The sequence below is a fragment of the Enorma burkinafasonensis genome (assembly GCF_902150035.1).
GTDB lineage: Bacteria > Actinomycetota > Coriobacteriia > Coriobacteriales > Coriobacteriaceae > Enorma > Enorma burkinafasonensis.
In genome coordinates, this window is sequence record NZ_LR597511.1 from 1 (window position 1) to 56,641 (window position 56,641).

The 56,641-nt window shown below is 67.9% G+C and carries 52 protein-coding genes; 29 read left to right on the forward strand and 23 right to left on the reverse strand.

Features of this window, described 5'->3' with window-relative positions; genetic code table 11:
- Positions 1-114: 114 nt before the first annotated feature.
- The 8 genes from FS885_RS07070 (at position 115) to FS885_RS07105 (ending at position 9,942) form a co-directional block, all read left to right on the forward strand.
- Entirely contained in the window at positions 115-873 is a 759-nt protein-coding gene (locus tag FS885_RS07070; protein ID WP_246060846.1) for a response regulator transcription factor, read from the forward strand.
- A 13-nt stretch (positions 874-886) separates the two neighbouring features.
- Positions 887-2,533 (forward strand): sensor histidine kinase, encoded by a 1,647-nt coding sequence (locus tag FS885_RS07075; protein ID WP_144744364.1) that lies wholly within the window; start codon positions 887-889, stop codon positions 2,531-2,533.
- A gap of 113 nt (positions 2,534-2,646) precedes the next feature.
- Positions 2,647-4,296, forward strand: a complete 1,650-nt coding sequence (locus tag FS885_RS07080; protein ID WP_144744365.1) for an amino acid adenylation domain-containing protein — start codon at positions 2,647-2,649, stop codon at positions 4,294-4,296.
- A gap of 102 nt (positions 4,297-4,398) precedes the next feature.
- On the forward strand, positions 4,399-5,691 hold the full coding sequence (locus FS885_RS07085) for a diaminopimelate decarboxylase family protein (protein ID WP_144744366.1): 1,293 nt from the start codon (positions 4,399-4,401) through the stop codon (positions 5,689-5,691).
- A 72-nt stretch (positions 5,692-5,763) separates the two neighbouring features.
- On the forward strand, positions 5,764-5,997 hold the full coding sequence (locus FS885_RS07090) for a phosphopantetheine-binding protein (RefSeq protein ID WP_144744367.1): 234 nt from the start codon (positions 5,764-5,766) through the stop codon (positions 5,995-5,997).
- Between the two features lie 9 nt (positions 5,998-6,006).
- Entirely contained in the window at positions 6,007-7,701 is a 1,695-nt protein-coding gene (locus tag FS885_RS07095) for an MBOAT family O-acyltransferase (RefSeq protein WP_186365812.1), read from the forward strand.
- 11 nt (positions 7,702-7,712) lie between these two features.
- A complete protein-coding gene (locus FS885_RS07100; protein WP_144744368.1) occupies positions 7,713-8,714 on the forward strand; it encodes an SGNH/GDSL hydrolase family protein in 1,002 nt (333 codons plus the stop codon).
- Between the two features lie 199 nt (positions 8,715-8,913).
- The gene (locus FS885_RS07105) at positions 8,914-9,942 is read left to right on the forward strand and encodes a 3-deoxy-7-phosphoheptulonate synthase (RefSeq protein ID WP_144744369.1); all 1,029 of its coding nucleotides are present in this window, start codon (positions 8,914-8,916) and stop codon (positions 9,940-9,942) included.
- Between the two features lie 704 nt (positions 9,943-10,646).
- On the opposite strand, the gene FS885_RS07110 is transcribed toward FS885_RS07105, so the two are convergent.
- Both FS885_RS07110 and FS885_RS07115 read right to left on the reverse strand, forming a co-directional pair.
- Positions 10,647-11,303, reverse strand: coding sequence for an HAD family hydrolase (locus FS885_RS07110; protein ID WP_144744370.1), 657 nt, complete (start codon positions 11,301-11,303; stop codon positions 10,647-10,649).
- A gap of 54 nt (positions 11,304-11,357) precedes the next feature.
- Positions 11,358-13,106, reverse strand: a complete 1,749-nt coding sequence (locus FS885_RS07115) for an ABC-ATPase domain-containing protein (protein WP_144744371.1) — start codon at positions 13,104-13,106, stop codon at positions 11,358-11,360.
- Positions 13,107-13,236: 130 nt separating this feature from the next.
- Between FS885_RS07115 and FS885_RS07120 the strand changes: the two genes are divergently transcribed.
- A complete protein-coding gene (locus FS885_RS07120) occupies positions 13,237-13,872 on the forward strand; it encodes a tRNA (cytidine(34)-2'-O)-methyltransferase (protein WP_144744372.1) in 636 nt (211 codons plus the stop codon).
- A gap of 45 nt (positions 13,873-13,917) precedes the next feature.
- Here FS885_RS07120 and FS885_RS07125 read toward each other — a convergent pair whose 3' ends face one another.
- The 8 genes from FS885_RS07125 to groES all read right to left on the reverse strand — a co-directional run bounded on the left by FS885_RS07125 (position 13,918) and on the right by groES (position 24,342).
- Entirely contained in the window at positions 13,918-14,844 is a 927-nt protein-coding gene (locus tag FS885_RS07125; protein WP_186365813.1) for a patatin-like phospholipase family protein, read from the reverse strand.
- Between the two features lie 170 nt (positions 14,845-15,014).
- On the reverse strand, positions 15,015-16,244 hold the full coding sequence (locus tag FS885_RS07130; protein WP_246060847.1) for an MFS transporter: 1,230 nt from the start codon (positions 16,242-16,244) through the stop codon (positions 15,015-15,017).
- Between the two features lie 116 nt (positions 16,245-16,360).
- A complete protein-coding gene (locus tag FS885_RS07135) occupies positions 16,361-16,840 on the reverse strand; it encodes a universal stress protein (RefSeq protein WP_144744373.1) in 480 nt (159 codons plus the stop codon).
- 526 nt (positions 16,841-17,366) lie between these two features.
- Positions 17,367-18,125 (reverse strand): 2-C-methyl-D-erythritol 4-phosphate cytidylyltransferase, encoded by a 759-nt coding sequence (gene ispD, locus FS885_RS07140; protein WP_144744374.1) that lies wholly within the window; start codon positions 18,123-18,125, stop codon positions 17,367-17,369.
- A 1-nt stretch (position 18,126) separates the two neighbouring features.
- A complete protein-coding gene (gene disA / locus FS885_RS07145; protein WP_144744375.1) occupies positions 18,127-19,188 on the reverse strand; it encodes a DNA integrity scanning diadenylate cyclase DisA in 1,062 nt (353 codons plus the stop codon).
- Between the two features lie 177 nt (positions 19,189-19,365).
- A complete protein-coding gene (locus FS885_RS07150) occupies positions 19,366-22,119 on the reverse strand; it encodes an ATP-dependent Clp protease ATP-binding subunit (protein ID WP_144744376.1) in 2,754 nt (917 codons plus the stop codon).
- A gap of 246 nt (positions 22,120-22,365) precedes the next feature.
- Entirely contained in the window at positions 22,366-24,003 is a 1,638-nt protein-coding gene (gene groL, locus FS885_RS07155; RefSeq protein WP_144744377.1) for a chaperonin GroEL, read from the reverse strand.
- 51 nt (positions 24,004-24,054) lie between these two features.
- The gene (gene groES, locus FS885_RS07160) at positions 24,055-24,342 is read right to left on the reverse strand and encodes a co-chaperone GroES (protein WP_144744378.1); all 288 of its coding nucleotides are present in this window, start codon (positions 24,340-24,342) and stop codon (positions 24,055-24,057) included.
- Between the two features lie 350 nt (positions 24,343-24,692).
- Between groES and FS885_RS07165 the strand changes: the two genes are divergently transcribed.
- The 12 genes from FS885_RS07165 (at position 24,693) to FS885_RS07220 (ending at position 36,151) form a co-directional block, all read left to right on the forward strand.
- Positions 24,693-25,673 (forward strand): phosphoglycerate dehydrogenase, encoded by a 981-nt coding sequence (locus FS885_RS07165; RefSeq protein WP_144744379.1) that lies wholly within the window; start codon positions 24,693-24,695, stop codon positions 25,671-25,673.
- 453 nt (positions 25,674-26,126) lie between these two features.
- Positions 26,127-26,753, forward strand: a complete 627-nt coding sequence (locus FS885_RS07170) for a bifunctional 4-hydroxy-2-oxoglutarate aldolase/2-dehydro-3-deoxy-phosphogluconate aldolase (protein ID WP_144744380.1) — start codon at positions 26,127-26,129, stop codon at positions 26,751-26,753.
- 2 nt (positions 26,754-26,755) lie between these two features.
- Entirely contained in the window at positions 26,756-27,214 is a 459-nt protein-coding gene (locus FS885_RS07175; RefSeq protein WP_144744381.1) for a PTS sugar transporter subunit IIA, read from the forward strand.
- Between the two features lie 86 nt (positions 27,215-27,300).
- Positions 27,301-27,582, forward strand: coding sequence for a PTS sugar transporter subunit IIB (locus FS885_RS07180; RefSeq protein WP_144744382.1), 282 nt, complete (start codon positions 27,301-27,303; stop codon positions 27,580-27,582).
- Between the two features lie 53 nt (positions 27,583-27,635).
- Positions 27,636-29,051, forward strand: a complete 1,416-nt coding sequence (locus tag FS885_RS07185) for a PTS galactitol transporter subunit IIC (RefSeq protein WP_144744383.1) — start codon at positions 27,636-27,638, stop codon at positions 29,049-29,051.
- 124 nt (positions 29,052-29,175) lie between these two features.
- Complete coding sequence (locus tag FS885_RS07190; RefSeq protein ID WP_144744384.1) at positions 29,176-30,171, forward strand: NAD(P)-dependent oxidoreductase; 996 nt, start codon at positions 29,176-29,178, stop codon at positions 30,169-30,171.
- A gap of 59 nt (positions 30,172-30,230) precedes the next feature.
- Positions 30,231-31,325, forward strand: coding sequence for an iron-containing alcohol dehydrogenase family protein (locus tag FS885_RS07195; RefSeq protein ID WP_144744385.1), 1,095 nt, complete (start codon positions 30,231-30,233; stop codon positions 31,323-31,325).
- Between the two features lie 142 nt (positions 31,326-31,467).
- The gene (gene ilvD / locus FS885_RS07200; protein WP_144744386.1) at positions 31,468-33,108 is read left to right on the forward strand and encodes a dihydroxy-acid dehydratase; all 1,641 of its coding nucleotides are present in this window, start codon (positions 31,468-31,470) and stop codon (positions 33,106-33,108) included.
- 9 nt (positions 33,109-33,117) lie between these two features.
- Positions 33,118-33,948: an HAD-IIB family hydrolase gene (locus tag FS885_RS07205; RefSeq protein ID WP_144744387.1), complete on the forward strand. Its 831-nt coding sequence runs from the start codon at positions 33,118-33,120 to the stop codon at positions 33,946-33,948.
- A gap of 2 nt (positions 33,949-33,950) precedes the next feature.
- Positions 33,951-34,247 carry a UxaA family hydrolase gene (locus FS885_RS07210; RefSeq protein WP_219722247.1) on the forward strand — a complete coding sequence of 99 codons (297 nt, stop codon included), beginning with the start codon at positions 33,951-33,953 and terminating at the stop codon, positions 34,245-34,247.
- A complete protein-coding gene (locus FS885_RS07215) occupies positions 34,240-35,418 on the forward strand; it encodes a UxaA family hydrolase (RefSeq protein ID WP_144744388.1) in 1,179 nt (392 codons plus the stop codon). The genes FS885_RS07210 and FS885_RS07215 overlap by 8 nt, the downstream gene beginning before the upstream one ends.
- Before the next feature lie 70 nt (positions 35,419-35,488).
- On the forward strand, positions 35,489-36,151 hold the full coding sequence (locus FS885_RS07220) for a ribulose-phosphate 3-epimerase (RefSeq protein ID WP_186365814.1): 663 nt from the start codon (positions 35,489-35,491) through the stop codon (positions 36,149-36,151).
- Between the two features lie 21 nt (positions 36,152-36,172).
- Here FS885_RS07220 and FS885_RS07225 read toward each other — a convergent pair whose 3' ends face one another.
- On the reverse strand, positions 36,173-37,021 hold the full coding sequence (locus FS885_RS07225) for a hypothetical protein (RefSeq protein WP_144744390.1): 849 nt from the start codon (positions 37,019-37,021) through the stop codon (positions 36,173-36,175).
- Positions 37,022-37,167: 146 nt separating this feature from the next.
- Here FS885_RS07225 and FS885_RS07230 point away from each other — a divergent pair, with 146 nt between their 5' ends.
- The 5 genes from FS885_RS07230 (at position 37,168) to FS885_RS07250 (ending at position 40,326) form a co-directional block, all read left to right on the forward strand.
- A complete protein-coding gene (locus FS885_RS07230) occupies positions 37,168-38,388 on the forward strand; it encodes an amidohydrolase (protein WP_144744391.1) in 1,221 nt (406 codons plus the stop codon).
- Positions 38,389-38,487: 99 nt separating this feature from the next.
- A complete protein-coding gene (locus FS885_RS10200) occupies positions 38,488-38,835 on the forward strand; it encodes a zinc-ribbon domain-containing protein (protein WP_144744392.1) in 348 nt (115 codons plus the stop codon).
- Complete coding sequence (locus FS885_RS07240) at positions 38,783-39,142, forward strand: hypothetical protein (RefSeq protein ID WP_144744393.1); 360 nt, start codon at positions 38,783-38,785, stop codon at positions 39,140-39,142. Before FS885_RS10200 ends, FS885_RS07240 begins: the two co-directional genes overlap by 53 nt.
- Positions 39,143-39,151: 9 nt before the next feature.
- Positions 39,152-39,451, forward strand: a complete 300-nt coding sequence (locus tag FS885_RS07245) for a hypothetical protein (protein WP_144744394.1) — start codon at positions 39,152-39,154, stop codon at positions 39,449-39,451.
- Positions 39,452-39,519: 68 nt separating this feature from the next.
- Positions 39,520-40,326: an AIM24 family protein gene (locus tag FS885_RS07250; RefSeq protein WP_144744395.1), complete on the forward strand. Its 807-nt coding sequence runs from the start codon at positions 39,520-39,522 to the stop codon at positions 40,324-40,326.
- A 15-nt stretch (positions 40,327-40,341) separates the two neighbouring features.
- Here FS885_RS07250 and FS885_RS07255 read toward each other — a convergent pair whose 3' ends face one another.
- From FS885_RS07255 to FS885_RS07280, 6 genes are all read right to left on the reverse strand, one after another.
- Complete coding sequence (locus tag FS885_RS07255) at positions 40,342-41,709, reverse strand: lipase family protein (protein WP_186365815.1); 1,368 nt, start codon at positions 41,707-41,709, stop codon at positions 40,342-40,344.
- A gap of 400 nt (positions 41,710-42,109) precedes the next feature.
- Complete coding sequence (locus tag FS885_RS07260; protein WP_222419896.1) at positions 42,110-42,805, reverse strand: vWA domain-containing protein; 696 nt, start codon at positions 42,803-42,805, stop codon at positions 42,110-42,112.
- Between the two features lie 180 nt (positions 42,806-42,985).
- Positions 42,986-44,110, reverse strand: coding sequence for a macro domain-containing protein (locus tag FS885_RS07265; RefSeq protein ID WP_144744397.1), 1,125 nt, complete (start codon positions 44,108-44,110; stop codon positions 42,986-42,988).
- Between the two features lie 344 nt (positions 44,111-44,454).
- Positions 44,455-44,967 (reverse strand): hypothetical protein, encoded by a 513-nt coding sequence (locus FS885_RS07270; RefSeq protein WP_144744398.1) that lies wholly within the window; start codon positions 44,965-44,967, stop codon positions 44,455-44,457.
- 196 nt (positions 44,968-45,163) lie between these two features.
- The gene (locus tag FS885_RS07275) at positions 45,164-47,320 is read right to left on the reverse strand and encodes a Tex family protein (protein WP_144744399.1); all 2,157 of its coding nucleotides are present in this window, start codon (positions 47,318-47,320) and stop codon (positions 45,164-45,166) included.
- A gap of 186 nt (positions 47,321-47,506) precedes the next feature.
- On the reverse strand, positions 47,507-48,130 hold the full coding sequence (locus FS885_RS07280; protein ID WP_144744400.1) for a DNA-3-methyladenine glycosylase I: 624 nt from the start codon (positions 48,128-48,130) through the stop codon (positions 47,507-47,509).
- 113 nt (positions 48,131-48,243) lie between these two features.
- On the opposite strand from FS885_RS07280, the gene FS885_RS07285 reads away from it, so the two are divergent.
- The 3 genes from FS885_RS07285 to gluQRS all read left to right on the forward strand — a co-directional run bounded on the left by FS885_RS07285 (position 48,244) and on the right by gluQRS (position 51,247).
- Positions 48,244-49,113 carry a tetratricopeptide repeat protein gene (locus FS885_RS07285; RefSeq protein WP_144744401.1) on the forward strand — a complete coding sequence of 290 codons (870 nt, stop codon included), beginning with the start codon at positions 48,244-48,246 and terminating at the stop codon, positions 49,111-49,113.
- A gap of 43 nt (positions 49,114-49,156) precedes the next feature.
- On the forward strand, positions 49,157-49,855 hold the full coding sequence (locus FS885_RS07290; RefSeq protein WP_186365816.1) for a CpXC domain-containing protein: 699 nt from the start codon (positions 49,157-49,159) through the stop codon (positions 49,853-49,855).
- A gap of 405 nt (positions 49,856-50,260) precedes the next feature.
- The gene (gene gluQRS, locus FS885_RS07295) at positions 50,261-51,247 is read left to right on the forward strand and encodes a tRNA glutamyl-Q(34) synthetase GluQRS (RefSeq protein WP_144744403.1); all 987 of its coding nucleotides are present in this window, start codon (positions 50,261-50,263) and stop codon (positions 51,245-51,247) included.
- Between the two features lie 364 nt (positions 51,248-51,611).
- On the opposite strand, the gene FS885_RS07300 is transcribed toward gluQRS, so the two are convergent.
- The 6 genes from FS885_RS07300 to FS885_RS07325 form a co-directional block, all read right to left on the reverse strand.
- A complete protein-coding gene (locus tag FS885_RS07300; RefSeq protein ID WP_144744404.1) occupies positions 51,612-52,499 on the reverse strand; it encodes a PTS system mannose/fructose/sorbose family transporter subunit IID in 888 nt (295 codons plus the stop codon).
- Positions 52,496-53,323 (reverse strand): PTS mannose/fructose/sorbose/N-acetylgalactosamine transporter subunit IIC, encoded by an 828-nt coding sequence (locus FS885_RS07305; protein WP_144744405.1) that lies wholly within the window; start codon positions 53,321-53,323, stop codon positions 52,496-52,498. Before FS885_RS07305 ends, FS885_RS07300 begins: the two co-directional genes overlap by 4 nt.
- Before the next feature lie 65 nt (positions 53,324-53,388).
- Positions 53,389-53,886, reverse strand: a complete 498-nt coding sequence (locus FS885_RS07310) for a PTS sugar transporter subunit IIB (RefSeq protein WP_144744406.1) — start codon at positions 53,884-53,886, stop codon at positions 53,389-53,391.
- A 69-nt stretch (positions 53,887-53,955) separates the two neighbouring features.
- Positions 53,956-54,381 (reverse strand): PTS sugar transporter subunit IIA, encoded by a 426-nt coding sequence (locus FS885_RS07315; RefSeq protein WP_144744407.1) that lies wholly within the window; start codon positions 54,379-54,381, stop codon positions 53,956-53,958.
- A gap of 11 nt (positions 54,382-54,392) precedes the next feature.
- Positions 54,393-55,280 carry a class II fructose-bisphosphate aldolase gene (locus tag FS885_RS07320; RefSeq protein ID WP_144744408.1) on the reverse strand — a complete coding sequence of 296 codons (888 nt, stop codon included), beginning with the start codon at positions 55,278-55,280 and terminating at the stop codon, positions 54,393-54,395.
- A 197-nt stretch (positions 55,281-55,477) separates the two neighbouring features.
- Positions 55,478-56,536, reverse strand: a complete 1,059-nt coding sequence (locus FS885_RS07325; protein WP_144744409.1) for a Gfo/Idh/MocA family protein — start codon at positions 56,534-56,536, stop codon at positions 55,478-55,480.
- Between the last annotated feature and the right edge of the window lie 105 nt (positions 56,537-56,641).

Sequence of the window (56,641 nt, forward strand, 5' to 3'; positions counted from 1 at the left end):
TCCGGACATGCCGTCCTCCGATCTCCCGGGGCCGGCCGATCCGGCCCTCAGGGTATCGGGTTCCCACATTCATCCGCACATGTGCGGATGAATGTGGGAGGTGTTCGGATAAAGTTGATAATCAAGGTAGCCGAAGACGACCGTGACATCGTGGAGCTCCTCACGCTCTACCTCTCGGGCAGCGGCTACAATGTCGCCGCCGCCTACGACGGCGAGCAGGCGCTCGCGGTCGCGCGGGAGCGCACGGTCGACATCGCGCTCGTCGACATCATGATGCCGCGCATGAACGGCTACGACTTCATCAAGGCGTTCCGGCAGCTGAGCGCAGCACCGGTCATCATCGTCTCCGCGCGCACGCAGCCGGCCGACAAGATCGTGGGGCTCGACGCGGGCGCCGACGGCTTCATCGCCAAGCCGTTCGACCCGCTCGAGGTCACGGCCTACATCCGCGCCCTGCTGCGCCGGGTCGAGCGCGACGCCGCATCCCCGGCGGGCCCCGAGGGCGCTACTGGGGCGCCCGCTGGCGCGCCCCCCGCGAACCCCGAGCCGCGCGGCCAGAAGACGCCCGCGCCGAACGTCCTCACCGCGGGCGACCTCGCCTTCGACACCGAGCGCCTCGCCCTCACCCGCTCCGGCCGGCCCGTCGCCCTCACCGCCGCCGAGCTCAAGATCATGGCGACCCTCATCGCGGCCCCGGGCAGGGTCTTCAGCAAGGCGCAACTGTATTCCTGCATCAACGGGGAGCCGTACGCGGGGAGCGAGAACAGCGTGATGGTGCACATCTCCAACATCCGCGGTAAGCTCGAGGACGACCCGCTCCACCCCCGCTACATCAAGACCGTCCGAGGACTGGGCTACCGCCTCGACGGGTAGAAAGGCGGATTTCATGGACGCATCCGCTCGGCCCGCGGCCGATCCCGTGCCCGAGACCCCGACCAGCCGGCTCCGCCGGCGCATCCATAGCGCGCGGACGAGCATCGCCTTCCGCTGCCTTGTCTGCATCGTCGCGTACGCGGCGGCGCTCGCCGGGCTCTTCTGGGCGGTGAACGTCGCCGGCGACCGGCTGCTCACCAACGCGTTCCCCTCCATCGAGACGGTGCTCGCCCACGGCGACGACCTTGCGGGCGACCGCTTCGACGCGCTGCAGACGAGCGACCTCGAGAACAGCCGGATCGTGATCTTCGACGGCGACGGCAAGCGCCTGTACGCCTCGACCACCGAGGCGGGCCAGCGCATCCGCGCGACGGATCTGCCCCTCATCAACGAGTACGGCGACCGCAACTACTACGAGGTCTTCGAGGAGCCCACCGAGGACGGCATGCACTACCGCATCCTCTGGTGCTCCTACAGCACCGACGACGGCTTCAGCAAGCAGGTCGAGGCGTGGTGCGTGCTCGACGATGAGCTGCGCATCGTCCAGGGCAACCTCTTCGCCTCGCGCGACGCCCTCACCCAGCGCGAGTTCGACTTCATCAAGGGCGTCTACAGCTCGCGCATGTCGGTCGAGCGCTACGACTACACCACCGCGGAGGGCGAGCCGCGCACGCTCGTGTTCGTCGCGCCGCTCGTGAACCTGGCCCGCTACGACGAGCTCGTCGACGAGGCGGGCGACCTCTCGCTCTACGCCGTGCCCGTGGCGGGCGCCATCACCGCGGTGGCGGCGTGGTACCTGGTGCACCAGGTCAAGCGCGCGATCCGGCCGCTCGACGAGGCCATCGCCGCGTGCCGTCGCGACGAGGGCGCGCACGTGCGCCCCGCCGAGGTCCCCACCGAGCTCGCGAAGGTCTACGACGACTTCAGCGGCCTCATGGCCGAGCTCCGCCAGGCGCGCAACGACCAGCGCCGCATCATCGCCGACATCTCGCACGACCTCAAGACGCCGCTCACCGTGATCTACGGCTACGCCACCGCCTTCAGCGACGGGTGCGTGCCGCCCGAGCGCGAGCAGGCCTACCACCAGGTCATCGCCGAGAAGGCGCTCACGGCGAGCGAGCTCATCGACATACTGTTCTCCTACGCCAAGATGGAGCACCCCGAGTACCGCCCCAACCTGGAGCGCGTCGACGTCGCCGACGCGGTCGCGGCGGTCGCCGAGGAGGCGCGCGCCCAGGTCGAGCAGGCGGGTTGCATGCTCGAGGTCGAGCTCGACGGCGCAAAGGAGGGCGTCCCGGCGCCCGCGGCCATGCTCGACCGCCAGCTCTTCCGCCGGATGCTGCTCAACCTCATCGGCAACGCCTGCTCGCACAACCCCGCGGGCACGCGCATCCGCGTGGGCGTGCGCCTGGGCGCGCGCGGGCGGCGCGTGCACGCCTACGTGGCGGACACGGGCGCCGGCATCCCGCCCGAGATCGCCGAGCGCATCTTCGACCCGTTCGTGACGAGCAACACCGCGCGCGTCGCCCACCAGGGCACGGGTCTGGGGCTCACCATCGCGCGGCGCTGCGCCCTGCTCATGAACGGCGAGCTGCGCTACGACGACCACCCTAACGGCCCCTGGGCGACCGTGTTCTCGCTCGTCGTGCCGGTCGCGTAGGCGCGGCGCGGCGGGAGCCGCCCAACCTTAAGGAACCTTGAGGTTCGCTTCAGCGACCGTAAAGCATGCCCTCCCATACTGTGACCATCACAGGCCACCGACGGGAGGAAGCCATGTTCGACACCACCGACCGCACCGATAGCGCCCCGCTCGGCGCCCCGGTGCCGCCCTCCGCCTATCGCGGGCGCGCCACCCCGCTCGCGTTCCTCGAGCGCACGGTGAGGCGCGCGCCCGGCAAGACCGCCATCGTGGACGAGTCCGGCAGCTGCACCTATGCCGAGCTCGACCGGCGCAGCCGCCGCATCGCGAGCGCGCTCATCGAGCTCGCTGCGCGGGACGCTGCCACCCGGGCGCGCGATACCGGGGGCAACCCGGGCGCCGCGGGCGGTCCCGCCGCGGACGCGCCCCGCCCGGTCGCGCTCTTCATGGAGAAGAGCTCCTGGATGGCCGCCGCGTTTCTGGGCACGCTCATGGCGGGCGGCTTCTACGTCCCCATCGACCCGTCGGTGCCCGCCGAGCGCGCGCGGCGCATCCTCGACACGCTCGGTGAGGGCACGCTCGTCGTCACCTGCGCGGAGAGCGCCGAGGCCGCCCGGCGCGCCCTGCCCGGCGTGGAGCTTCTGGACGTTCGCGAGCTCGGTGAGCACGCCATCGACGAGCGCGCCCTCGCCCGGGCGGCCCGGGCGCTCGTGGACACCGACCCCGCCTACGTGCTCTTCACCTCCGGCTCGACCGGCACGCCCAAGGGCGTCGCCGTGAGCCATCGGGCCATCTGCGGCTTCATCGGCACCTTCGTCGACACCTTCGGCATCCGCGCCGACGACGTCCTGGGCAACCAGGCGCCCTTCGACTTCGACGTCTCGGTCAAGGACCTCTACGGCGCGCTCGCCGCGGGCGCGACCCTCGTGCTCATCCCCCGCCGGCTCTTCAGCGCGCCGGCCCTGCTCGTCGAGGAGCTCCGCCGCCGCGACGTCACGGTCATGGTCTGGGCGGTCGCCGCGCTCTGCCTGGTGAGCAGCCTGCATGCGCTCGACGGCGCCGAGCTGCCGAGCGTGCGGCTCGTGATGTTCTCGGGCGAGGTCATGCCGGCGAAGCACCTCGCGCGCTGGCTGGAGCGCCTGCCCGAGACCCTGTTCGTGAACCTCTACGGCCCCACCGAGATCACCTGCAACTGCCTCTACCACGTCGTCGACCGCGCGCGCTCCTACGAGGACGGGCTGCCGCTCGGCGAGGCGTTCCGCAACCGCCGCGTGCGCGCCATCGACCCCGCGACGGGCGCGCCGGCGGAGGCGGGCGGGACCGGCGAGCTCTACGTGGGCGGGCCGGACATCGCGCTCGGCTACTACGCCGACCCCGTGCGCACGCAGGCGGCCTTCGTGCCCGACCCGCTCGGCGGGAGCCTGCCGCAGACCTTCTACCGCACCGGCGATATGGTGCGCGTGGGCGCGGCGGGCGAGCTCTTCTTCGCCGGGCGCGTCGACAACCAGATCAAGCACCAGGGCCACCGCATCGAGCTCGAGGAGATCGATGCCGCCTTCGAGCGCCAGGGCGGGGTCGAGCGCTGCCGCTGCGCCTACGACGCGCGGCGGGGGCGCATCGTCGCCTGCTACGAGGGCACGGCCGACGCGGCCGAGCTCAGGCGGGCCGTCGCCCGGATCCTGCCCGGCCCCATGGTGCCCCAGGCCATCCTGCGCGTCGAGCGGATGCCGCTCACCAAGAACGGCAAGGTCGACCGCGCGGCGCTGCTCGCCCTGCGCCCGTAAGACGCCACCACCCGCCCCGGCGCGCCCGCTGAGGCTGCCGTGCGGCATGCCCACCCGGACGCGCCCGCACCGTCCCCGACCATCCTCCCGAAAGGAGCCGTCATGCAAACCGACCTCCGTCAGCTCGCCGTCGCCTTCGGCACGCCGCTCTACGCCTTCGACGCCCGCGCCCTCGCCGAGCGCGTGCGCGTCCTGCGCGCGGCGCTCCCCCAAGGCACCGGCATCTGCTTCGCCATCAAGGCGAACCCCTTCGTCCTGCCTGAGCTCGAGCCCCTGATCGACCGGCTCGAGGTCTGCTCGCCCGGCGAGTACCGCATCTGCGAGGCGCTCGGCCTCGCGCACGGCAAGCTCGTGGTCTCGGGCGTGCACAAGGACGCCGAGACCGTCGAGTCCGCCATCGCCGCGGACGCCCTCCCCGCCGCCATCACCGTGGAGTCGCTCGAGCAGCTCGACCTGGTCGTGCGCACGGCATCGTGGCGCGGGGTGCGCGTGCCGGTGCTTCTGCGCCTCACGAGCGGCAACCAGTTCGGCATGGCGCCTAACGACCTTATCGCCGCGGTCCGCCAGCTCAAGCGCGCCGCCTACATCGACCTCAGGGGCATCCAGTTCTTCTCGGGCACGCAGAAGACCTCGCTCAAGCGCATCGCGCGCGAGCTCGCGCGCCTCGACGCCTTCATGCGGGAGCTCGACGAGACGTGCGGCTGGATGCCGCCCGAGCTCGAGTACGGCCCCGGCCTGCCTGTCGCCTACTTCGAGGGCGACGCGTTCGACGAGGCGGCCTACCTGACCGAGTTCTCCGAGCTGCTCGAGGGCATGGAGTTTTCCGGCCGCATCACGCTCGAGCTCGGGCGGAGCCTCGTCGCCGCATCGGGCACCTACCTCACGCGCGTGGTGGACACCAAGGTGAACGGCGGGCAACGCTATGCCATCGTCGACGGCGGGATCCACCAGCTCGTCTACTACGGGCAGTCGATGGCGATGCACCAGCCGCCCGTCCGCCTGCTCGATGCCGGCCGAAGCGCGCTCGCGGCACACGGCGAGGACGCGGCTCGCAGCGCCGCCGATGCGGCCCGGACCGCCGCCGATACCGCGGCTCGCGGCGCCATCGCCCACGCGGACGCCTCCCCCGCCGGTGCCTGGACCGTCTGCGGGTCGCTCTGCACCGTGAACGACATCCTCGCGAAGCAGCTCCCGCTGGCCGGCCTCGAGGTGGGCGACATCCTCGCCTTCGAGCGCACCGGCGCCTACAGCATGACCGAGGGCATCTCGCTCTTCCTGAGCCGCGACCTGCCCGCCGTCGTCGTCATCGGCGAGGACGGCGCGCCCGCGCTCGTCCGCGACGCGCTGCGCACCGACATCATCAACACGCCGCTCGCCCAGCTCGGCTCACGCTAGCGGCGAGGTCGCCCGACCGCTCTCTTTTGCAACGTCTCTCCGACAGCGTCTCCCCAACAGAAAGGACCTACCATGGACGCCATCCTCGATATCCTGAACGAACTCAAGCCCGGCGTGGACTACGCCGAGCGCCGCGACCTCGTCGACGCGCGCGAGCTCGACTCGCTCACCATCCTGAGCCTCGTGTCCGAGCTCGAGGACACCTTCGACATCACCATCCCCGCCGTGGAAATCGTCCCCGCCAACTTCAACTCGCTCGCCGGTATCTGGGCGATGGTGGAGCGCCTGCGCGAGGCCGGGTTCTAGGGGGCCGCCATGCACGCGTACCTCTCGCTCACGGTCCTGGGCGTCTTCCTGCCCGCGACCATGCTCTGCTACCAGGTCGCGCCCCGTCGCGCGCGGCCGGGCGTGCTGCTCGCGGCGAGCTACCTCTTCTTCTGGCTCATGAGCGGCGAGCTCACGGTGTACCTCGCGCTCTCCACCGTGAGCATCTGGGCGCTCGGGCTCGCGCTCGACGGCCAGATCAGACGGCGCGCCCGGGCGCTTAAGGAGCCCGGGGCCGACCGCCGCGCCGTGAAGCGCGCCTTCGCGCGGCGGATGCGCGCCGTGCTCGCGGCGGGCGTCGCCCTGAACTTCGGCGTGCTCTTCGCGTTCAAGTACCTCGGGTTCGCCGAGGAGGTGACCCGGGCGCTCCTCGCGGCGCTCCCCGGCGGGCTCGCGGACGCGCTCCCTATGGTCGAGCCCGCCGTCGCCGCGCCCATCGGCATCTCGTTCTACACGCTGCAGGCCATCTCGTACCTGGTCGACGTCTATCGGCAGAGCATCACGGCCGACCGCAACCTCGCGCGCGTGGCGCTCTTCCTCTCGTTCTTCCCCGCGATCATGGAGGGGCCCATCTGCCGCTACGGCGAGACCGCGCAGGCGCTGTGGGCCGGCCACCCGATCACCTGGCCGGCGGTCGCCTGCGGCGCCGAGCGGATCGCCTGGGGCCTCGCCAAGAAGCTCATCGTGGCCGATAGGGTGAACCTGCTCGTGAAGAACGTCTTCGCGAGCCCTAGCGCCTATGACGGCGGTGTGATCGCGCTCGCCGCGGTGCTCTACACGGTGCAGCTGTACTGCGATTTCTCGGGAACGATGGATTTCGTGGTCGGCGCCGGGCGGATCTTCGGCGTGCGCATGCCCGAGAACTTCCGTCAGCCGTTCTTCTCGCGCACCGGGTCCGAGTTCTGGCAGCGCTGGCACATCACCCTCGGCACGTGGTTCCGCGATTACGTGTTCTACCCCGTCTCACTCAGCAAGCCGGTCAAGCACCTCACCACCCACGTGCGCCGCGTGGCCGGCAACCGCCTGGGGCCGCTCGTCACGAGCGGGATCGCGCTTCTGTGCGTGTGGCTCGGCAACGGGCTCTGGCACGGCGCCGGCGGGCAGTACGTGCTCTTCGGCCTGTTCTGGTTCGCGGTCATCTGGGTCGGCGGCCTCATGGAGCCCGTGGCGCAGGCGGTCTGTGAGCGGATGGGCATCGACCGCGCAGGTGCGCCCTACCGGGCAATGCAGCATGCGCGCACGCTCGCCGTCGTCTTCTGCGGGGAGCTCATCTTCCGCGCGGAGGGCACTGCGGCGGCGCTCGCCATGCTCGACCGGCTCTTCACGGGCTTCACGCTCGCGTCCTTCCGCGACGGGACGGTGCTCGCGCTCGGCATGGACGCCGGCGACTTCGCCTGCGTCGCCGTGGCCTGCGCGGTGCTGCTCGCCGTGGGCCTCGTGCGCGAGCGCGGGCTGGGCGGTGCGGGCGCTTCCGCCCCGGACGCGGGTACAGCCCCGGGCGCGGGCGCCCCTGCCGCGAGCGCTCCCGGAACCGCCGCCGCGACGCCCAGCGGGCGCCTCGCCCGCGCGGTCGACTCGCCCAGCCTGCGCTGGGCCGCCGCCTGCGCCATCGTCCTCATCGTCGTCGTCTTCGGCGCCTACGGGGCGGGCTATGTGCCGGTCGACCCCATGTACGCCTCGTTCTAGGGAGCTCTCCCATGTCTTCCAAGCATCCGCGCCGACGCGCCGTCCTGACGGTCGCCGCGAGCGCGCTCATCCTCTGCGCCCTGCTGGCGCTCGCCTCGCGCATCGTCGCGCCCAAGAACAACCAGGCCGAGTTCGGCCAGATCGACGCCGAGGCCCACGGGGTGCTCGGCGAGCCCGAGGACTCCATCGACGTCCTCGTACTCGGCGATTCCGAGGCGTACTGCGCCTTTTCGCCGCTCCAGCTATGGGGCGAGCAGGGCATCACCTCGTATGTGTGCGCCACGAGCGGCCAGCCCCTGCCGTACACGCGCTCGCTGCTCACACAGGCGCTCGGGCGGCAGCACCCGCGCGTCGTCGTGCTCGAGACGAACTGCCTCTTCCGCAGCTTCACCCCCGGCTACGCGCTGCTCCGCGGCGCGCAGGACCTCTTCCCCGTGCTCGAGTACCACAACCGCTGGAAGTCGCTGCGCGCGGAGGATGTCACGTCGACGCCGCGCGCCACCTGGTCCGATGAGTACAAGGGCCACAAGGTGAAGACCGACGTCGCGGCCGCCGACGATGCGGGCTACATGGCGCCGACCGAGAACGTCGCCGTGATCCCCATCCTCAACTACTGGTACGTGCAGGACATCGCGCGCATCTGCCGCGACAACGGCGCCGAGCTCCTGTTGGTGAGCACGCCGAGCACCAAGAACTGGAACACGGCGCGTCACGAGCGCACCGCCGAGCTCGCGCACGAGCTCGGGGTCGCATACCTCGACCTGAACTGGCAGGATACCCGGGTCGCGATCGACTGGCGGCTCGACACCTGCGACGCGGGCGACCACCTCAACGAGCGCGGCGCGCAGAAGACCACCCATGCCCTCGGCGAGGCGCTGCGCGCGGGCTTCGATGTGCCCGACCACCGCGGCGATGCCGATTTCGCCACATGGAACGATGCGTGCGCGCGCTACCGCCGGCAGGTGGACGCCATCGTGTGGCCGGACGCCGCCGCGCCGGATGCGAGCGCGTAGCCAGGAGGCACGGCCCGCATGGGGCCGCGCGGCCGGCGCCCCGTCGCGCCCCGCATAGGGCCGTGCGGCCGGCGCCCCGTCGCGCCCCACTTCATTACAACTCGGATACCGCGCGCGATCGTCGTCGCGCGCGGTGGGCGCAGCAGGCATAATAGACCGCACGAAACATACCGTCGCCCGGCTACGAAGGGTCACCACCATGTCCATGAAGTTCAAGCGCCTGCTCCCCATCCCCAAGGAGATCCGCGAGGAGATGCCGCTCGCCGCCGAGACCGCGGCCAAGAAGCACGCCTTCGACGCGCAGGTCGCCGCCATCCTCACCGGCGAGGACGACCGCCGCCTGCTCATCGTGGGCCCCTGCTCCGCCGACCGCGAGGACTCCGTCCTCGAGTACGCCACGCGCCTCGCCGGGCTCGCCGAGCGCGTGCGCGACCGCCTGCTCATCGTCCCGCGCGTCTACACCAACAAGCCGCGCACCAAGGGCACCGGCTACAAGGGCCTGCTGCACAACCCCGATCCCGAGGGCCCCAGCGACCTGCTCGGCGGCATCAAGGCCATCCGCCGCATGCACCTGCGCGTGGCGGAGGAGACCGGCATGTTCACCGCCGACGAGATGCTCTACCCCACCAACTACCAGTACCTCATCGACGTGCTGGGCTACATCGCCGTGGGCGCACGCTCGGTCGAGAACCAGGAGCACCGCCTCGTCGCGTCGGGCGTGACCATGCCCGTGGGCATGAAGAACCCCACCGGCGGCTCGACAAGCGTGATGCTCAACTCGATCTTCGCCGCCCAGCAGCCGCAGACCTTCATCTTCCGCAACTGGGAGGTCGAGACCTCGGGCAACCCGCTCGCGCACGCGGTGCTGCGCGGCTACATCGGCGAGGACGGGCTCAACTACCCCAACTACCACTACGAGTACCTCGAGCGCCTCGCCGAGAAGTACACGGAGGCCGATTTTGCCAACCCCGCCGTGATCGTCGACTGCAACCACGACAACTCCGGCAAGCGGCCGCTTGAGCAGATCCGTATCAGCCACGAGGTCGCCGACTCCATGCGCCGGTCCGAGACCATCCGCCACATGGTGCGCGGCTTCATGGTCGAAAGCTACCTCGAGGACGGCAACCAGCCGCTCGACGGCGGCGTGTACGGCAAGTCCATCACCGATGCCTGCCTGGGCTGGGAGAAGACCGAGCGCCTGGTGCTCGACCTCGCCGAGCGCATCTAACACCCACCCGATAGCTCACGCGCGGCGCGCACCTTCGGTCCGCGCGCCGCGCAAATCACGGCCCGTATGGCGCCGTCCGCCTTCCTTGGAGTTTTCCGGAAGCGAGTGCCTGCATCTTCATGCGGTGAACGGCCGTGCTGTTCTGCCCGCAAATCCGCAGGTCGCAGAAAGCCCAGCCTGCGTCTGCCCTGCGAGCGCGAGAGCAGACATTCTTTTTTTAATATCTATTCCGCTTCTTTACGCGGACGTTTTCCCAGCTCGATTCCAATAGATGCTGGCTTTTGTTCTCGCGGTGACCGGGATGGCTCCACCCGTTGCGCCGAGACTCCACGAAAGTGAGAACTAACCGGCGGCATGTCGCGTAGCCGAGCCATGCTCCCCGATCGACCCGCTGGTAGCGGAGACGGAGATCTCTCGGCTACGCCTTGACCCCCTGGTTAGCTCTCACTTTCGGCACGTTTCCCGACGGCCGCGTCTCCACAACGCACGGCATCTTGATGCCGTGCGCCCTTGGATAACCGCACGCGGCGCCTGTTTTTCAAATAGTTGGTGCCTTTATCGCGGGGTATCGGGTAGAGCGGGCGCGGACGTCGCTTAATACGCAGGAACAGAGCCCAGCGTTCCCGCATCTACTACGCAGGTCCCCGATAAGGTACCGACTACCTGAAAAAGTGTTCTAGACCGCACTCCGACACGGGCAGCGCCTACCCGAGCGCGCCTGAGCCTAGCAGGTCTCGCACCTCGAGCAGGCTCGCGCAGATGCGGCTCGCGATGCGGCGCATCTCGTCGTCGGGCGCAGCCAGGTCGGGCACCATCACCGTGCAGAACCCGCCCGCGACGCCGGCACGGACGCCGTTGAAGGAGTCCTCGAGCACGAGCGCACGGGACGGCTCGGCGCCGAGCGCCCGCGCCGCCTTGAGGAATACATCGGGCGCCGGTTTGGCGTGCTCGACCTCAAGGCTCGAGATCACGGCGCCGAAGTAGCGCCGAACGCCAGCCGTGTCGAGGTGATGCGCGATGTCCTCCGGCGTTGAGGATGAGGCGACGGCCATGGGGACGCCCTGCTCATCGAGATATCCGAGCAGCTCGTCGAGGCCGGGCTTCTTCTCGACACCGAGCCGGAAGCGCTCGGCCGCGACCTCGTGCCACACGTCCCATAACCGCTGCGCATCGACATCGGCACCGAACCAGGCGTGCACCACCTCGGCGAACTCCGCGCCCGCGGTACCGCGCGCGGCGTCGGCGATACCTTCCTTCATCGGGAGCCCCATGCGCGCCAGCGCGGGCTCCCAGCAGGCGCCCCAGACCTTCTCGGTATCGAACATGAGGCCGTCCATGTCAAAAATCACGCCATCGAACACGGGAAACCCCTTCCATCGTCACAGTGGCCGGTGCCGAAAGCACCGCGCCGGATACTACATACCATCCGCGCCGCCGCGCCAGCGGTCGATGCAGGCGCAGAGGTCCTGCGGGCGCGGGAGCGCGAGCCCGCAGGCGACCTCGCCGTGCGGGGAGATCTCGCGCCAGCCGCGGCGGCGGACGCGCTCGATGAGGTCGGCGGCGAGCTCGGCCACGGGGCGCCGACCGTCTGCGAGGCCTCGCTCGACGATGGCGCGCATGAGCTGCGCGAGCGCACGCACCTGCTCCGGGTCGACGAGCTGCTCCGTGCGCCGCAGGTCGACCGTGCCGCTCCCAACGGAGAAGCCGTCGAGCCCCTGGGTGCGCACCTTGAGCCCCCGGCCAGCGCCGCTTCGGGCAGCGCCCCGGTCGCGCTCACGGCCGCGGGCACCGGACACGCCAACCCGCACGGCACGGTCGCGATCCCCCACGACGTCGCTGTCACCCTCCGGAGCCTCCAGCCCGCGGGCCGTGCAGACCACGCGCACCCGCTCGGTCGCGTCCGCGGCGCGATAGCGATCCATCAAGATCACGGTATCGGCGACCGGGAAGAACGCACCCGAGCTGCCGACCACGATAATCGAGCTCACGCCTTGGCGCTCCCAGAGGCCGCGGACGCGTTCCACGAAGGGTGTGATGGGCTCGCGCTCGGCGGCGACCACCGAGGCCATCAGCTCGTCGCGCACCATGAAGTTCGTGGCCGAGGTGTCCTCGTCGATGAGCAGCACGCGGGCACCGGCCTCGATAGCCTCCACGGTCGCCGCGGCCTGCGAGGTGCTGCCGCTCGCATCGAGCGTGGAGAAGCGCGCCGTGTCGCGCCCGTCGGGGAGATTCGCGATGAATGGCGAGACATCGACCGCTGTGACCGGCCGTCCGTCCTCGGAGCGAACCTTCATCGCCGTGGCGTCCGTGATGACGAGCTCGCGCCCGTCGCCCAGCACGTGGTCGTAGATACCCTCCTGCAGGGCCTTGAGCAGCGTCGACTTGCCATGGTAGCCGCCACCCACCACCAAGGTGACGCCGCGGGGGATGCCCATGCCGCGCGTCTGCCCGCGGTGGGGCAGATCGAGCGTGACGCTCAGGCTCTCCGGCGCCTCGAAGGGCACCGCACCCGCAAGCGGGCGCGCCGAGACGCCGCTCGCCCGCGGCAGGACCGAGCCGTCCGCCACGAACGCCACCAGCCCACGCCGCTCGAGCTCACGGCGCACGGCGAGCTGGTCGTCGGCGAGCTCGGCAGCGGAGCGCGCGGCGGCGAGCGCGTTCCGGTCGCACACGAGCGCGCGCTCGGCGCACGCGGGGATGAGGTCGAGAAGCATGCGGCCGAGCGCCCGGGCGTCGACGGTCCTCCCGTGCGCGGGGAAGCCCGCCTCGAGACGGAGCGTCACCGACCCGTCATCGGCGACCTCGCAGGCCGAGCGCTCGAGCACCTCGGGCCCGGGCGCGCTCGTCGCGATGAGGCCGCTTTTCCCCGAGCCCCGCACCGTGAAACTCGCCCGCGCGGCCTCGGCGGCGAAGCGGCGCACGAGCAGGTCCTCGAGGGCGACCCTGCGATGAGGGGCGTCGATGAGGTCGCTGGGAAACTCCGCCGCCTCAGCCGAGACGCACACGCTCACCTGCGACGGCGCCGCGAAGGGGTCGCCCTGCACATGGTCGATCGAGAGGACGAACGGCCCGAAGTCGTACGCTCCCTTGAGCGATTTGTACGCCGAGTAGCCGCGGCCGTCGATGGCGCGCAGCCGCCGCTCCAGGTCCATATCGGTCGCCATGCCCACAGGGCACCTCCCCTGTCGCGGCGCGCCCGGCTCGCTGCCGGCAGGCGCCGTGCGACGCTACAATGCAGTGCGTACCCATCGTACCCGATGGCCGCCCGAAGCGCCGCGATATCGAGGAGGACCCGTGCTCAACATCGTGCTCTACGCGCCCGAAATCCCCGCGAACACCGGGAACATCGGCCGGACCTGCGTGCTCACCGGGACGAGCCTGCACCTGATCGAGCCCATCGGCTTCTCGCTCGACGAGCGGTCGCTGCATCGCGCCGGGCTCGGCTACTGGCAAAACCTCGACCTTGCCGTCCATCCCAGCTGGGACGCGTTCGTCGAGCGCTGCGGGCTCGCCCCCGCCGGCGACGAGCCGCGCCTGCACCTCCTCACCAAGAAGGCTCGGCGCATCCACACGCAGGCGACGTACCGCGACGGCGACTACCTCGTGCTCGGCAGCGAGAGCTCCGGCATCCCCGAGGAGCTGCTCGCCCGCTACGCCGCGCGCTGCGAGCGCATCCCCATGCTGCCCGACGCCGCATCGCTCGAGAACCGCGACGCCTGGGCGCAGGCGGAGGCCGCGCGCACGGCCGCGCGCGATGGGGTGGCGTCCGGCTATGCCGAGGGGCACGGGCCCCTGCGCGCCCAGGACATCTGCGGTAACTTCATCGACCCCGAGGACTACCGCATCAGCGCGCTCAACCTCTCGAACGCCGCGGCCGTCGTGCTCTACGAGGCGCTGCGTCAGACCGGGTTTCCCGGCATGGAGCGCTAGGGGCGACCGCGCACGGCAGCCGCTCACCGCGCGCACCCAGCGCCCTTACGCCAGGTACTCCTTGAGCGCCGCGAGCGTCGATGCGCCGTCGCGTCGGCCGACCTCGTACACGCGGTCCAGCTCCGACGGGTCCTTCACCGAGATGGGCACCTTCACCGACTCGCTCGGCCTGATCACGAAGACGCGCCCCGCGCGCTCGAGCTCGGCGAGCTCGTCGAGTTGGGCGTTGTAGCGCTCGTGCCGGTCCGCCAGGAGCTCGACGAGCCGGGGGTAGTGCCTGAGCAGCACGCGCAGCGCCGGCATGAGGCCGTTCGGCTCCTTGCGGTAGCCCGCGGGCTGCGTGCAGACCACGACGCAGCGCTCGTAGCCCTGGTCGAGCATCCAGCGGAACGGGATGGAATCGGCCGTACCGCCGTCGAGGAGCCGGCGCCCCTCGAGCTCGACCGGTCGCGAGAGGCCGGGAATCGCCGAGGACGCGCGCATCCACTCGACATCGCCGGCATCGCCTCGGTTCACGTCGTGGTAGACGGCCTCACCGGTCTCGATGTCGGTGGCGACCGCCGTGAAGCGCATGGGGTTCGCCGCGTACGTCGGCGTGTCGAACACGTCGAACTCCCACGGCAGGCGGCCGAAGGCGAAATCCTCGCTGAAGAGGTTCCCTGTCGTGACGAGGTTGCGCAGGCCCGCGTAGCGCGGGTCGCGGCAGTAGCGCTTGTTGTACCTGAGCGCGCGGCCCACCTGGCACGACTTGTAGTTGCAGCCGAAGGTCACGCCCGCGGAGACGCCGATGGCGTGCGTCGCCTGGATGCCCTGCTCGAGCCAGGTGTCGAACACGCCCTCCGTGTACAGGCCGCGGAAGCCTCCGCCCTCGAAGACCACGCCCGTCGTGTGCGCCGGCAGCTCGAATGCGGGCCGTTCCTCAGGCGCGCGCAGGTCTGCAACCCGGTAGTCTCGCGCTTGTCTTCCGCTCATGTACTCCACGACCTATCTCTGCGCCACGCGGGCGCCCATCACGCTTATCGACGAAACAGGCACTATTGTCCTACAACGGCACCGAAGCGCAACCGGGCCGAGGCACCGCGCCCGTCAGTGACCCGTCGCGAGGCCGCCCCATACCTGGTCGGGGATCGGCCGCGGAAGCGTCAGCGCGCCACGCGCACCCGCCGCCGCTCGAGTAGGTACGTGAGCGCCGCAAGGCCCCAGGCCACCAGCGAGAACGCGGCGCCCACGGCGCCCACGTGCGCGAGCCCCGGACCCGAGACCACCGCGCCGCCCATCGCCGTGCCGAAGGCGATCCCCATGTTGAAGGATGTGGGCTCGAGGGAGCTGGCGAGCGTGAGCGCCTTGGGGTGCCAGCGCAGCGCCGCGTTCATGAAGACCGACACGCACGGCACCGAGACGAGGTACATCGAGAGCCCCACGCAAAGGATCGCGGCGACGCCGCCCAGGGCGTTCCCGCCCAGGACCCACACCCCGAACAGCAGCAGCGCCTGCACGGGAAACGTCACGGAGAGCGCCTTGATGCCGAAGCGGCTGTCGAGCCACCCCGAGAGCAGGTTCGAGAAGAAGCAGGCCACGCCGTAGGCCATGAGCACCGCGCTCGCCGCGACGGCGTCGAGCCCGAGCACCTGCTCGAGGTAGGGCGTCACGTACCCGTAGAGCACGTACACCGACCCCACGCCGAACAGGAAGATGAACACGCCGCACGCGACCTGTGGCTCGCGGAAGAGCTCGACCTGCTCGCGCATGGTCGCCGGCGCATCGGTCGAGCCCGTGCGCGGCAGCACCGCGAGCAGCGCGACCGATGACGCCACGGCGAGCACGAGCGCCGCCACCATGATGAGGTGCCAGTCGAGCGCGTGCGCCACGATCTTGCCCACCGAGGTGATGAACACCATCGCGACCGCGAACGACGCGTAGACCACCGAGATCGTCATCGACGAGCGCTCGGCGCCCACGAGCTCGGGGATGTAGGTGATGCCGAGTGCGAGCAGCCCGCCCGACACCGCACCCAGCAGCACGCGCGAGGCGAGCAGCAGCTCGAACGTGGGTGCGAACACCATGACCACGTTCGCCAGGCAGAAGAGCGCCGCGTACACCGCGAGCAGCGGGTAGCGGCGGAAGCGCCCCGTCACGATCGCGAGCGTGGGCGTGAGCACCGCGTACGCGACAGAGAAGAAGCTGATGAGTTCCCCCACGCGGGCGAGCGGTACCTGGAACGCCGCGGCGAGCTCGGCCTCGATGCCGATCACCACGAACTCCGAGCACCCGAGCGCGAAGCCGATCAGCACGAGCAGCGCGACGCACGCGAGCGCCCGCCCGCGCGAGACGGACGTCGGCGCGGGCGCCGCGGTACCTGAACCACCTGACACAGAAATCCCCCCGATCGAATCTTGACCGAGGGGATTGTACAACGGACGGGCCCTAAAGGGCGACCGGTTCGCGCGGGCGCCCCGCCGGGCGCCGGGACCGCTTCCGCCAGACCGCGCTACTTCACGGTGAGCACCGGCACGTCCACCGAGCGCAGCACGCCGAAGCTCACGCTGCCGAGCATGCCGCGCAGGGCGCCCAGGCCGCGGCGCCCCATGACCACGAGGTCGATCCCGTGCGACTCCACGTACTCGGCGATGCCCTCGACCGGTGAGGACGCGACGCCCGCCGTGATCACGACCTTACAGGTCGCTCCGTCGAGCGCGTCATCGACCGTACCCTGCATGTCGGTGCGCGCGCGGTGCACGAGCGCGCCCATGATGTCGTCGTTCTCGGTACGGTCGGGATCGGACAGGTACGAGAGGTCGTCGAACGCGTTGCCGGTGAGCGTGGGCGAGGTGAACGCACCCGTCGCGACAATCGCCAGCACGTGGACCGTCGCCGTGGGGTCATCCCCCGCTATGCCGAGCGCGATATGCAGGGCGCTCTTCGCGTGCTCGGACTCATCGTAGGGAACCAGGACGTTCTTGAACAACATGGCCGCTCCTTTCCCTCGCGGCGACTCTTGACCTGGTTATACCCTCCTGAGACCATGCCGTGCGAGGCGGCCCGTCGGCGGTCGCATGCCCCCGGCGAGCAGCACGCCCCGCCGTTGGCAGTGCCGATCGCAAACATGACGAAAGTGAGGACTAACTGGGAGGCATCTCGATAGATCGCAAGACCAACGGCATACTTACCTGCCGTCTTTGTCTTTCGGTACCGTTTTGTACCCGGCGTGCTTTCTGTTTGCCCTCACTTTCGGCATGTTTGCGCTTACCCCACTGTCACCTCGGATGACAAGGGTCTTTTCTTTCTCTATTCGCCCCCTCTGAAGCAGCTTTTCAACTAGTAGATACCTTTTGCCTGAATCGCCCGGTAGCCAACGCCACCCTGCTTCGATAACCTGCATGTTTAGCCCGGCGAGGCACCCGTCTACCCACGGGACCCGCAAAAAGGTACCGACTACTTGAAAAAGATAAGACAAAAGATGAGACCAGCCGGGAGGCACGAGCGCCAAGCCCGGCCTACCGCGCGCCCCTGCGCGCCTCGAGCATAGCCGTCACGGGGAGCAGGTCCTCGGGCACGGTGACCTTCAGGTTGTCGCGCGCGGTCTCCACGCAGCGCATACGGCCGCCGAAGCGCTCCACGAGCGACGAGTCATCGGTCCCCACGAAACCCGCCGCCCCCGCCGCCTCGTGCGCGCGGCGCATGGCGTCGAGCCTGATGATCTGCGGCGTCTGCACGGTCCAGAACCGGCTGCGCGGCGGCGTGTCCTCGATGATGCCATCCTCGCCGACCACCTTGAGCGTGTCGATAGCCGGCTGGCCGCACACCACCCCGTCGAGAGCGGGATCGGCGAGCAGCACCTCGATGGCATGATCGATCGCCTCGGGCGTGATAAGCGGACGCGCACCGTCGTGGACAGCCACGATATCGAAGCCCGCGGGCACCGCCTCGACGCCGGCATCGGTCGAATCCTGCCGCGTCGCGCCGGCGTCGGCGAAGGTCACGGGCGTCGCGAAGCCGAACGGCTCGACGGCGCGCCGACGCATCTCATCGCGACGCCCTGCCGGACACACCACCACGATGTGGCCCACATGCGCCGCGCGGTCGAACGCCTCGAGACACCACGACATGAGCGGACGGCCCGCCACGTCGATGAGCTGCTTGCCGCCGGGGTTGCCGAAGCGCTGGCCCGAGCCGCCCGCCACGACCACGGCGCACACGCGTGCCCCCGCAGCTCCGGCGCCGCAGCCCAGCGCACCCCTCGCAGCCGGTGCCATCTTATGCCCCCTGCTTGCCCTGCATGCGGTAGAGCGAGTCAGCGAGGATCGTGGGGTTGTTGACGCCGAAGTCGCCCAGGCGCTCCGGGTTCTCCTTGATGTTGTCGAGCAGCTCCTGGAGCGACCCGTACTCGTCGACGATGCGCTCGGCCACGCCGTCGCGCACGACGGACACCTGCGAGAGCGTGCGCAGGCCCAGGGGCGTCATGACGGAATCCTCGTCGAGGTCGTCGTAGCCCAGCACCTCGGCGACGCGATGCGGATTGGTGAGGTCCTGCGCCTTCATCTTGGCGAACTGGTCGCGGATGCGCGCCGCGTTCTCCTCGGACGAATCCGACGCGTAGTCGCGGATCATGAGGTTGTAGTCGTTCTCGATGGTGCTGCCCGCGAGCTGCTCGAGCTGCATGCGCACGAGCTTGCCCTGGCTGCCGAGCTTGACGATGCAGAACTGCAGCTCCTCCTTAGCTTGCTGCAGGATCTCGAAACTCGAGAAGATGCTCGTGATGTCGGCCAGCGTGACGTAGTTGTCGAGCTCGAGGGCGGTGAGGCGCAGAAGCGAGCGGTCGAGCGCGGCGCGCGTGGTCTGCAGCGTCGAGACGAGCTGGTTGACCTGGCCCATGATCTCGGTGACCGTCTGGATCTGGTAGGACTTGCCGTGCACGTAGACGTTCACCACGGATCGGCGCTCAGAGACCGAGATCACGATCGCGTCGGTGAGCACGCTCATGCGCGCGGCGGTGCGGTGGCGCATACCGGTCTCGCTCGTCGCGAGCGAGGGGTCGGGGTTCAGGTGGAAGTTCGCGCGGAGGATCTGCGAGAGGCTCTCGTCGATGACGATGGCGCCGTCCATCTTGGAGAGCTCGAACAGGCGGTTGCTGGTGAACGAGATGTTGAGCGGGAAGCCGTCGTTGCCGGCGGCGAGCACGTTCTCCGAGTCGCCCACGCAGATGAGGGCACCCAGGTGCCCGGCGATGATCATGTCGAGCGCGGTGCGGATCGGTTGCCCGGGGGCCGTGAGGCGGATGGCCTCGTTCATACGCTTCTGAATCTCGTTCTTCTCCAATGCGCTACCCCCAAACCCATATGCATGCACACAGTCACTGGTATTTTCCCACGAGCGCACCGTATAACGCGACTTCAACCGCATATTCAAGAGAAAGCAAGAACTGAGGCGCCGCATGCGGGCGCGGATGCCGGGCCGCGCCGGAGGTGCCGCATGCGGCGGCGGGGTCGGGCCCGCCTACCGGCGCGAGCCCGTCCCGACCTGCATGGCGCCGCCGGGACCGCCGCCGACGGCCACCGGGGCCGAGGCGCCGGAGCGCGGAGCCGCCTCGAAGCTCGCCCCCAGCGCGCCGGTCGCACGCGGCGCGGGAATCTCGCCCGTGCCGTGGCTGAACACGAACGCGTCGTCGACCACGTCGCAGAGCACCGTGTCGCCCGCGCTCCACTCGCCGGCGAGCAGCTCCTCCGAGAGCGGGTCCTCGATGAGGCGCTGGATGGCGCGGCGCAGCGGCCGCGCGCCGTTGGTGAGGTCGGTCCCCTCGGACACGATCTTGGCGACCGCGCCGTCCGTGAGGCGGATGTTCATGCCGTTCGCGATGAGGCGCTGGCGCAGGTCGTCCACCAAGAGCTCGGCGATGGCGGTGAGGCTCTCGCCCGTGAGCTTCTGGAAGACCACGATGTCGTCCACGCGGTTCAGGAACTCGGGCCGGAACAGGCGCTTCAGCTCGGACATCGCGCGGCTGTGAATCTCCTTGCCGGAGAGCCCCGCCTCGCCCGTGGTGCCGAAGCCCACGCTCGACTCCTGCGAGATCTCGCGCGCGCCGACGTTCGAGGTCATGATGACCACGGTGTTGCGGAAGTCCACCGTCTTGCCCTGGCCGTCGGTGAGGCGGCCCTCGTCGAGCACCTGCAGAAGGATGTTGAAGATGTCGGGGTGCGCCTTCTCGATCTCATCGAAGAGCACGACCGAGTAGGGATGCCGGCGCACAGCCTTGGTGAGCTGGCCGCCCTCCTCGTGGCCCACGTAGCCCGGGGGGCTGCCGATGAGCTTCGAGACCTCGTACTCGCTCGCGAACTCGCTCATGTCGAAGCTGATGAGCGCGTCCTTGCTGCCGAACAGGTACTCGGCGAGCGTCTTGGCGAGCTCGGTCTTGCCCGTGCCCGTGGGGCCCAGGAAGATGAACGAGCCACCGGGACGGCGCGGGTCCTTGAGCGGCGAGCGGCTGCGGCGGATGGCCTTCGCCACGGCGGAGACCGCCTCGTCCTGGCCGATGATGCGCGTCTTGAGCACCTGCTCGCAGTTGAGCAGGCGACGGCTCTCGTCCTCGGTGAGCGAGGAGACCGGCACGCCGGAGGTCACGGAGACGATGTCGGCGATCTCGCCGATGCCGATCGTGACCGGCGCGGCGTCGAGCTCGGCCGTCCAGGCGGCGCGTGCCTCGGAGAGCGCGATCTCGGAGCGCTGCTCCTGCTCCTTGAGCTCGGCGGCGCGGTTCATGTCGTCGCCCTCGGTCGCCTCCTCGACCGCGGCCTTGAGGCGCGCGACCTCGGCCTCGGCGGCGCGCACCGGCTCGGGCGCGCGGTTGCGCGCGATGCGGGCGCGGGCGTCGGCCTCGTCGATGAGGTCGATGGCCTTGTCGGGCAGGAAGCGGTCCTGGATGTAGCGGGCGGAAAGCGACGCGGCCGCCTCGACGGCCTCGGGCGCATAGTGCACGTGGTGGTGCTCCTCGTAGCGCGGCAGCAGCGCGTTCAAGATCTTGATCGTATCCTCGACGCTCGGCTCCTCGATGTCGATGGACTGGAAGCGCCGCTCGAACGCGGGGTCCTTGGAGAGGTACTTGCGGAACTCCTCGGCCGTGGTGGCGCCGATGATCTGGAACGCGCCGCGCGCGAGCACGGGCTTGAGCATGGAGCTCGCGTCGATGGAGCCCTCGGCCGAGCCGGCGCCGATGAGGGTGTGCATCTCGTCGATGAAGAGGATCGCGTCGTCCGCCTCGGTGCACTCCTGGATGACGCCCTTCAGGCGCTCCTCGAACTCGCCGCGGTACTTCGCGCCGGCCACGAGGCCGGGCAGGTCGAGCGACCAGATTTTCTTGTCCATGAGGTTCTCGGGCACGTTGCCGGCCGCGATCTCCTGGGCCAAGCCCTCGACGATCGCCGTCTTGCCCACGCCCGGGTCGCCCAGGATGAGCGGGTTGTTCTTGGTGCGCCGCGAGAGGATCTCCATCATGCGGGCGATCTCGTGGTCGCGGCCGATCACCGGGTCGAGCTTGCCGTCGCGCGCCTCCTGGGTGAGGTTCGTGCTGAACTGCTTGAGCATCGAGGTTTCCTCGCCCTTGCCGTGCGCGGCCTCGCCCGAGAAGAACGGCAGGCCCGCGCCGGGGCGCGACGTGGCGGAGCCGGCGAGCGGCCGCTTGCCCTGGTCCTTGGAGGTGAGCTTCTCGACGGCCTGGCGCACCGACGCCGCGGTGACGCCCAGGCGCATGAGGATGTCCATCGCCATGCAGGATGACTCGTCCACGATGCCGAGCAGCAGGTGCTCGGTCGAGACGTAGGTCTGGTTGTTCTCGCGCGCGTGGCGGAAGCTCTTCTCCATGACGGTGATGACCTGCGGCGTGAACGCGAGCTTGCCGCCCTCGGCCTTGCCGTCCGCCGGCGCGGCGCCGGAAGCGGAGGCGTCGGCGGGAGCTCCCGCCTGCCCGTCGGAAGCTGCCGCGTCGGGTGTGGAGGTGCCCTCGGCATCCGCCTGCGCATCGGGTGCGGCGGTGCCGGCGGCGGCGCCCTTCTTGGAGACGACCTCCTTGAGCTCGTCCATGATGTCGTCATAGGAGATATCGAGGGTGCGCAGCGCCTCCGCGGCGATGCCCTCGTCCTCCTTGGCGAGCGCGAGCAGCAGGTGCTCGGTGCCCACCTTGTTCGTGGAGAGCGCGATCGCCTCTTCCTTCGCCAGGGACATGACGTGACGCGCGCGATCGGTGAATCTGTCCAACATGCTCGTACCTTCTGTCGTGCTGAACCGTGCGGGGCGGCTCGACCGCGCGCTTCGGCGCGTCGAACCGCATCAGACCCGTGTACCCATTGCCTATCGATACTAACAGGTCGCGCCGGAACGATACATGCCTCGAATACAGGGGAGCCCCCGGCGGATCCTCCTGAGCGATTCCGCAGCCGCGAAGCGGCGAGGACCTGCGAAGGAGAACCGCCGGGGGCTTCCCGGTGAGAGCTTACGGCTCAGGGCTTAGTACATGCCGCCGCCCTGCGCGTTGGCCGTGGCGGACGCGATGGCGTCCTCGAGCGCGGTGTTCTTCGGCACGTCGGTCACCGTGGCCTCGGTGATGAGGATGAGCGACGCGACGGACGCGGCGTTCTGCAGCGTGGTGCGGGTGACCTTGACGGGGTCGAGCACGCCCATCTTGATCATGTCGCCCCACTCGCCGTTGGCGGAGTTCAGGCCCTCGCCCGCGGGCAGGCTGGCGACCTTGTCGACCACCACGGCGCCCTCGAAGCCGGCGTTCTGGGCGATGGTCGCCACGGGGGCGGTCAGCGCCTTCTTGACGATGTCGATGCCGATCTGCTCCTCGGGGTCGGAGATCTCGATGCCCTCGAGCGCGGGCGCGGCGTCCATGAAGGCCACGCCGCCGCCGGCGACGATGCCCTCCTCGACCGCGGCGCGGGTCGCCTGCAGGGCGTCCTCGACGCGGTGCTTGATCTCCTTGAGCTCGGTCTCGGTCGCGGCACCGACCTTGATGACGGCCACGCCGCCGGAGAGCTTGGCGAGGCGCTCCTGGAGCTTCTCGCGGTCGAAGTCGGAGTCGGTGTGCTCGAGCTCGGCCTTGATCTGGGCGACGCGGCCCTCGATGGCCGCCTTGTCGCCGCCGCCGTCGACGATGGTGGTGTTGTCCTTCGTCACGGTGACGGACTTGGCGGTACCGAGCATCTCGGCGGTGATGTCGGCGACCTTGATGCCCAGCTCGTCGAGGGCGGCCTGGCCGCCGGTGAGGGCGGCGATGTCCTCGAGCATGCGCTTGCGGCGGTCACCGTAGCCGGGGGCCTTCACGGCGACGACGTTGAGCGCGCCGCGGACCTTGTTGAGCACGAGGGTCGGCAGGGCCTCGCCCTCGATGTCCTCGGCGATGATGAGCAGGCTCTTGCCGGCGCGCGAGACGGCCTCGAGCACGGGCATGATGTCCTGGACGTTGGAGATCTTCTGGTCGGTCATGAGGATGTAGGGATCCTTGAGCACGGCCTCCATGCGATCGTTGTCGGTCACGAAGTACGCCGAGACATAGCCCTTGTCGAACTGCATGCCCTCGACGGTGTCGATCTGGATATCGAAGGTCTGGCCGTCCTCGACGGTGATGACGCCGTCCTTGCCCACGACGTCCATGGCGTCGGAGATCTTCTCGCCGACCTTGGGGTCGCCGGCGGAGATGGTGCCCACGGAAGCGATCTGCTCCTTGGTCTCGACCGGCTGGGCCTGCTTCTTCATCTGGTCGACGGCGGCGTTGACGGCCTTCTCGATGCCGCGGCGGATGGCGAGCGGGTTGGCGCCGGCGGCCACGTTGCGCAGGCCGTCGTTCACGATGGCCTGGGCGAGCAGGGTCGCGGTGGTGGTGCCGTCACCCACGGTGTCGTTGGTCTTGGTGGCGACCTCCTTGACGAGCTGGGCGCCCATGTTCTCGATGGGGTCCTCGAGCTCGATCTCCTTGGCGACGGAGACGCCGTCGTTGGTGATGGTCGGCGCGCCGAAGGAGCGCTGCAGCGCGACGTAGCGGCCCTTGGGGCCCATGGTGACGGTCACGGCGTCAGCGAGCTTGTTCACGCCCTTGGCGAGCTTGGTGCGCGCCGTGGTGTCGAAAGTGATGTCCTTAGCCATCTTATGCATCCTCCATTGCTAGAAGTTGGTACCGAATGATCCGGCTGCGAGCTACTCGACGACCGCGTAGATGTCGTCGGCGCGCATGAGCAGGTAGTCCTCGCCGTCGATCTTGACCTCGTTGCCGCCGAACTTGCCGTAGATGACGGTGTCGCCGGGCTTGACGTCCATCGGCATGCGCTCACCCTTGTCGTTGAGCTTGCCGGCGCCCACGGCGATGACCTCGCCGCGCTGCGGCTTCTCCTGGGCGTTGCTGGCGATGTAGAGACCGGACGCGGTCTTCTGCTCGGCAGCCTCGGGCTTGATCAGAACGCGATCACCAAGCGGCTTGAGACTCATAGAAGGTTCCTCCTTCACCGGTTGCGCGGGCTGGCCGCGCACCTCTGACTTACGTACGCCCAGAATGGTACCCATCTGTCGGAACTTATACAACGGACGGGCAAAAAATCTTATTATTCGACACTTAGATTTTGTGAGTCTCTCGGTTTCCCCGGGCGCGCCGGATACCATGTCGCCTGCCAGCGCAGCAGCCGTTGTCCACTCATCACTCCGTTTAGTCCAAAGACCGAGATTGTTTATTCTGCAAGAAGTCTATCCCCCGGCCGGCGCTGTCGTGCTACCGTACTCACACAGGGCCGCCATGCCGGCGGCGATTCGCACTCCCCGCATTCCGTTGAAAGATCCAGGCGATGGAAACCGATTCGTTCAATGTAGTCTCGTTCGCCGCGACGTTCGGCGTGTTCACGCATGAGCCGCTCGAGCGCCTCGAGGCAGCCGGGTGCAACGTCACCATCGTCGAGCACGACCACCCCCTCTCACCCACCGAGATGATCTACCATGCGCACGAGGCCGATGCGGTCATCTTGGGCGGCGGGGGCATGAAGCGCTCCGTGATGGAGCGCCTCCCGCGCCTCAAGCTCATCGTGCAGCATGGCCGCGGCATCGACGGCATCGACTACACCACCGCCATGAAGTGCGGCATCACCATCGCCAACACACCCGGCGTCAACACCGAGGAGACGGCCGACCTCACCTTCGGCCTCATCATCGACCTCGAGCGCCATATCACCCAGATGAACAACGAGTTCAAAAGCGGCGTCTGGAAGAAGCGCGCCGGCCACAGCCTCTACGGCAAGACGATCGGCATCGTCGGCGTGGGCGAGATCGGCAAGGCGGTCGCGCGGCGCGCGATGGGCTTCGGCATGGACATCCTCGGCAACGACATCTGCCCGCAGGAGGACGCCGCCGCGACCGGGCTCATCTTCACGAGCCTGAACGACCTACTCAAGCGGAGCGACATCGTCACCCTGCACGTGCCGCTGACCTCCTCGACCGTCAACCTGATCGGTGCCAAGGAGCTCAAGATGATGCGGGAGAGCGCCATCCTCGTGAACACGTCGCGCGCCGGCATCATCCGCGAGACCGCGCTCGAGAAGGCGCTGCGCAGCGGCAGTCTCTACGGCTACGCAACCGACGTCTACAAGAACGAGCCCGGCCCCGCGCCGAGCATCGCCGAGCTCCCCAACGTGATCGTCACGCCGCACGTGGGTTCGGCGACCTATGAGACGAACCTGCGCATGGGCATGGCGGTCGCGGACAACATCATCGCGGTCAAAAACGGCATGACCCCGCCGAACGTCGTGACGCCTTTGAGCCTGCTGTACGGCTAGCGCACCCGCAGACCCCATACCAATATATAGAGCCGCCGCCCCAGCGCGGACGCGCCGGCCCATCCCGTCGAGCGGGCCGCGATGATCTCTCGTCCCGATGCGCGAGGCGGTAAGCGAGCTGCCATCTTTCTAACTACTTAATTGTGTGCATTATGTGTGCGTATTCTTATTCTGTTCTAGTTTTATGCGTTTCTAAGTTTTTTTTATGCACTTTTGATTTAGCGTTTTTTGTCCCTTGTTTTCAATCTTCACGATAAACGGTCAAATCTAATCGGTGAACGGTATCTTGCTTTTTTATAAACTCGGCTACTAGCTGCGGTCTCCATATTCATTAAGGCAGATACCTACCGTTCGCGGATACCCAGTTGCGCTTACTCCCATAAGTGTTGAAAATATGTGGCCATCTTCAGACAGTGGATTGAATTATGCATCCACTTAGAGAGAGGAGATGGCATGCTCGAAGAAGCGAGCAACTTCCCGAAGGTGACCGTCATCTTGCGCGGCTACACCTACGACCAGTGCCGTTGCGTGGTGCGCCAGCTCGTCGGCAGCAAGCTCAACGCCGTCGAGGTGGCCATGAACACGCCGGGCGCGGCCGAGACGATCGCCAAGCTCGTGCAGGAGTTCGGCGACGAGGTCCACATCGGCGCCGGCACCGTCACCACGGTCGAGCGCGCCAAGGCGGCCGCCGCGGCGGGGGCGAAGTTCATGCTCTCCCCCATCAACTTCACCGAGGAGATCTTCGAGATCGCCCGCAAGGCGGGCGCCATCACGGTCCCGGCTGCCTACACCCCCACCGAGGTCATCAAGATGTTCGACATGGGCGCCGACATCGTGAAGATCTTCCCGGCGGCGTGCGCCAGCCCGCGGTTCTTCTCCGACATCCAGGCCCCGCTCGACCGCATGCCGCTCATGGCGGTCGGCGGCGTCAACGGCAACAACGTCCAGGACTACTTCGACGCGGGCGCCGAGTTCGCCGGCATCGGCTCGGGCATCTTCGAGAAGGATGACATCCGCGCCATGAACGAGGACGCGCTCGCCGAGCAGATCAAGGCATTCGAGAACCGGGTTAGGTGGTAGACATGGCAGGACTGTTTTTCTCCGAGGACCTCGTGACGATCCTCGACGAGCCGGGTGACTTCGCCGCCGTCGAGAAGAGCATGGCCGACCGCATGTTCGAGGTCGGCGTGGTCAAGGACACCTATGCCGGCGCGATCGCCGAGCGCGAGAAGGGCTTCCCCACCGCGCTGGCCGTCGGCGAGGTGAACGTCGCCATCCCGCACTGCGACACCGAGCACGTCAACAAGGACGCCGTGTGCGTGGGCATCCTCAAGAAGCCCGTCGCCTGGCACCGCATGGACGACGCCGCGGCCACCACGGACGTGAGCCTCGTCTTCATGCTCGCCCTGAGCGAGCCCCACGCCCACCTGCAGATGATCCAGAAGGTCATCGGCATCATCCAGGACCAGGAGCTCGCCAAGCAGCTCGTCGCGTGCGATCAGCATGGGGCCTTCGAGCTGCTCAAGGACCGCCTGGCCTAAGCGCCGCGCCCCGCGGCACCCGATCGGCATATCCGGCTGGACACCCAGCCGATACGCAAGGCAGACGCGAAAAGAAAGGAAATGGCATGAAACGCGTACTGTTTGCCTGTGGAAACGGCATCGTGACCTCGACCATGGTCGCCCACAAGGTCGCCGACTACCTCGAGGAGAACGGCGTCGAGATCAAGTACGACCAGTGCAAGGTGCAGGAGGTAGCCGCCATCGCCGGAGACTACGACCTCGTCGTCACCTCGGGCCAGTTCAACGAGAACGAGATCAAGACCCCCGTCATCATGGCGATCAACCTGCTGACCGGCATCGGCGAGGACGAGACCCTCGAGGAGATCCTCGAGGCCTGCAAGGAGTAGCCCTTAGGGCTCAGCGGCCACCCCATTCGTACCGTATCTAGAGGAGGAAATGCATGGACGCATTCGTCAACGGCTTTTTCGCTGCGTTCCAAGCGATCATCGATGCCGGCGCCTACGTTATGCTGCCGATCATCATCACCGTGCTCGGCCTGATCTTCGGCCTTAAGTTCAGCAAGGCGTTCAAGGCGGGCATCACCATCGACATCGGCTTCGCCGGCATCAACCTGGTCACCCAGCTCATGAAGGACCAGCTCGGCCCCGCCGCGCAGGCCATGGTCGAGAACTTCGGCGTGCAGCTCGACGTCCTCGACGTGGGCTGGAGCGCGCTTGCCTCCGTCGCCTGGGCGTCGCCGATCGTCCCGCTCATCGTGCTCGAGGTCATCGCCATCAACATCATCATGCTCGCGGTGCGCATGACCAACACGCTCGACGTCGACATCTGGAACTACCACTCGATGCTCACCTGCGGCGGCCTCGTGTTCTTCGTGACCGGCAACATCGTGTGGGCGCTCGTGGCCTCCGGCCTCATGGCGGTCATCACCTTCAAGTTCGCCGACTGGTCGCAGCCGCTCGTGTCCAAGTTCTTCGGTATCCCCAACGTCTCGCTGCCGCACGTCCCCGCCGCGAGCTCGCTGATCATCGCCGCGCCGATGAACTGGCTGCTCGACCGCATCCCGGGCGTCAAGGACATCGACCTCAACCTCTCCGGCGTCAAGAAGTACCTCGGCTTCTTCGGCGAGCCTTGGATGCTCGGCCTGATCCTGGGCTGCATCATCGGCGCCCTCGCCAAGTACGACATCGCCGGCATCTTCACCCTCGGCGTCTACATGTCCGCCGTCATGGTGCTCCTGCCCCGCATGACCGTTCTCTTCGTCGAGGGCCTCATGCCGGTCTCCAGCGCCGCCAGCAAGTTCTGCAAGAAGCGCTTCAAGGGTCGTGAGTTCAGCATCGGCCTCGACGCCGCTGTGGTCGTGGGTAACGACTCCGTCATCACCCTCGCCCTGCTCATGGTGCCGATCACCCTGCTGCTCGCCGTAATCCTGCCCGGCAACCACATGCTGCCGTTCGCCGACCTCGCGGTCATCACCTTCCGCGTCTGCCTGGTCGTTGCCCTCTGCCGCGGCAACATGTTCCGCTCGCTGATCATCGCCTGCGTCGTCATGACCGCGATCCTGTACGCCGGCACCGCTGCCGCCCCCTACATGACCGCCTTCGCCTCCAGCGCCGGCCTTGACTTCGACAGCCTGATCGCCTCCACCTGCGGCCCGTCGCTCACCATGAGCGCCATGCTCTTCTGGAGCTGCATCACCAACCCGGTCGTCTTCATCCCTGCCATCGTGGTCGTCTTCGCCGCCGTGTACTTCTTCATCGAGAAGAAGGTCGGCATGAACCGCATCCAGGCCTACGCCGAGGGCAAGACCCTCGAGGAGTACGAGGCCGAGCAGGCCGAGGCCGCTACCGAAGAGTAGTCCCTCCTTCGAACGCATGGCCTAGCGGCACACTCTCCCCAGTCAGCCCGCCATGCATCGGGCGGGCATCTGGATCCCAGGATGCCCGCCCGTTTTTTATCCGCAGACTGCAAGAAAGGTTCCCATGGACCAGCAAGCAAAGCACATCAGCATCGCCATCACCAACTCCTCGTCGTTCGGCTACGCGGTGCCCGAGCACATCGAGCGCCTCGAGAAGCTCGGCCCGGTGAAGCGCGTCGACGTCCCCGGCGACTGCCACGGGGCGGAGCTCGCGGAGGCCGTCGGCGACGCGAACATCATCATCTCCTCGGGCACCCCGCAGTTCGACAAGGAGTTCTTCGAGTGCAAGCCGGACATGCTCCTCGTCGCCCGTGACGGCCTGGGCTTCAACAACGTCGACGTCGACGCCGCCCGCGCCTGCGGCTGCTACGTGACCAAGGTTCAGAAGGTCGTCGAGCGCGAGGCCGTCGCCGAGTGCGCGGTCGGCGAGATGCTCGACCTGATCCGCCAGTTCAGCGCCGCCTCCCGCGCCGCCAACGAGAACCGCTGGCTTGACCGCGGGCAGTTCGTGGGCATGGAGCTGCGCGGCCGTACCGTCGGCATCATCGGCTGCGGCAACATCGGCTCGCGCGTCGCCGAGATCCTCCACCATGGCTTCGGCATGCGCGTGCTCGCCAACGACCCGGTGCATGACGACGAGTGGGCCCAGAAGAACGACGTGACCTACGTCGACCTCGACACCCTGCTCGCCGAGTCCGACGTGGTCACCTTCCACGCGACCCTGAACCCGACGTCGTTCCACCTCGCCGATGAGGACTTCTACAAGAAGATCAAGCGCGGCGCCTACGTGATCAACACCGCCCGCGGCGACATGCTCGACCAGGCCGCGACGGTCGCCGCCCTTGAGGACGGCACGATCTCCGGCCTCGCCATCGACGCCATGAGCGTCGAGCCGCCCGCGCCGGACGACCCGTTCCTCAACAACCCGCGCGTGCTCGTCACGCCGCACACCGGCGCCTACACCGTCGAGGCCCTCGGCGGCATGGGCGACATCTGCGTGAAGAACGCCGAGCTCGTCGCCCGCGGCGAGAAGCCGGTGAACATCGTCTGGGAGCAGTAGGGGCTTTTTGTGGCAGAAGGCCGCGACGCGGCCGTACCGACCTTTGGAGGTAATCCGACATGGCAGATCTATCAGCACGGGATTCCGCGATCAAGTTCGGCGCGGGCAGGTACCGCCAGGAGCGCAACCTCCTGCCCGAGCTCGGCGAGGAGATCGCCCGCTTCGGCAAGCGCGTCCTCATCATCGCCGGCACCCGCTCGTGGGCCGCGGTCGAGCCCAAGCTCGCGCCCAGCATGAAGGAGGCGGGCATCGACTGGGATCTCGTGATCTGGAAGGGAGCCTGCTCCGCCCAGGCGGCGGGTGAGCTCGCCGAGCGCGCGAACGAGTTCAACGCCGACGAGGTCATCGGCATCGGCGGCGGCAAGAACATGGACCTCGCCAAGGCGACCGGCGAGCTCGCCGGCATGGGCGTCATCAACATCCCGACGTCCATCTCGCAGTGCGCCCCGTTCGCCTGCACGAGCGTCATGTACACCCCGGAGGGCGCGAAAGACGTCACCTGGCGCTACGCCCACGAGATCGACGCCTGCTACCTGGATCTCGACATCGTGGCCAAGTGCCCCGTGCGCTATGCCGCCGCGGGCATCCTGGACGCCATGGCCAAGAAGATCGAGATCCTGAACGGCCGTCCCTCGCTCGATGTCACCGACACCGACATCGACCTGTTCACCGCCTACAAGTTCGCCGAGTACACCGCCGACGTCCTCGACCGGCGCGCGCAGGAGGCCATCGAGGCCATCCGCGCCGGCGAGGCCAACAAGGCGCTCGCCGACGTCGCGTTCATCAACGTGCCGGTGACCGGCATCATCTCCAACACCACGCGCGGCTACAACCAGACGCAGCTCGCGCACGTGTTCTACGACTGCACGCGCACGCTGTTCACGCGCGAGGTGGCAGACGTCGTCCACGGCGAGATCGTCGCCGTGGGCCTGTTCCTGCAGCTGCACTTCAACGGCCTCGAGCACCAGGAGGACGAGCTGAGGAAGCTCCTCGCCGACTGGGAGATGCCGCGCAACCTCTCTGACCTGGGCATCGAGCCCACCGAGGAGAACCTCGACGCCATCGAGGAGTACATCGTGAACTCGCGTCACTACAACAGCACGGACCCCGCCGACCGCGCACGGCTCCATGAGTCGATCCGCCAGATGATCTAGCCACATGGCTGCAGGGTGGCCGCGCGTCGCCCTGCAGCCCGCTGCCGGAGGGGCACGCGCACGCGCGCCCCTCCGGCAGCGCCGCCATCCGCACGGGTCGGGTGGCGGCGGACTCTGGAACACCATTCGCACGGAGGTACACATGAAGCGAGCCATAGACAAGCTCGATCCGTTCCAGCGGGCGATATCGAAGGCGCACCTGGCGTCAGCGGGCATCTCGATCGATTCGCTGCTCGACAGCGACCGCCCGCTCATCGCGGTGGCGAACAGCTGGAACGAACTCTGCCCCGGGCACGAGCCCTTGCGCCAGCTTGCCCAGGAGGTCAAGAAGGGCATCCTCGAGGCGGGCGGCGAGCCCGTCGAGTTCAACACGATCGCGATGTGCGACGGCGTCGCGCAGGGGCACGCCGGCATGCGCTACTGCCTCCCCCACCGCGAGATCGTGACCGATTCATGCGAGGCCATGATCGTGGGCGAGGGCATCTTCGACGGCGCGGTGTTCCTCGGCAGCTGCGACAAGATCATCCCCGGCATGCTCAACGCCGCGGCGCGCATCGACCTCCCCGCGGCGATCGTCACCGCGGGTCCCTGCTATGACGAGATCAAGCCCTCGGAGTCCAAGGCGCTGCGCGCCCGCTTCCTCGCCGGTGAGGCGACCGAGCGCGAGGTCATCGAGGGGACCCTTCGCTACTACACCGGCCCGGGCGTGTGCCCGTTCCTCGGCACCGCGAACACCATGGCCTGCCTCTCCGAGGCGCTCGGCATGATGCTGCCCGGCGGGGCGCTGCTCCCCTCCTCCACGAGCCAGCGCCGCTTCTGCGCGCGCCGCACCGGCGCCGCCGTCGTCGATATGGTCCGGCGGGGCATCAGGCCCTCGGACATCATGACCGAGCAGGCCATCCACAACGCGGTCGTGCTCCTTTCCTGCATGGGCGGCTCACTCAATGCGATGCTGCATCTCCCCGCCCTCGCACGGGAGCTGGGCCTCGAGCTCACCTGGGACGACATCGCCCAGGTGAGCTCATCGGTGCCCGTGATCACCAACATCGTGCCCAACGGCGACATGAGCTGCATCAACCTGTACAAGGCGGGCGGCGTCCCGGCGCTGCTCAAGACCGTCGAGGGGCTCCTCGACGGGGGCTGCATGACCGTCACGGGGAAGACGCTCGCCGAAAACCTCGACCGCGACATCGCGATCGACCGCACGGTGATCCGCACCATGGACGACGACGCCTCGGTCGCAAGCGGCATCCAGGTGCTCTACGGCAACCTCGCGCCCGAGGGCGCCCTCGTCAAGACGAGCGCCGTGCCCGAGGACCTGCATGTCTTCACCGGCACCGCACGGGTCTTCGACTCCGAGGACGCCTGCTACGAGGCGTTCGGCCAGGGCGCCATCGAGCCGGGGTGCGCCGTGGTGATCCGCTACGAGGGCCCGGTCGGCGGCCCCGGCATGAAGGAGCTCCACCGCGTGACCGAGATCATGCGTGGCATCCCCAACTCGGGCGTCATCACCGACGGCCGCTTCTCCGGCGCGTCGGGCGGGCTCTCCATCGGCTATCTCTGCCCCGAGGCGGCTGCGGGCGGCCCCATCGCCCTCGTCCAGGACGGCGACCGCATCCACGTCGATCTCACGCGCAACCTCATCGAGCTCGAGGTCCCCGCAGACGAGCTCGAGCGGCGCCGCGCGAACCTCGAGGCCTTTGGGCACACCGTGGACCGCGGCCTACTCCCACGCTACGCACGCATGGTCGGCAGCGCACGCACGGGCGCGGCCGTGCGGTAGGGGGCGGCCATGAGACTGATCTTCTCCGATATGGACGGGACGTTTCTCGCCGACGACAAGACCATCTCCGAGGACAACCTGCGCGCCCTCGACCTCATCGCCCGGGCCGGCGACCGGTTCGTCCCCTGCACGGGGCGGCTGTTCGACGGCATCCCCGCGTGCGTGCTCGAGCGCCCGGACGTCGAGTACGCGATCAGCGCGAACGGCGCTTGCGTGTCAAGTAAGACCGCGCAGGGCTGGCAGCTCGTCCATGCGCACGAGATGGCACCCGAGACCATGCTCGCGGTCGCGCATGCCGTGGAGTCGATGGACCTGCTCGTCGAGTTCTTCACCGAGCACGCCATCTTCATCACGAGCGACCGCTTCGCCGCGTTCGACCGCTACTTCAAGGACACGCCGTTCTACGAGTACGCGCAGCGCACCCGCCGGCCGTACCCCGGCACCGTCGAGGAGCTGGTGGCCGCCTGCGCGCCCATCTTCCGCATGAACCTGCGCACCTACACGCCCCAGGTGAGCCGCGAGGCCATCTGCGCCCTTGCGGGCATCGGGGGCCTGCACGTCACGTCCTCGATCCCGCGCGCGGTCGACATCACCGTCGCCGGGGCGACCAAGGGGACGGCGGCGGCATGGCTCGCCGACCACCTGGGTGTCTCGCTCGCCGATGCCATCGCGTTCGGCGACGCCAACAACGACAGCACGCTCCTCGCCGCCGTGGGCGACGGGGTGGCTGTGAGCAACGCCGATGACGACGCCGTCCGCGCGGCGCGCCATAGGACCTGTTCGAACAACGAGGCAGGAGTCGGGCGCTATATCGCCCGCCACTACGAGAAGGAGGACTGAACATGAGCAAACGAGGCCTGCGCATGGCCGAGGCCGACGACGTCGTGACCCTGCTCGGCGAGACCTGCGCCGGCGACACCGTCGACGTCATGGACAAGAAGACCGGTGCGTGCGTCGCGCACGTGGTCGCCAAAGACGACGCCCCGGTCTACCACAAGCTCGCCCTGCACGACATCGCCCGCGGCGACGAGGTGCGCAAGTACGGCGAGATCATCGGCGTCGCGACCGCCGACATCCCGCAGGGCGCCTACGTCCATGTCCACAACATCGAAAGCGCGAAAACGAGGAACCATGACTGAATTTCTTGGATACCCACGCCCGGACGGCACGTACGGCGTGCGCAACTATGTACTCGTGCTCTCCACGGTCGGGTGCGCCAACGGCACGGTGCGGCAGATCGCCGCGCAGGTGCCGGGCGCGGTCGGCGTCGAGAACGTCAAGGGCTGCGGGCAGATCGGCAAGGGCATCGAGATCATGAAGCGCTGCCTTGAGAACCTGCCCCGAAACCCCAACGTCTACGGCACGCTCATCGTGGGCCTCGGCTGCGAGAGCACCAAGCCCTACGAGCTGGCTGACAAGGTCCGCTCCGTGAGCCCCAAGCCGCTCGAGGTCCTCACCATCCAGGACGAGGGCGGCACCGACGCCTGCGTGGAGAAGGGCGTCGAGATCGCGCGCCGCATGGTAGAGGAGGCTCAGAAGGTCGAGCGCGTCGCCGTGCCGATCTCCGAGCTCATGCTCGCCACGAACTGCGGCGGCTCCGACGCCACCTCGGGCCTTGCGGCCAACCCGTCGCTCGGCTCGTGCAGCGACCGCATCGCGCGCGAGGGCGGCACCGTGCTTCTGGGCGAGACGACCGAGCTCATCGGCACCGAGCACATCCTCGCCGCGCGCGCCAAGGACGAGAAGGTCGCGCACGACGTCCTCATGATCATCAACGACCTCGAGCAGCAGTTCATCGATAACGACATCGATGTGCGCGGCGCGAACCCCACGCCCGGCAACATGAAGGGCGGCCTGTCCACGCTCGAGGAGAAGGCGCTCGGCAGCATGCAGAAGGGCGGTACCTCGGCGGTCAACGAGGTCATCCCCTATGGCTGCGTGCCCACCGAGCACGGCCTCGTCATCATGGACACGCCCGGCTACGACATCGAGTCGGTCTCGGGCATGACCTGTGCGGGAGCCCAGGTGTGCATCTTCACGAGCGGCCGCGGCACGCCGGTGGGCAGCGCGCTCGTGCCGATGATCAAGCTCACGGGCAACCACCAGACGTTCGAGAAGATGGAATCCAACATCGATATCGACACGTCGCCCGTCATCGACGGCACCTGCTCGGTCGACGAGATGGGCGACCGCATCTTCGACGAGCTTATCGAGGTTTGCAACGGCAAGCGGACCAAGGCCGAGGAGCACGGCTTCGAGGACTTCGCGATCTACCACAACCAAGAGATCTGGTGCTACTGCGAGCCGTAAACGAGCGTTCCGGCGCATGGCCGACCCCGCGGTCGCCATGCGCCGCTTACTTTCCTTGGGGGGTACACACATGCTCGAGTCCGTTAAGATCAAACCCTCGCTCACCTCTGCCGACCCGCTTGAGCTCGGGTCGGCGATCGCGCGCATCTCGCGCGCCGACGGCATCCACCTCAACATCACCGACGGGCACTTCTGCCCCAACCTCACGTTCGGTCCCGACCTCATCCGCGCCATCAAGCGGCGCTCGCCCCTTCCCGTCGAGGTCCACGTGATGGCGACCAATCCCGAGTCCGTGGTGCAATGGGTCCTCGACGCCGGAGCCGATACCGTCGTCTTCCCCATCGAGTCGTGCATGAGCCCGCTCAGGCTCGCGAGCTATATCAAGCGCGCGGGGGCGCGGGCGGGCATCGCGCTGTCGCCCGGCACCTCGCCGTCGGCGATCGAGTACTGCATCAGCCAGTTCGACATGGTGCTCATCATGGGGGTCGAGCCGGGCTTCGGCGGGCAGATCCTCATGGACACCACCTACGGCAAGGTGTCGCACATCTACGAGATGGCGCGCAACGCCAACCCGCGCCTCGACATCGCCGTCGACGGCGGCATAAACAAGGGCAACATCGCCCGCCTCGCCGCCTGCGGGGCCCGCTCGTTCTGCGCCGGCTCCTCGGTCTTCGGGGCCGAGAGCCCCAACGGGGCGATCGACCGCCTGCGCGCCCTCGCGATGGGGCGCTAGGCCGGCGGGCCCGACGGCGGGCTACAGCCGCGCGAGCAGCTCGTCGCGCTCGGTGCGGGAACGGGGGCACAAGGGCTCGAGCGCCGGGTCCTCGAGCAGGCGGCGCGCCTCCTCGGCCCCGCGGTGCAGAAGCTCGTACTCGGCGAGGCGCAGCTGCGCGGTAACGCGATTGAGGTGGCAGTCGGCGTTCACGAGGCGCTGGTACATGCGCTGGGCGTCCTTCTTCGTCCACTGCTCGTGCGGGCGGAGCATCTCCTTGCCGCTCTGGTAGACCGCCTCGAGCGGCCCCGCCCACTCGGAGCCGCGCGGGAGCTCCTGCCTAAGCTCCTTGAGCTCGGCGAGCACGCGGCGGGCGCCCTCCGCATCACCTATGGCGCAGCGGCACAGAAGCTCGACGTTCGCGGCGCGGACGCCCAGCTTGTCCCGCTTGCCGCGCACCTCGATGCCCTCCAGGCGCTTAAGCGCGGCCGCGGGGTCGTCGCAGAAGTAGTCGCAAAGCGCCAGGTCGTCCTGGGTGAGCATCTTCCCGCGCCTGCCGACCGCCTTGTCGCGCACGCGCTCCAGCACGAGGCGCAGCTTCTCGGGGTCGCAGTCATGCATGAGGATGTCCAGCAGCCCCTCGTAGCGGCGTGCGGCCCACCGGCGGAAGAGCACCACCACGACCCCGATGCCGAAGATGCCGATGGCGTAGCAGAGCCAGTTGGAGTACGACACGGCGCTGACGGAGGCCACGGCGATCGCGACCACCAGGGCGAGGGCGGCGACCTGCGCGAGACGATAGCCCGTCGCGTACGAGCGATAGGCCTCTTCGGCGGTCATGTCGAAAAACCGCGTCTTCCTGTCGGTGCCGCGGAGCTGGTACTTGGCCATGGATTACCCCCGGATCTTAGCGCCGGCCGCCCGGCGCCCCCTGCGATACGGCACCATTCTACGATACCGGCGGCAGCCCCTCCCTGCCGGATGAAGCGTACAATGACGTTTAAGGCATTTCGCGAACGAGATCGGGAGCAGAGCGCATGGCAGGCGACGTAAGCGGCACCATCCGGGAACTCGGCCGGGCGACCGAGCCCTACATCATCGAGCAGCGCCGGCATTTCCACCGGCACCCGGAGCTCAGCCTGCGCGAGTTCGAGACGACCGCCTCCATAGCCCGCGAGCTCGACGCGATGGGCATCCCCTACGAGCGACCGCTCGAGACGGGACTGGTCGCCACGCTCGCCGGGACGGCCGCAGACGCCTACCTGCCCGACGGCGCGCCCCGCCGGCGCCTGCTCATCCGCGCCGACATCGATGCGCTCCCCGTGACGGAGCGCACCGGCGAGCCGTTCGCCAGCGCGAACGAGGGCGTCATGCACGCCTGCGGGCACGACTGCCATATCGCCATGCAGCTCGGCGCCCTCAAGATCTTGAGCCGCATGCGCGATGAGCTGCACGGCGAGGTGCGCGCCGTGTTCCAGCCCTCGGAGGAGAACGGCGGCGGATCCAAGCTCATGATCGACGCGGGCGTCTGCGACGGCGTGGACGGCGCGTATGCGGCGCACGTCTGGAGCGAGGTCCAGGCGGGCACCATCTCGTGCGAGCCGGGACCGCGCATGGCGAACACCGACTGGTTCCGCATCGACATCCGCGGGACCTCGTGCCACGGCGCCATGCCCCAGCGCGGCGCGGACGCCATCATCGCCGCGGCCGAGATCGTGAACAACCTCCAGACCATCGTGAGCCGCGATCTCAACCCCTACGAGCCCGCCGTGGTGACCGTGGGCGAGCTGCACGGCGGCACCGCGCGCAACGTCATCGCGGGCACGGCCTACCTCACGGGCACCGTGCGCACGTACAGCGCGCCCGCCCACGAGGCGATGCCCAAGCTCATCGAACGCATCGCGGTGCATACCGCCGCCGCGCTCGGCGCCGAGGCCGAGCTCACCGACTACACGGTCGCCCATGGCGCCGTCGTGAACGACGAGCGGGCGGCGAGGCGCTGCCGGCAGGCGGTCGTCGAGGTGCTCGGAGAGGACGCCGTCGGGCGCTACCGGGGCACGCTCTCGGGCGAGGACTTCTCGGAGTACCTGCGCCTCGTGCCCGGCGTGCTCGCGTTCGTGGGCACGCGCAACCCCGCCATCGGCGCCACGTTCGCCCAGCATTCCTGCTATTACAAGGTTGACGAGAGCGTGCTCGCGAAGGGCGCGATGCTCGCCGCGCAGTACGCCGTCGACTTCCTCGCGGAGGCGGACGGCTAGGCGGGCGCGGGGCACGCCCCGCCCGACCCCGCCTCTCCGGACCCGGGCACTCCCGGGCCGCATCCTGTGACCGCTCATCCACCTCGGATTGGAGACCCCATGTTCTGCACCGCCTGCGGCGCGCCCCTCGCCCCGAACGCCCGCTTCTGCACGGCCTGCGGCTCGCCGGACGCCCCGGCCGCACCCCAGCCGAGCCCCCGCGCCCGCCACGACGGCACCCGCGCAGCCGGTCCCCTCGGCACCCGCCGCGCAACCGACGCCCGCCGCTGGCGGGAGCGTCGATGCGCTCCCCTCCTACCTGCAGGCGGTCGCGGCGCGACTCGGCACGCAGCCCCGCTTCATCCCCGAAACCGGGGCCTACCTCCTTGTCGCCGAGCGCTTCGGCGCCTTCGCCGTGAAGATGCACAGCTACTTCTTCTTCGCCGCCAACGACGCCCTGGGCTTTAGCGGGATGCAGGCGTACGCGCAGGCGTGCACGACCTGGGCGCTCAACAACTACGAGGGGCTTCCCCGCGGCATGCAGAAGGGGCTCGCCATCTACCCGGTCATGCTCCAGCACCCGCTCGTCCCCGATGCGGTCGCCTACGTGAAGCAGGTCCCCGAAAAGCACTGGGCCGCATTCGAGCTGCCCGTGCTCCTCGACCCCCAGACCGGCCAGCTCGAGACCCTCGACAAGACGCCCGTCTGGGGCTTCGCCATGTGGAGCGGCATCAAGAAGGCCGCGCGGTTCGCCCTCACCGGCGTCCAGGCGTAAGGGGGCGCGATGGCGAGCAGGAAGCCCGCGGCGCGGGCCCGCAAGATCGCGGCGTTCAAGGAGGAGCGCGCGGCGAGCATGGACGATATCTTCGGTCGCGAGGAGGAGCGCAGGCGCGAGCGCGCCGCACGGCACGAGGCGGCGCTCCGCGAGAAGGCGTGCCTCTCCAAGAACCGCTACCCCACCCGGGCGGAGGCCGAGGCGGCCATCGCCGCCTGCGCGGATCACGGCAGGCGCGGGCTCCATTGCTACCGCTGCGACTACTGCGGCGGCTGGCACCTCACCTCGAAGGCGCCGCGCACTAGCTAGGCTGTTGCCGCGCACGGGCGGCGCCGCTGCTATACTGGGGCAAAGCCACCCCGGGGATAGGAGCCGCCATGGCGTTCACCGTCTACAACTTCACCAACAACGACGACGTGAAGATCCTCCACCAGATGGGCCAGTTCCAGGTCATCCAATGGGACCGCGACCTCTCCGTCGCCCCCTGGACCGCGCAGACCGCCTGGTTCGCCTCGCAGATGGACGTGCGGCGCCGCCAGCTCATCGCCAACCTCGACGGCCGCACCGGCGTGACCCTGCAGGCGGGCGCCATGCAGTGGACGGCCGGCCAGATCCAGGCGACGACCGGGGTCAAGGGCGCGGGCGACCTGCTCGGCAAGATGGTCCGCGGCGCGGTAAGCCAGGACTCCATGATCAAGCCCGAGTACACGGGCGTGGGCCTGCTCGTCTGCGAGCCCACCTGGCAGCACCTGCTCCTCGTCGACGTCGCGCAATGGGGCGGCTCGATCGTGCTCAACGACGGCCTCTTCCTCGCCTGCGACAGCACCCTGCAGCACACGCTCGAGCGCCGGGCGAACCTCTCGTCGGCCGTCGCCGGCAACGAGGGACTTTTCAACCTGCGCCTCAACGGCCAGGGCACGCTCGTGCTCGAATCGCCCTGCCCGCAGACCGAAGTCGTCTACATCGACCTGCAAAACGACGAGGTCAAGATCGACGGCAACTACGCGCTCGCCTGGACGGCGGGCCTGCAGTTCACGGTCGAGCGCTCCGGCAAGTCGCTCATCGGCTCCGCCATGGGCGGCGAGGGCCTGGTGAACGTCTACCGCGGAACCGGCCGCATCATGATGGCGCCCATGCAGGCCGCGACGAGCTTCAACACGCTTGCGAGCAAGCCCACGAGCTAACCGGCCGCGTCCGCGCTACTGCGTCTGCCGCAGGTCATCGGCGTCGATAGCCTGCATCCAGGCGATGTAGACACCCGGGTAGTGCCCGTAGAGGATCCGCATGAGGTCCACGCCCGACGTGAGGTCGCCCACGAGCGTGGTGAACGTTCCCACCGAGAGCAGGTCATCGACCGTGGGCACCTCGCGGCTCAGGTCGTCGATCAGGCGGTCGACGTTCTCGCGGTCCTCGGGCACGTACGGGCACGGCGCGCCCACGTTCTCCTCGAAGATGGCGCTCATGGTCTCGTGCTGCGCGTCGAAGCCCTCGTCGCCGTAGCCCGGCAGCCACAGGTCGTGGCCGTAGCGGGAGTAGCCCCACGAGGCCAGCGGCATCCGCGGGACCATGTCGCTCGGGTTCATGATGTTGAAGATGTTGTCGTAGATCGGGTCGGTCACGTTGGTGAGCTCGGTCACCTCGGGCGTGGCGAAGGTGTAGCAGTAGATGCTCCCCAGCGGCGCGAGTGGGCGCAGGCTCTCGGTCATGTCGTCCGCGTACGATGCGGCGATGTTGGCCGTCGCGGCGCCGCGCGAGTGGCCGCAGAAGAGCAGCGCCACGTCGCCGGTGCCCTGGTCCTGGGCATCCTCGGTGATGCGCGCCGCGAGCTCCTCGACGATCTCGTTCGCCGCGTCCATGAAGCCCTCGTGGTCGATGGCGTCCATCTCGTAGTCGGCCGCGTCACCCATGTTGAAGTCGCTCAGCCACTCCGCGCCGTAGCTGCCGCGGACCGACACCACGTAGAGCGTCTTCTCGCTGCCGTCCGCGCCCACGATGCGCTTGCTCGCGATCGAGTAGGCCACGACGTCGTCGGTGCCGGTGATGAAGTCGACCACCTCGTCGAACACCTCGCTGCGGTATTGGTACGACGCGGTCGAGATGTCGTCGAAGCCCAGCTGCGCGAGAGCGTTCTCCATGTAGGCGGGCGAGTTCGACCCGGCCTGGTAGTAGGCGGACTCGGCGTTCGCCACGGCCGAGAGCACCGAGCAGGTGGTCGCGAGGTCATGGTTGTAGACCGTGGGGTCCTGGAAGAACCAGTTGTCGTCCCACGCGATCTCGGTCGAGACATGCTGGCCCTCGGTTGCCGCCATGCTCGTGAAGTCGACGCGCGCCGTGAAGGCGCCGGTGCGGCCGGTCGAGTCCTCGAGCTCGCGCGGGATGCTCGGAGCGCCCACGGCGGCGGTGCCCGCGCGCTCCTGCTCGAGCCTGCGGTGCACGGCGAACGCTAGCGTGCCGCCGCCGATGATGGCGAGCGCCAGCACGACCAACAGCGCGATCTTGAGCTTGCGGTGGCGTTTGCGCGGTTTGGGCGCATCGGCTCCGGCCTGCCGCTTCTCGTTTTCAGCCATGGTAATGTCCATCCCCCGTGTAGCGCCGGGCGCGCGGTCGCGCCCGATCGTCACGCACCAGCATACCGGATGACGCCGATCGCCGTGCGGCTCGCACGCTCTACGGCCCCGGTCGGCCCTGTTCTGCACACTCGTTGCGGAATTCGGTGTGAAGAATCGGGAAGCGCCCCGTCACCGAAATTCGCCACTTCTGTGACCTGCGATTTTGTTGGTAGAAAACGCGCGTATCGCCCTCGCGCCGAAATCTCACACCGAATACCGCAACGAGCGTTTGCGCACCATGCGCGCGGGCGCATCGAGATCCATGAATATGGCCGGAATGCCTCGACCAAGGTGGCATTCCGGCCGTTTCGCGCGCTTCGGCACGTGGCGCGGCGGGCGCTCTATCGGAATATGCAGCCTACCGCTTGCCGCGGCGGCGGACATCCTCGTCGAGGTCATCGCGCCATGCGGCGGCATCCAGACTCGTCCCCGAGCGGCACGCGCCCACCGCGATGCTCGCGGCCCGGTACACGCGCTCGGTCCCGAACGCATCGGGCACGTAGCCCACCGCGCGCTCGCGGCTGATGCCGAGCCGGTCGGCCTCGGCCGCCACGTCGATGTTCGCGCCGATGAAGATGAACTCCCAGCCCTGCTCGCGGTGCGTCTCGATCAAGCGCTTGACCTTGCGGTACGTGTAGCGCTTGCTCGCGTTCTCCATGCCGTCGGTCGTGATGGCGAAAAGGACCTTGTCCGCCTGGTAGCCCTCCGGCTGGACCCGCTGCACGAGGTCGATGTGCTCGATGGCGCCGCCCACCGCGTCGAGCAGGGCGGTGCACCCGAAGCAGCGGTACTGCTTGCGCGTGAGACGGGGCACCTCGTCGATCGCGACGCGGTCGAGCAGCACGTTCGAGCGGTCGTTGAACGTGACGACCGAGACGGTGGCCTCGCCGGGCTCCGCGCGGTTCTCCGCGATCATCGCGTTGAACCCGCCCACGGTATCCTCCTCGAGCCCCGACATCGAGCCGCTCGCATCGAGGATGAACACGAGCTCCGTGCGCCCCGCCCCATCGCGATCCTTCTTGCCCCACGCCGCCTTGCCGTTTGCCGTTCCCATACCTGCCTCCTTATCCCAAGGTGTACCTGACATCTTGGAGGTTACGCGTCGGGAGGGCCGGGAAGGTAAACCGGCAGGCGACATCTCGGGTGGGCGCGCGACGGGAGCGTCGCAGGTCTTCCACGCCCGCGCGGCTGCGACGCGGCGACATCTCGGGCGGGCGCGACGGGAGCCGGGAACCTAGAAGGAGCCTACGAGCGGTTGGTCGTAGGCGAAGAGCGCCTCGTTCAGGCGGTAGATGTCGTAGATGCCGCACTCGATGAAGAAGCGCACGATAACGTCGAACTTGCTCGTGTTGGAGAGCGTGAGCCCCGCGCGGGCGAGCAGGTCCTGCGTCGCGGGAAGGTCGAGCTCGAGCGCCATGGCGAGCGCGACCGCCGTGGGCTTGGTGGGCCGGTAGTCGGCCTTGCCGCGGATCTTCGAGAAGAGCTGGCGGCTCAGGTTGGCGCGGTGGTATACCTCCGCATCGGTCATGCCGCGCCGGTCGATGAGGGCGAGCAGGGTCTCCGAGAACGAGGCATCGAGGTGCTCAAGCAGGTCGTCCAGCTCGGTTTCCGGGCTGGGCGCGGCGCTGGAATCGAAGGCGAGCCCAGAAGGCGCCCCGAGCGCCTTCCCCGCACCGACCCGGCGCGCCCGCGGGCGGTGGGTGCCAGGCGCCCCGAACACCGGTGCGCCCGCACCGCCGTCGGGGGCCTCATGCTTCAGGGGAGCGACCTCGATGCTGCCCGCCGTATAGAAGCGCGGCGGCTCGCCGCGCCTGAACGGGCTCCGCTCGACGTACTCGTCGTCTATGTACGCGCGGATCGCGTGGCCGAGCTCGGCGCCCAGGCGCAGGGCCGCGCGGTCGAACACCACGAGCGTGACCTCGATGTCATCGTGTCCCTCGAGAAATGCGCGCGTCTCCTCGCGGGCGACGGCGAGCGCGCGGTCGGCCGGGTACCCGTAGATCCCGGCCGAGATGAGCGGATAGGCGACCGAGCGGGCGCCCAGCTCGACGACGCGCGCGAAGATGCTCCGGTAGCAGCTGCGCAGCGCCTCCTCCTCGCCGTGGGCGCCGCCCTGCCACACGGGGCCGACGGCATGGATGCACCACCGCGCGGGCAGGTCGAAGGCGGGCGTGACCACGGCACCGCCCGTGGGGCAGCGGCCGATCGCGTCGCAGGCGGCGCGCATCCGCTCACGGCCCGCGGCGGCGAAGAGCGCGCCGCACACGCCGCCGCCCTCCTCGAGCCCGGTGTTCGCCGCGTTCACGAGCGCGTCGGCGCGCACGCGCGCAATGTCATCCCTCACGATAGCGAAGGGCATAGCCCACCTCCCGTACTCTCAAGGGATCGATGAAGCCGCCGCAACGGGGGGCGGGCTCCGAAAGCAACCGATTCGGATAAGCCCGATCCCATCGGTTCCAAGTGGCCGCATGAAACCGAACTTCTGCGGCCGCCCTGCGCCCACAGGGGCGCAAGGGAAGTTTTCGATGCAGCGCCAGGGGATATGCGATCCACAAGCATGCCCGTAACGCATGATCCGCAACTCATAACAAACAACGGACAACGGACATCTTTACCTCGGGAACCGTAACCTTGGATGCTCAGAAGCATCTACTTGGGAAGCGCTGCATCCGGAACGAACCTTGATGAGCGAGCGCGGTGCGCCTACAGGTCCACCGAGAACCGTTCGGTCTGGTTCACCAGGTCAAGGCGCAGCTGGAGCTCGGCTATGCGATCGTAGAGCACGCGGTAGTCCTCCGCCGCGCGCTTGACGTCGTAGTTCGCGTACTCGTATTCGATAACCGCATTCCCGCGGAACATCCCGCTCTCGCGGCGCCGCTTAGGCTCGTGCGAGCGCAGCGCATCCAGGCGGCGTAGCTTGTTGTTGAGCTGCGCCATCAAGACGAGCGCCTCGTCGATGGTCATGCCCTCTTCGGGAATGAGCGTGACGGCGTTGAACGCATGGAGCGCGTGGCGGACGAGGCGGACCTTGCGATCGATCTCGTCGACCTCTGCGAAGGTCCGCTCGTAATCGTACTCAGGCGGCATCTCCTCCTCGCCTTGAGCCAGAACGTAGGTCGCGTTCTCTCGCTCACGCGACAGCAGGCGTGCCTTCTCGTCTTCCAGGCTCTTGATGTACTTCGCGGCACTGGCAGAGGTAAACGTCATCTCGCTCATGGTTCCTCCAAACGCTACGAGCCCTCTTGATAGCGACGCGGTCGCCAAACCCCAGGGGCGCCGGCCATCTCACCAGACGCCCGCCATGTCCGCTCCCGTCGATCCGACAACCGTCTTTCCGGTCTTAAGCCATACTACCCACTGGGCCGGACAAAACACGGCGGGTGGCCATCCGGACAAGCGGGCGCCGCGCCCGTTACTTGCCCTGCACCATGGTGAGCGAGATCTTGCCGCGGTCGCGGTCGATCTTCTCGACCCACACCTTGACGGTGTCGCCCACCGCCACGACGTCGGTCGGGTGCTTGACGAAGCGCCGCGCGAGCTTCGAGATGTGCACGAGCCCGTCCTGCTTCACGCCCACGTCCACGAACGCGCCGAAGTCGACCACGTTGCGCACGGTACCGCTGAGCTCCATGCCCACCTCGAGGTCGTCGATGCTGCGCGCCGAGCGGCTGAACACGACCTCGGGCGCGTCATCGCGCGGGTCGCGCCCCGGCTTCTCGAGCTCGGCGATGATGTCGATGAGGGTGAGCACGCCGCAGCCCAGATCGCCCGCGAGGGCGGCGACGCTGCCCACGCGCTTGTCGATGTCCGGCACGCCGCCGCGGGCGAGGTCCTCGGCGCCCACGCCCGCGCGCTCGAGCACGGCACGGGCGACCTCGTAGCTCTCCGGATGCACCGCCGTGGCGTCGAGCGGGTTGTCGCCGCCCGCGATGCGCAAAAAGCCCGCGCACTGCTCGAAGGCCTTGGGCCCCAGCTTGGGCACCTTCTTGAGCTGCCGGCGGTCCGTGAAGGCGCCGTGCTCCTCGCGGTAGGCGACGATGTTCGCGGCGACCGCCGGCGTGATGCCCGAGACGTAAGCAAGCAGGCTCGCGCTCGCGGTGTTCACGTCGACGCCCACGCGGTTCACGACGTCCTCGACCACGTGCCCGAGCGTGCGGGCGAGCTCGGCCTGGTCGAGGTCGTGCTGGTACTGCCCGACGCCGATGGACTGGGGCGGGATCTTCACGAGCTCGGCGAGCGGGTCCTGGAGGCGCCGTCCCAGGCTCATGGCGCCACGCGTGGTCACGTCGAGGTCCGGGTACTCGCGGCTCGCGAGCTCGGAGGCCGAGTAGACCGAGGCGCCGGCCTCGTTGACGATCGTGTAGCGCAGCTCGGGTGTCTCCTCGGCGATGAAGTCGGAGACGACCTCCTCGGTCTCGCGGCTCGCCGTGCCGTTGCCGATCACGACGGTGTTCACGGCGTAGCGCTTCACGAGCCGCGCGAGCTCGCGCCTGGTGCCGGCGATGTCGCGGCGCGGCGGCGTGGGGTACACGACGCCGTGGTCGAGGAGCTTGCCCGTCTCGTCGAGCACCGCGACCTTGCAGCCGGTGCGGTACCCCGGGTCGAGCGCGATCACGCGCGCGCCGCGCACGGGGCGCTGCGACAGCAGGCTCTCGAGGTTCTTGGCGAAGACCTTGATCGCGTCCATCTGCGCGCGGACCGTTAGCTTGGCGCGCGCCTCGCGCTCGAGCGAGGGGGCCATGAGGCGCTTGTAGCCGTCGGCGATGGCGGCGTCGAGCACCGGCGCGAAGGCACCCTGGCGGCGCGGCCAGCGGCTGCCCAGACGCGCGACGGCGGCCGCCGTGTCCACCTGCACGTGCACGCGGAGCTTGCCCTCGCGCTCGCCACGGTCGATGGCGAGGATGCGGTGGTTGGGGATCTTGCGCACGGGCTCGTCGTAGGCGTAGTACGGCTCGTAGGGGGTCTTCTCGTCCGCGTCGACCGCGACCGAGACCACCTCGCCCGTGCCCTCGGTGAAGGAGCGCAGGTCGGCCACGTTCTCGGCGTCCTCGGCAACGACCTCGGCGACGATGTCCGAGACGCCGGCGAGCGCCTTCTCGGGCGTGTCGTAGCCGGCCTCGACGGCCTCGGGCGTGACGAACCCGGCCGCCGCCTCGAGCGGCGCGCCCTTGGTCGTGACCTGCATGATGATCATGTTGGCGAGGGGCTCGAGCCCCGCCTCGCGGGCCTTCTGCGCGCGCGTCTGGCGCTTCTTGCGGTACGGCTTGTAGAGGTCCTCGACGCGCTGCAGCTGCGTGGCGGCGCGGATCTCGGCCTCGAGCTCGGGCGTGAGCTTGCCCTGGGCGCCGATGAGGGTGATGACGTCGTCTTTGCGCTGCTCGAGGTTGCGCAGGTAGGTGAGGCGGTCGTCGAGCGCGCGCAGCGCGACGTCGTCCATGCCGCCCGTCGCCTCCTTGCGGTAGCGCGCGATGAACGGGATGGTGTTCCCCTCGTCGATGAGGGCGACCGCCGCCTCGACGGCGGAGCGCTTGAGGCCGAGCTCCTCGGCGAGCGTTGCGATGATATCCATACGGCTCCCCACATAGGTCCGGTTCCGGATTGCTGAAGCCGAACTAGGATACCCGCGCGGGCGGACAAGGGCAAGGCGCGCTGGCAGCCGCGCCGGGCGCCTCGCTTGGGCCGCACCGCCCCGGACGCGCCCTCGGCCCCGCATCGGCCGCGCCCGCCCCGGACGCGCCTCTCGGCCCCCGAAGTCTCAGTCCCCGAAGTACCGGATGCCCTGCTCGAGGTAGCGCCGCTTCTCGACCGTGGGGTACGCGTCGTTGATCGCGCGGTAGCGCGGGCACTCCTCGCTATGGTCGTTGATGATGCCGCACGCCTGCAGATGCGAGTAGATCACCGTGGGGCCCAGGTACTTGAAGCCCCGGCGCTTGAGGTCGCGGGCGATGCGCGCGGACAGGCCGTTGCTCACCGGGACGTAGCCCTGCGCGTGCTTGTTGTAGAGGATGGTCTTGCCGCCCGAATAGCCCCACAGGTACGCGTCGAACGTGCCGAACTCCTCGCGGATGCGCTGGAAGCAGCGCGCGTTGCCGATGATCGCCTCGATCTTGCGGCGGCTGCGGATCATCCCCGGCGTCGCGAGGATGCGCTCGATGTCGCGCTCGCCATAGGCCGCGACGCGGTCGAAATCGAAGCTGTCGAAGCACGCGCGGAAGATCTCGCGCTTCTGCATCATCATGTTCCAGTTGAGCCCGCACTGCATGACCTCGAGCGAGAGGAACTCGAACTGCCCGCGATCGTCGTGAAGGGGCGTGCCCCACTCCTCGTCGTGGTAGCGGATGTTGAGCTCGCTCGTCGCGTCCCAATCGCAGTAGGCCATCGCTCTCACCTCCCGTGCACGGCTTCCGCTTCAAGTATATCGGCGAACGGCGCGTTCCTGTCCGCGCGAAAGGGTATCGCGGTCTCAAGGATCGATGCGCTCGGAGGTGCGCCATGGATGAGAATGCCTACGCCGTCAGCCGCGAGGATCTCGAACAGCTCGCTGCGTTTGCGAGCGTCCCGCTCTTCTTCCACGAGTCGGCAGACGACTACCACGACACGGCGGAGGCCGACAACGCCCAAGAGCTGCTCCAGGAGCTCGCCCGCATGGCGCTTTCCCATACAGGAGATGGCTTCGCGCGGTTCGCGCAGGAGCATGCCGCGCGCATCCGCGAGGCGGCGCGCTATAACGACGGCATCGCCGAGGCGCTGGTCCTCGGCTACCGCCTCGGTATCTCCGCCGGCAGCGCCACCTGCATGAACGATCTCGGTGCCCTGTATTATCTGGGCGATCTTGTCGAGCAGGATTACGCCAAAGCCGCTGGGCTGTACGAGATGGCGATGCGCCACGGGTGCTTCCAGTCCATCATCAACCTCGGTTACATCTACGAATACGGCCGCATCGGCGAGCGCGACCTCGACAGGGCATTCCGCTACTATGCCCTCGCCGCGGCGCTCGCGCCCTCCTGCGAGGCCACCTACAAGCTCGGCGACATGTTCAGCCGCGGCCAGGCGACCGAAGCGAACCCGAGCTTTGCTAAGGCGCTCTGGGAGCGCAGCCTTGAGCTTGCCGAAAGCGCCGAGCTCGCCGCGCAACCGGCGATCCGCATCGCGCGCCTGCTCATCGACCCCAGCTCGGTCGAATGGGGTATCGAACTCGATCCGCTGCGGGCGCTGTCGCTCTTCCAGCAAGCCGAGGTGGGCTTGAGGATCGACATCGCGAACGGGATGCACTACTACCGCAAGCGCCTTGCCGAGGCAATCGAGGGCCAGGCCCGCGCCCGCGCCATGCTCGATGAGGACCCGGTCGTGATAGCACGGTAGCAGCAGGCGCAAGACCCGTTTGACGATGCGAAGGAGCTTCCCGATGTCCCGCCCCCGCCGACACGAAATCACCTGCCCCGTCTGCGGCACCACGGGGGAATTTATCCTGTGGGAGAGTTTGAACAACGTGCTCAACCCGGATGAAGCGCAACAGCTTATCGACGGATCGCTTTTCACGTACCGCTGCCCGCATTGCGGCGCCAAAACCGATGTGGTCTACCCCTGTCTCTACCACGACATGAAAGAGCACGCGATGGTGCAGCTCGTGGACAAGGGTAGCCTCGATGAAGCCATACGAATGCTCGACAAGCTGCAGGCGGACGGCATGCTCGCCAGGATGACTGCAGAAGCGAACTATCGGCATCGCCTCGTCACATCTCAAAACGACCTGCGTGAAAAGGCCATGCTGTTCCGCGATGGCCTCGACGATCGCGCGATGGAAGTCCTCAAATTGCTGGTACTCAAGCAACTGGCAGAGACCGAGACGGATTTCGAGGAGTTCATGAGCAACGGAATCCTGCTCTACGTTGGCCAAACCACCGCAGAGGAGATCGAGTTCGAATGGTTCATCGAGCAACCGGACGGGTCGTGGTCAAAGCCGCTTGCATTCAGCGTACCGCGCGAGCACTACATGCAGGCCGAGCAGATTGTCGAGATGCTCGGGCAACGCATTGCACCCACCTACATCATCGATCGCGATTGGACGTCCCAGATTCTACTTGAGAAGGAAAACGACAATTAGCTATTGAACCGAGGTTCCATGGACGCAAGAGGCAAGGCAACGCTCTCTTTTGCTGATATGCCGCAAGCTGCCGTATCGTTCGATTAAGAATACTGTGGGTAATTCGCAGAGCTGCATGTAGACACGATTGCCACCACCACAAAACTGCAGGAAAGCCGTGTCTGCTCGAGAGGTCTACTCGGTCTTTTGAGTTTAACCCACAGTATTCTTGCTTGAACTGTCTCGAGCAGAGGCTGACACGGTCCCTAACCGAGGAACAATCGAGAAAACCACAGCTTGCGCCGCTCTGGGACGAGGCGCCGCATGCAAGACGTCCTAGGACCCCAGGCATCACTTGGCCTGCCGTCCGGTCGCCATGGCGACGCCCTGGCCCATGGCACGTGCCGCTCGGCTATACTTGCGGACATGAATACCGCAACGGACAAACAGGGCAACGGGGTCGTCGGCAGGTTCGCGCCGTCGCCCTCCGGCCGCATGCACCTGGGTAACATCTACGCCTCGCTCGTCGCGTGGCTCTCCGCCCGCTCGGCGGGCGGCCGCATGGTGCTGCGCATCGAGGACCTGGACCCGCGCACGCAGAGCGGCCCCTGGACGGAGCTGCTCATCCGCGACCTCGACTGGCTCGGCCTGACCTGGGATGTGGGCCCGCTCTACCAGCACGACCGCGTCGAGCGCTACGAGGCGGCAGCCCGCTCGATCGCCGAGCGCGGGCTCACCTACCCCTGCTTCTGCACGCGCGCCGAGCTGCACGCGGCGAGCGCGCCGCACGCGAGCGACGGCACGCCCATATACAGCGGCACCTGCCGCGGGCTCTCCCCCGCCGAGGTCGAGCGGCGCGTGCTCGAGCGCCCTCCCGCCACGCGCCTCATGGTCCCCCCTGCAGGCGACCCCGCCGGCGTCATCGCCTTCACAGACCGCGTATTCGGGCCGCAGCGCCAGGTGCTCGCCCGCGATTGCGGCGACTTCCTCATCCGCCGCTCCGACGGCGTGTTCGCCTACCAGCTCGCCGTCGTCGTCGACGATGCCGAGATGGGCGTCACCGAGGTCGTACGCGGCTGCGATTTGCTCTCGTCCACGCCGCGCCAGATCTACCTGCAGCGACTGCTCGGCCTGCCCGAGCCCGCCTACGCCCACGTCCCGCTCCTCATGGCGCCCGACGGCCGCCGACTCTCCAAGCGCGACCGTGACCTGGACATGGAGGGGCTGCGCGAGCGCTTCGGGACGGCGGAGCGCCTGCTCGGCTGGCTCGCGGGCACGACGGGTATCGCGCCCGATACCGAGCCGCGCACGGCAGATGAGCTCGCGTGCCTCTTCAGCTGGGACGCCATCCGCGCGCATCGCGAGAACATGGCCATCGACCCCGGCGACGAGCGGCGCGGCCCCGCCGCCTAATCTGCCCGTCCCGCCGCACGAGCCCATGGCCCGCCGCCTAAACGCGAAAGCCCCCTCGTGCAGAGGGGGCTTTCGGACATGCATCGGATGCCTCTCTAGAACGGGGAGCCGATCTGATCGAGGCGCGTCCGGGGCAAACACCGCTCTGACGCGCCAACCGGCGCCCGCTTCGAGGATTCGAGCGTCTTGGCGGTGGGCGCATCGAGAATCGTCGGGAAGGGAGGGCTTCCACGATCATGAACCAGCAGGTATCTGACTTGCGCACCTACGGCTCACCCGATTGGAGGATAATCACCCACCGCCAAGATGTCCGAGGGCCCGCGTGGGCCCCCGGACGGCCCGGCTCCGCTGCCGCGCGGCGCGCCTAGCAGATGCCGAGCAAACCGAGCGCCAGACCGATCACCATGGTGCCCACGATGACGATGTTGACGTTCACGTTCTTGCGCAGCAGCAAGAAGCAGCCGAGCGTGTAGAGCAGCGGGATGATGCCGATGAAAATCGAGTCGAGCGTGCTCTGCAGCAGGATGGGGTCGCCCTCGCCCGCCGGGATCGAGAGGATCGTCGAGAACTTGACGTTCGATGCGGTCATGGCACCGATCATGAGCAGGCCGAGCGTGCTGGCGAGCTTGGTCAGAACCCCCATGAGGCCGCTCTCGTAGATCGTGTTGATGAAGCTCGAGCCCACGCGGTAGCCGAGGACCGTCAGGCACCAGCGGCAGATGTAGCTCGGGATGTTGTAGATCAGCAGGAAGACGATCGGGCCCAGGATGGAGCCGTTGTCAGCGCACAGCGCCATGCCCACGGAGGCGGCGATCACGCGCAGGCAGCCCCAGAAGATGGCGTCGCCGATACCGGACATGGGGCCCATGAGGGACGCCTTGACCGAGTCGATGGACTGCGTGTCGAAGTCGGCCTTCTCGGAGTTCTCCTTCTCCATGGACGCGACGAGGCCCATGCAGAACGTGCCGACGTTCGAGGTGATGTTGTACCAGGTGGAGTGGCGCGTATAGGCGTCGACCATCTCGTCCTTGGTGTGGTAGAAGCGCTTGAAGGCCGGCGAGAGCGCCCACATGAAGCCCGAGGCACCGGCACGGGCGCCGCCGCAGTACATGGCGAAGATGTTCAGCGAGCGCCAGAAGATACCGTGCAGCATCTTCTTGTCGTCGTGGGAGAGGCCCTTGGTGGAGACGGTGATCTTGACGTCATCCGAGGTGGATTCCAGGCCCTGAGTTGCGTTCAGTTCGTTGCTCATGCGAAAAAGTCCTCCTCTTCAAGCTCGGCCTGCGAGGCGCCGACGCCGGAGACGCCGCCCTCACGCAGCTGCTGGATCTGCTTCTTGATGTCGAGGTTCTCGAAGTCGCGGATGCCCGTCACCACGATGATCACGACGCCCACGGCCGCCACGGCGATCATCGGCATGCCGAGGTAGGCGAACAGCACGAAGCCCAGCAGGAAGTACACGCAGATCTTGCTGTCCCAGAGCATGCGGAGCAGCAGGGCCATGCCGACGGCGGGCAGCAGGCCGGAGACGGTGTTGAAGCCGTTGAGCACGGCCTGGGGCACCAGGTCCATGAGCTGCGAGGCAGGCTCAGCGCCGATCAGCACGGCGGCGAAGGTCGGGATGGCCATGGCCGCGTTCATGACGACGGCGCCGCCGAAGTGGCACAGGAACACGTTGCGCTCCTCGCCCGAGCGGGCGGCCCAGTCGATGATGGGCGCCCAGAAGGACATGAGCACGTTGAAGATGAGCGAGTAGATCACGTTGGCGAAGATGGCCGCGGCGACGGCGAGCGGGATCGCGACGCCCTGGTCCATGCCGTTCACCACGACGAAGCACACGGCCAGCACCGTGCCGCAGGTGGTGTCGGCCGAGGTGGCGCCGCCGACGTTCACGCTGCCGATGAAGATGGCCTGCAGCGCAGCACCGATCATGATGCCCGTCGTGATGTCGCCGAAGACGATGCCGGCGACGAGACCGGCGCCGAGCGGCTGCTCGATCATGGGCTGACCGAACGTCCACTGCACGAAGTAGCAGAAGAACGCCGCGAAGAACGCCAATAGTGCGGTGGTTACCATACAAACTCCTTTCGAAGCACTATCTTGTGCCCCGCGCCTGACCTTGCGGTCGCGGGGCGCCGTTCCTAGAGCTTGGCGAGCAGGTCGGACACCGGCGTCTTGGCGTCCGTCACACCCACCTGGTGGATGACGGGAATGCCCTGCTCGCAGAGCTCGCGCGCGGCGGCAACCTCATCCGGGTTCAAGGTGACGCCCGTGGTGAGCAGCACCTTCTTGGAATCGTCGGAACGATCGAAACGGCCCACGTTGGCCACGTTCACGCTGCCGATCTTGCCGGGCGCGCCCTTGACGAGCGCGAGTGCGTCGGCGACGTTATCGGTGAGCGCAAAGATGCGCATATCGGCGCCGCGCGGGTCGTTCGCGACCTTGATGGCGTCCTCGATGGTGCGGATGAGCAGCTTCTGGCCGCCCGGGCACGCCATCTTGAGCGTCGCCGCCTGGGTCTTGTCCTCGGCGGCATGGTCGTTCGCGACCAGGATGCCCTTGGTGTTGAGCTCCTTGCCCCACATGAGCGTGACCTGCCCGTGGACCAGGCGATCATCGACTCGCAACTGTACGATCATGTCTCTCCCCTCTCTTTGGTGACCGTAATATGCAGACGCGCACGGGATCCCGCCCGCGCACGGAAACGCCTAGGCGAAGAAATCGTCGTCGCTCTCGTCCTCGGCGGCCTCCTCCTCGAGCACCACGCGCTCCATGAGCGCGGTCGCGCCCTGGATGCCCGCGTCGATGAACTCGGGCGTGATGGGGTCGGCCGTGATGAGGCACTCGAGCACGAGGGCGAGGTTGAACCCCGTGACGTGCACGATGCCGCGCTTCTCGGGATGCATGCCGGCAATCTTGTTGCAGACGCTGCCGCCCTTGAGGTCCGTGAAGATCACGGCGTCGTCCTCGGGCTCGACGCCGTCGATCCACTCCTGGACCTTCGACGTGAAGTCGGACTCGTCCACATAGCAGTCGACGGCGGTGATGGCGCTGTCGTCGCGCAGCAGGATCTTGGCGACGCTCTTCACGCCCGAGGCCATGTGCCCATGGGTCGCGATCAGGATCTTCTTCATCGCGCCCCCCCTTAGGCGAGCGGAGCGGCGCCGTTGGCGAACACCTTGACGATGTGCTCGAACGTGTCGCGCAGGCTCTCGTAGGCAACCGTGGTCATGTCGTGCCAATACACGACGTTCTCCGGGTCCGCCGCGATGCGGTCGTCGATCATCTTGCGCACGGCCTCGCCGGCGTACTTCACGCCGTAGGTGTAGTAGTTCACCTTGCGGATGCCCGCGTCGATGGCGCGCTTGTAGTCCTCGTCCGAGACGCCAGAGCCGCCATGCATGACGAGCGGCACGTTGACGCGCTCGCGGATCTTCGTGAGCACGTCGAACGACAGGTGCGGCTCGCCCTTGTAGAGGCCGTGCACCGTGCCGAAGGAGCAGGCGAGGATGTCGAGGCCGGTACGGGCCACGAAGTCGGCGGCCTGGTCGGGGTCGGTGTAGATGGCGCCCGCCTCCTCGGCGGTGCCGCCCTCGTTGGAGTCGCCGCCCTCGCGCGAGCCCATGGAGCCGAGCTCGCACTCGAGACCGGCGCCGTAGGCGGCGCACATGTCGGCAGCGGCCTGCGAGAACTCGATGTTCTTCTCGTACGGTAGCGTGGAGCCGTCGAACATCACGCCCGTGAAGCCCAGGTCGAGCGCGCGCTGGGCGTAGCTCAGGTGCTCGCAGTGGTCGAGATGCAGGCAGATGAGCGCGCTCGAGCACTCGGCGAGGGCCGTGACCATGGGGCCGGCGACCGAGAGCGGAACGAGCCCCTCGTGCGCCTCGGCGTGCTGGATGATGATGGGGTAGCCCGTCTCCTCGGCGACGTCGATCGCGGCACGGACCGCCTCCAGGCTCGCCGCGTTCACCGCCGCGAGCGCCATGTTGTTCTGCTCCGCGATCTTGCAGATGTCGCGCAGGTTGACTAACATGTCTCTCCTTTCGATGCTGCCAATATGAACTCAAATGAGCTCATATGAACCTAATACAACATAGAATAGAACGTTTTTAAGTTTCGTCTAGTTCTTTTTTTGCCAATCTGCTGAACGGTAGGAAACAAAACGTAAGCGAACAGAAGTATTCGAATGCTTTTACCGTACATAGCCTCGACGCGAGGCGGGCGGTCGCGCTACACCTCGCCGTCACCCGGGAAGACGATCCCCGCCTGGCGGCGCGCCTCGTCCATAATCTCAAGTGATGCGAGCGAGACCTCCTGGTAGGGTGCAACGTCGCGCTCGCCCTTCACGCAGGCTACGAAATGCTCGAGCTCGTAGACCATGTTGTTGTCGCACGGCTCGAAGGCGATGGGCTCCTCGCGGTCCCCGATGCTTTGCGCCGTCGCCTTGGCGGCGTTGCGCACCGCGCGGCCGCGCAGATGGAGCGTGCCCGCATCCGGTGCGGACATGTTCTCGACCGTGATGGTCCCCCGCTCGCCCTCGATCTGGTTCGTGGCGAGGTCCTGCGAGATCTTCGAGTAGGCGAGCTCCACCACCTTGTCGTCGTAGCGCGCGACGATGGTGCCCAAGCCGTCGATGGCGCCATGCGTGAGCTCGCATTCCTGCCCGGCCACCATGACCGGCGAGCACGATATCGACTTCGGTGCACCGAAGAGGTAGACCATGGTCTCCACGCAGTAGATCCCCAGGTCCATGAGGGCGCCCGTCGCCATATGCGTGTCGAAGATGTTCGTGTGCCTGCCGGCGAGCAGGTCGTCGTAGCGCGAGGAGTACTTGCCGTATCTCAGCGTCGCGCGGCGGATAGGGGCGATGCGTTCCATGAGCTTCTTGATCCGCGCGATACCCGGATCGTGCACGGGGCGCATCGCCTCCATGGCGACCACGCCCTTCGCGCGGGCCGCATCGATGAGGTTTCGCGCCTTGGCGGCGTCGCTCGAGAACGGCTTCTCGACCATGACGTGCTTGCCGGCCTCGACCAGCGGCAGCGCTTGGCCGTAGTGGATGGCGTTGGGCGTGGCGATGTAGACCGCGTCCACCGCGTCGCTCGCGGCGAGCTCCTCGAGGCTCGCGAACGGGACCGTCCCGCCGTTGCGCTCGGTCGCGGCGACGGACTCCTCGGAGGTCATGCCCATGCTGCCCACGTACTGCGCATCCGGGCAACCCCGAAGCGTCTCGATGAAGTTCTCCGAGATCATGCTCGTGCCGATCACGGCGAACCGGACCCTCTCCATATGCGTCCCCTCTCGCATCGCGCCATCGGTATGGTCCGCATGCTTCGAAACCATACTGTTCGAAACCTATATGTTTCGTTACTACGCTATTCTTACGCAAAATAC

Excerpts from the sequence above, each read along its gene's own strand:
- FS885_RS07090 (WP_144744367.1), top strand. The coding sequence starts at position 5,764 with ATGGACGCCATCCTCGATATCCTGAACGAACTCAAGCCCGGCGTGGAC.
- FS885_RS07315 (WP_144744407.1), bottom strand. The coding sequence starts at position 54,381 with ATGAAGAAGATCCTGATCGCGACCCATGGGCACATGGCCTCGGGCGTG.
- FS885_RS07265 (WP_144744397.1), bottom strand. The coding sequence starts at position 44,110 with ATGCCCTTCGCTATCGTGAGGGATGACATTGCGCGCGTGCGCGCCGAC.
- FS885_RS07205 (WP_144744387.1), top strand. The coding sequence starts at position 33,118 with ATGAGACTGATCTTCTCCGATATGGACGGGACGTTTCTCGCCGACGAC.
- FS885_RS07115 (WP_144744371.1), bottom strand. The coding sequence starts at position 13,106 with ATGGCGACCGATATGGACCTGGAGCGGCGGCTGCGCGCCATCGACGGC.
- FS885_RS07170 (WP_144744380.1), top strand. The coding sequence starts at position 26,127 with ATGCTCGAAGAAGCGAGCAACTTCCCGAAGGTGACCGTCATCTTGCGC.
- FS885_RS07085 (WP_144744366.1), top strand. The coding sequence starts at position 4,399 with ATGCAAACCGACCTCCGTCAGCTCGCCGTCGCCTTCGGCACGCCGCTC.
- FS885_RS07215 (WP_144744388.1), top strand. The coding sequence starts at position 34,240 with ATGACTGAATTTCTTGGATACCCACGCCCGGACGGCACGTACGGCGTG.
- FS885_RS07320 (WP_144744408.1), bottom strand. The coding sequence starts at position 55,280 with ATGTTAGTCAACCTGCGCGACATCTGCAAGATCGCGGAGCAGAACAAC.
- ilvD (WP_144744386.1), top strand. The coding sequence starts at position 31,468 with ATGAAGCGAGCCATAGACAAGCTCGATCCGTTCCAGCGGGCGATATCG.
- FS885_RS07095 (WP_186365812.1), top strand. The coding sequence starts at position 6,007 with ATGCACGCGTACCTCTCGCTCACGGTCCTGGGCGTCTTCCTGCCCGCG.
- FS885_RS07310 (WP_144744406.1), bottom strand. The coding sequence starts at position 53,886 with ATGATCGTACAGTTGCGAGTCGATGATCGCCTGGTCCACGGGCAGGTC.
- FS885_RS07190 (WP_144744384.1), top strand. The coding sequence starts at position 29,176 with ATGGACCAGCAAGCAAAGCACATCAGCATCGCCATCACCAACTCCTCG.
- FS885_RS07300 (WP_144744404.1), bottom strand. The coding sequence starts at position 52,499 with ATGAGCAACGAACTGAACGCAACTCAGGGCCTGGAATCCACCTCGGAT.
- FS885_RS07245 (WP_144744394.1), top strand. The coding sequence starts at position 39,152 with ATGGCGAGCAGGAAGCCCGCGGCGCGGGCCCGCAAGATCGCGGCGTTC.
- FS885_RS07325 (WP_144744409.1), bottom strand. The coding sequence starts at position 56,536 with ATGGAGAGGGTCCGGTTCGCCGTGATCGGCACGAGCATGATCTCGGAG.
- FS885_RS07250 (WP_144744395.1), top strand. The coding sequence starts at position 39,520 with ATGGCGTTCACCGTCTACAACTTCACCAACAACGACGACGTGAAGATC.
- ispD (WP_144744374.1), bottom strand. The coding sequence starts at position 18,125 with ATGGCACCGGCTGCGAGGGGTGCGCTGGGCTGCGGCGCCGGAGCTGCG.
- FS885_RS07225 (WP_144744390.1), bottom strand. The coding sequence starts at position 37,021 with ATGGCCAAGTACCAGCTCCGCGGCACCGACAGGAAGACGCGGTTTTTC.
- FS885_RS10200 (WP_144744392.1), top strand. The coding sequence starts at position 38,488 with ATGTTCTGCACCGCCTGCGGCGCGCCCCTCGCCCCGAACGCCCGCTTC.
- FS885_RS07260 (WP_222419896.1), bottom strand. The coding sequence starts at position 42,805 with ATGGGAACGGCAAACGGCAAGGCGGCGTGGGGCAAGAAGGATCGCGAT.
- FS885_RS07290 (WP_186365816.1), top strand. The coding sequence starts at position 49,157 with ATGTCCCGCCCCCGCCGACACGAAATCACCTGCCCCGTCTGCGGCACC.
- FS885_RS07125 (WP_186365813.1), bottom strand. The coding sequence starts at position 14,844 with ATGAGCGGAAGACAAGCGCGAGACTACCGGGTTGCAGACCTGCGCGCG.
- FS885_RS07220 (WP_186365814.1), top strand. The coding sequence starts at position 35,489 with ATGCTCGAGTCCGTTAAGATCAAACCCTCGCTCACCTCTGCCGACCCG.
- FS885_RS07175 (WP_144744381.1), top strand. The coding sequence starts at position 26,756 with ATGGCAGGACTGTTTTTCTCCGAGGACCTCGTGACGATCCTCGACGAG.
- gluQRS (WP_144744403.1), top strand. The coding sequence starts at position 50,261 with ATGAATACCGCAACGGACAAACAGGGCAACGGGGTCGTCGGCAGGTTC.
- FS885_RS07105 (WP_144744369.1), top strand. The coding sequence starts at position 8,914 with ATGTCCATGAAGTTCAAGCGCCTGCTCCCCATCCCCAAGGAGATCCGC.
- FS885_RS07255 (WP_186365815.1), bottom strand. The coding sequence starts at position 41,709 with ATGGCTGAAAACGAGAAGCGGCAGGCCGGAGCCGATGCGCCCAAACCG.
- FS885_RS07080 (WP_144744365.1), top strand. The coding sequence starts at position 2,647 with ATGTTCGACACCACCGACCGCACCGATAGCGCCCCGCTCGGCGCCCCG.
- FS885_RS07305 (WP_144744405.1), bottom strand. The coding sequence starts at position 53,323 with ATGGTAACCACCGCACTATTGGCGTTCTTCGCGGCGTTCTTCTGCTAC.
- FS885_RS07270 (WP_144744398.1), bottom strand. The coding sequence starts at position 44,967 with ATGAGCGAGATGACGTTTACCTCTGCCAGTGCCGCGAAGTACATCAAG.
- FS885_RS07285 (WP_144744401.1), top strand. The coding sequence starts at position 48,244 with ATGGATGAGAATGCCTACGCCGTCAGCCGCGAGGATCTCGAACAGCTC.
- FS885_RS07135 (WP_144744373.1), bottom strand. The coding sequence starts at position 16,840 with ATGTTGTTCAAGAACGTCCTGGTTCCCTACGATGAGTCCGAGCACGCG.
- FS885_RS07100 (WP_144744368.1), top strand. The coding sequence starts at position 7,713 with ATGTCTTCCAAGCATCCGCGCCGACGCGCCGTCCTGACGGTCGCCGCG.
- groES (WP_144744378.1), bottom strand. The coding sequence starts at position 24,342 with ATGAGTCTCAAGCCGCTTGGTGATCGCGTTCTGATCAAGCCCGAGGCT.
- FS885_RS07275 (WP_144744399.1), bottom strand. The coding sequence starts at position 47,320 with ATGGATATCATCGCAACGCTCGCCGAGGAGCTCGGCCTCAAGCGCTCC.
- FS885_RS07185 (WP_144744383.1), top strand. The coding sequence starts at position 27,636 with ATGGACGCATTCGTCAACGGCTTTTTCGCTGCGTTCCAAGCGATCATC.
- FS885_RS07280 (WP_144744400.1), bottom strand. The coding sequence starts at position 48,130 with ATGGCCTACTGCGATTGGGACGCGACGAGCGAGCTCAACATCCGCTAC.
- FS885_RS07210 (WP_219722247.1), top strand. The coding sequence starts at position 33,951 with ATGAGCAAACGAGGCCTGCGCATGGCCGAGGCCGACGACGTCGTGACC.
- FS885_RS07230 (WP_144744391.1), top strand. The coding sequence starts at position 37,168 with ATGGCAGGCGACGTAAGCGGCACCATCCGGGAACTCGGCCGGGCGACC.
- FS885_RS07195 (WP_144744385.1), top strand. The coding sequence starts at position 30,231 with ATGGCAGATCTATCAGCACGGGATTCCGCGATCAAGTTCGGCGCGGGC.
- FS885_RS07165 (WP_144744379.1), top strand. The coding sequence starts at position 24,693 with ATGGAAACCGATTCGTTCAATGTAGTCTCGTTCGCCGCGACGTTCGGC.
- FS885_RS07075 (WP_144744364.1), top strand. The coding sequence starts at position 887 with ATGGACGCATCCGCTCGGCCCGCGGCCGATCCCGTGCCCGAGACCCCG.
- groL (WP_144744377.1), bottom strand. The coding sequence starts at position 24,003 with ATGGCTAAGGACATCACTTTCGACACCACGGCGCGCACCAAGCTCGCC.
- FS885_RS07180 (WP_144744382.1), top strand. The coding sequence starts at position 27,301 with ATGAAACGCGTACTGTTTGCCTGTGGAAACGGCATCGTGACCTCGACC.
- FS885_RS07150 (WP_144744376.1), bottom strand. The coding sequence starts at position 22,119 with ATGTTGGACAGATTCACCGATCGCGCGCGTCACGTCATGTCCCTGGCG.